Here is a 57671-nt window from a genome sequence, read left to right on the forward strand (position 1 = left end):
AGTATACAGAGTGTAATTAACATTTATAGCGTAGTCTGAGAAACATATGTGGCAGAAAATAGCGCAGAGACCAGAATTATTTTTGGTTGTATTGATGATATTAATATTAGCCATGTTGATTATACCATTACCAACATGGCTTATTGATGTATTATTAGCCTTTAATATTACATTTTCTATTTTAATATTTATTGGCACATTTTATATACAGAAAGTGTTGGAATTTTCCGCATTACCATCACTTTTGCTCATTACAACGCTCTTCCGTCTTGCGTTATCTATCAGTACCAGTCGTATGATACTGGTCCAGGCTGATGCAGGACACATTATTACAACATTTGGTAACTTTGTTATTGCAGGGGATATCGTTGTCGGCTTTATCATTTTTTCAATTGTTACACTTTTTCAATTTATTGTTATAACCAAAGGTTCAGAGCGTGTCGCAGAAGTTAGTGCGCGTTTTTCTCTTGATGCCATGCCCGGTAAACAGATGAGTATTGATGCGGATCTGCGAGCGGGTAATATTGATGCTGATGATGCCCAACGGCGACGCTCCATGTTGGAAAAGGAGAGCCAATTGTATGGTGCATTAGATGGTACAATGAAATTTATCAAGGGAGATGCAATTGCCAGCATTGTGATTATCTTTGTCAACTTCATTGGTGGCGTTTCTATTGGCATGGGGCGCCATGGTATGTCCTTTAGTGGGGCCACCGATGTCTATACGATTTTAACAATTGGCGATGCCTTGGTCGCGCAGATTCCGGCTTTGCTTATTTCTATCGGTACCGGCTTTGTGGTAACAAGGGTGAGTGAGGACGGGAAAAATCTGGGTAACAATATCATTGATCAGATTTTCCAGCGTGATTTTGTGTTGATTGTTACGGCAATTGTAGCCATTTTAATTGGTTGTCTTCCGGGATTCCCGTTGATCGTTTTTATGCTTATAGCTGGAATTATTCTTGCTGTTTATTTTAACCGTACGATTAAAGCTAAAAAGCAAGCAACGTCTTCGGGGAGTATAAAAATGAGTCCAGGGGGAAGTTCTGGTAGTGAAGGATATACTCTTTTACCCACGGCAAGTATTATACCTGAAACTGTACCGTTGATGGTAATGCTCCCAGAGCAGGATTTTAGCGATCTGGATCTTGAACATTTTGGCATGCGTTTTTCACAGGATTTTTACCTTAACTATGGCATTGAACTCCCGAAAGTCAGTGTAATAATGAGCCCAAACGTACAGCTGAACCATGTTGTTGTCCTGATCAATGAAGTTACTGCAGGTGTATTTCCAATTAACTTTGGATATTTTAAACTTTTGAATCTTGACGGTATTATTGATTTACCCGGCATTGATGTAATCACCACTGAATATGGAAATGAAAAAGAATACTGGGTCGCCGAACAGAGCCAGGAGTTATGTTCATCTTTGGGATTTACGCTGCGTTCGGCAGAAGATGAAATGATGCTCTCTTTTCAGTCGCTGGTGACGGCACAGATTCCTGAGCTGTTTGGTATTCAGGAAACCAAAAATATTATGGATAAATTTGAACGCCAGTATCCTGAGTTATTAAAGGAAACTTACAGACATTGTACTGTTCAGCGAGTATCTGAAGTCTTGCAGCGTTTGTTAAGTGAGCGCATTTCAGTAAGAAATATGAAAGCAGTGCTGGAAGCGTTGGCGCTGTGGGGCGGAAAAGAGAGAGATACTATCCAGTTGGTAGAGCATGTACGCAGTGCATTAGCTCGCTATATTTCGGATAAGTTTTCGACTGAGAATGTATTGTCGGTGATGGTGTTATCGCCTGAGATTGAAAATAAAATCCGTAAGGGAATTAAAACATCTGCTTCTGGGTCATTTATCAATATGGAACCGGCAGATAATGAGTTTGTTATTGATAGGTTTGAGCATCATTTATTGAACCTTTCAAGAAAGGATGTTGTATTTCTAACGGCAGTTGATATCAGACGCTATACTAAGCGTTTGATAATGTCACAATTTTCTGATCTGGATGTCATTTCATTTGGCGAAATATCAGAAAGTGTTAAAGTTAACGTAATCAAAATGGTGGATTAATTAAATGGATGTTTCAAAAATTGTAGATACCCTCAAACAGGCGCTTGAGATAATGGGATGTGATCCATCGTTGATCTCTGATATAGATCATCACTCCACAATCGAGCTTAGTTTTGGTGAAAAACCGTCAATCATGTTTAGCACTGTTAACGGTATTGTGGCTCTTTGGAGTGCTGTTGCAAAATATAACAGTCATGCCTTATTAAATGCTGCTCCACAACTTATCGAATCATTGGTAGCAACTTGTGACTGGAGCATGACAGGTCAGTTACAGCTGGTTGAAGATGATGGGAGTTTTGTGCTAAGAGTATTTTTAAATGAAGATGCAATTGAGCATGGTGAATTGTTGGCGGATGTATTGAGCCAGTTTTATGAGCGTGTCGATGAATTTAGCCAGGCGCTAAAATAATGCAGGAAATCTTGCTGAGTGATATTTTTGATTGTAACGCCAGGATAACTTCTATTCAGGGGACGATCATTACTGCACCGTTACGCAATACATTCATTGGTGAACGATGTCGTATTTATCGCTCGCTGAGCGACCCAAGAATTATTGGACAAGCAGAGACTATTGGTTTTAGCCAGGGCAATGCTGTGCTGTGTTTGCTGGGCGGGTCTGAGGGTATTTCATGCTCCAATATTATTGTTCCGGATGGTACTGCTTTCTCACTTTCAGTATCGATGGACACGCTGGGTACAGTTATTAATGCACAAGGCGAGATTTGTGAACGTTTTGCGTCACCAACGCCTGGTATCGCATCTTTACCGATGCTTCGACCCATTATGCAATCTCCGCCAGATTATAGTGAGCGACGGCCAATCGATAGCTTATTTGCGACAGGTGTCAGAGCTATCGACGGGTTATTGACTTGTGGCATAGGCCAACGTGTAGGGATTTTTGCTGGGGCTGGGGCCGGAAAAACGTCATTAATGACAATGATCATTAGCCATTCATCTGCAGATGTCTACGTTATTGCACTGGTTGGTGAGCGAGGCAGGGAGGTTACCGAGTTTTTAGCTGAAGGGATCCCGGAGGATAAGCGTGATAAAACCATTGTCGTCTATACTACTTCCGACCGACCCGCTGTCGAAAGACGGAATGCAGCGCTTATTGCCACCACTATTGCCGAATATTTTCGCGATGCCGGCAAGAATGTTGTGCTGATGATTGATTCAATGACACGCTATGCCCGTGCGCTTCGTGACGTTGCGCTTTCAGCTGGAGAAATGCCAGCAAGACGCGGTTACCCATCATCTGTTTTTGACAATTTGCCGCGGATTCTGGAAAGAAGTGGGAAAACCCGATTCGGCAGCATTACTGCGTTCTATACGGTACTGCTCGAAGAAGAAGAGGAGGTAGACCCCATCGGTGATGAAGTACGCTCGATTCTCGATGGGCATATTTATCTTTCCAGAAAACTGGCTGGTACAGGACATTATCCGGCAATTGACGTATTACGTAGCGTCAGTCGTGTAACGCGTGCAGTATCATCTGATGAGCAACGTGAAGCTGCGTCTTTATTTCGAAATTATTTGTCAAAACTGGACGAGCTGAAGCTGATGATTGAATTAGGTGAATACCAACCGGGTGAAAATCCAGCAACAGATAATATTGTCGGGAAAACTGACATTATAAAGAATTTTCTCCAGCAAAAGATGGAAGATAAAACATCATTTACACAAATGTTGGAGTCACTGCATGCCATATAAAAGTATGGAAAATTTGTATTCAACGTACTGCGATAGCCTTGTTCTGAAAGTGACGCGTATTGAGCGCGAAATTGAGCGATTTAAAAATTTGCTGAATGTTAATGCTGAACGTCACAAGGAGACTGATGGCAGTATCATCACCTTATGGCATGGAGTTACCGACAGTGCAGTAACGAAGGACAATATATATGCTATTAAGAGAAAAGAATCATTGCTGCTCTCAGTTTTATATCGTCTGGATGCGGAAAAAAATGAGTTAATAGCAAGTCAGCATGAACAAGAAGATGAAAAATCGCGTCTGTTGCAGTTACGCGCCAGATATGAAAGAAAAAAACGTAAGTGGTCTTTATGCCAATAAAAAGTTAAACGTTTACGTAGTGTTAAAAAAATTGCTCAGGAAGAATATTCTATAGAGGAATGTATTGCATGGAAAATATAAAAACATCATCAGTTAAAGCACATTCAGCAGAAAACATGGGCTCTTGTGACGGCGTGCAATCTATTGATGGTATCATTCAGAATTTATTGAATGATACTGATATCAAGTCGAAAAAGAATACTAAAATTGAGACCGTTGACGATAACAAAGATGAGAAAAAAGGAGATAAGGGCACCGAACAAACGGACCAGATTGCAGCATCGACAATATTAGCTGGAGAACCGCTATTATCCTCTCTGTCGGCCAAATTGGTGCAGCAGCTACAAACGAATAATACGGGTAATAAGTCAGTATCTAATGTGCTAACACGTATTTCCACCGTGAATATTAGCCAACATGCCAGCGTTGATGTAGGGCGCCTGACCCACAGTGGATCGGCAACAATTTTTACCGCAGCCGCTCCGCAACATCAAGAGAATACTCAGAAAACGGATAAGAAAAAAAATGAATCTTCGGAGATAACAGTTCTATCCGCAATGGTAGTACCTGACAAGGTTATCGATGAATCTGGATCGGTAGCGGAAAAGTTATCTTCTGGAGAACGCGGAAAGGAGACAGTTAATCAGCAGCAATTAATGTCTGCCAAAAATGTAGCGCCTGAGGTAAACACGAAATCGAATGTGACCGAAGTTAGATGGACCTTTCCTACTCAACAAACGGCTCAGGTACGCATAGAACACGCACAGAATAAATCTGATACGCAAATACAAATTATGCCATCGAATATTGAAACTGAACAGCAACTGGTAAATTTCCAACAGCAACATCCTTTGCACGGATTGCGCGTAGATAATGCCGTGCCGACGGCGAATGACTATCTGCAGAATCAGCAAAACTCACAGCAGCAGAATGAGGCAAACCAGGATGTTTTAAATGACGAGGAGGAGGAGACGTGAATACCCTTTTTTCGTGTTTACGGCACCTGGATGCCACAGAAAATCTGATCATGCAGTACTGCGCGCGCAATGCTACCGCTTTGCTGACAAATCATACACGAGTGCAGGGAGCGTTCATCCATTGTAGCGGTGTTTACGCCGGCACGGAGGTATGTTTTTTTGTCTCTGCAGAAACGCTTTTGCAGAAATATGGCCTGGAGGATGCTCGATTTTCTGTTCAGCAGATGGGAAACAAATTTATTTCTTCGTTGTACAGTGAGTTGTTATCTAATCTCTCCCTGGGGACTGAGTGGTTTTCAGAACCTATTGCTGAAGTTGTTATTGAGGACCCAGAATGTCAGATTCCTTTGCATGAAAAATTCTACAGTTCAGGTGACGATGCCGGTTTCGTTTGGTTTCCAAAAACATCCCTAACCTCATTAGATGTGCCGATTACGGAAACAGTAAACGATTGCCAGCATTTGCTTTGTCCCATCAAAGTCTCTCTCGGAATCACATCGTTACCCGTGAGTGATATCGAGAATTTGGCCATTGGTGATGCCTTGTGGATTACGAATGTTCAAATTTATCTTTATGTCGGAAACATAGAATATTGTGCACTCCAATATGAAAATCACAATTTTACTGTAAGTGAGGATATTATGGATAGTCAAACAAATAATGATCTTGTTGATAAGTTATGGACGACCGATGGACTCAAACTAAACATTGAGTTTGTACTCAGTGAAACAACCATGACATTAGCAGAAATTAGCAAAATACAAAACGGCGATGTATTAGATACACAGATTGGTCTGGGAGACAACAAAGTTGATGTTGAACTCCGGGTTCAGGGACGAACGTTAGCCAAGGGAGAACTTGTTTTACTGGATGATCGTCTGGCGGTGGAAATAGAGGAAGTTTACAACACATTGTGAGATGAAATTATGACGGATTATAATAGTATTGGTCTGGTAGGGATTCTGAGTCTTGCGACACTTCTGCCATTTTTTATTGCGGGCGGAACGTGTTTTATTAAATTCTCTATTGTTTTTTCATTGATACGCAACGCCATAGGTTTACAGCAGGCGCCATCCAATATGACCTTGAATGGTATCTCACTACTATTAACTGCTTTCGTTATGTCGCCTGTTGCCCTGCAGGGGTATGATTATTATCGCCAGGAAGGTGTCTCTTTCGATAATGTTGAGTCAGTACAAAACTTCATTGATAACGGCCTTTCTGGATATAAAAACTATTTATACCGATTTTCTGATAAAGAACTCCTGACATTTTTTAGTAATATCTATCAGCAGCAATATCCCGTAACGGATGATCATCAGGTTGTTGGGGTAAAACCAACAGTTGAGAATAGCTCGTTATTTACGCTGTTAGCGGCTTATTCACTGAGTGAAATAAAAAGTGCCTTTGTTTTAGGTTTCTATGTTTATCTTCCTTTTATTGTAGTGGATCTGTTAGTTTCCAACGTATTATTGGCTCTCGGCATGATGATGATGAGTCCTGTAACAATATCATTACCAATAAAGTTGGTACTTTTTGTTGCCATTGATGGCTGGTCAAAAATTGCGACCGGCATGGTCATGCAGTACGCAGCGTTATGGAAAACGGCGGGATAACAATGGACAGTATCTTTTATATAGGCAATAAAGCACTATATATGGTCTTAATATTATCTTCAGTTCCAGTTATTGTTGCAACGGTGGTGGGGATAGTTGTGGCCCTTCTTCAGGCAATCACTCATATCCAGGAACAGACCTTGCCATTTGGTATCAAATTGCTGGCAGTATGTGCCGCGCTTTTTATGACTGCCCCTTGGTTTGTCTCCAGCCTGAAAAGTTTCGCTGCCGAAGTGTTAGCCCTGGCATTCCAGATACCCTAATGAGTTGCCTATGAATGTTTATGTGCTCTACCATGAATATATCCTGTTGATTGTTATCGGGATGGCCAGACTTCTGCCAATAACATTTTTCTTACCCTGGTTTAACAGCCAGGTGCTAGGGGGAATGATAACCAAAAATGTCATTACGTGCTTTATGCTTGTCGGTTTTTTGCCCCTGCTGAGTGTGCAGTTTCCACTAGCGCCAGCGGCGCCACCAATGGTGATTATCGTTCGGGAAGCGATCATTGGTTTACTATGTGGTATTTGCCTGTCAGTGCCATTCTGGACTGCTTTGGTGGTAGGTGAGGTTATTGACAACCAGCGCGGAGCAACTATCAGTAGTACTATGAATCCAGGTATAGGGGTTGAAACATCGGTTTTCGCCAGTTTTATGAACTATTTCTATGGTGCGACTTTTATGCTAAGTGGCGGAATGGTTACGCTTTGTGAGGCGATAAAAAAAAGTTATCAAATATTTCCGGTGGCACAATCCTTTCACTTTGACAAAGTATTAGCATTACAAGTGGTTCATCTTGTTAATGAGTTAATGCTAAAGGCTTTAATTTTGGTAGGGCCTATCGTCGTCGCATTATTTGTCACAGAATGTGCACTTGGTTTACTTTCACGTTTCGCATCACAGCTGAATGCTTTTTCTGTTGCATTAACGTTAAAGAGTGTTATCGCCATTTTCGTACTGTTGATTTATTTGACACCATTACTTATCTCCCAGTTGACAGGATTACGGCTGAGTGATTTTTTACCGAAGAGTTAAGCATAATGAGTGAAGAAAAAACAGAACAACCAACACATAAGAAGAAAGAAGATTCTGCCAAAAAGGGGCAGATGTTTCTTAGTCGAGATTTTGTAGGTTTACTTACATTAATTGCAGTATCTTCATTTGTGTGGATGACCATTGATGCGAGAGAGTTAACATTTTATTTCGATTTATTCGTCAGTAGTGGTTTCATGCTATCAACCGGAGAATATGCGCGACTGGTATTCACAACAACGTTTAAAATTATTTCTGGTATCGCTCTGATTTCTGTTTTCACTTCGGCACTGGTGACATTGATACAAACACGTTTTAAAATGGCGTCGGAGGCGGTTCGATTGGATCTGAATGCCATTAATCCAATAAAAGGATTTAAAGAAATATTTAGTATCAGGGGGCTCAAAGACAGTATAAAAGCAATTTTGTATCTTGGAATGGCACTCACGGGCTTTAGTGTTTTTATTATAAAATATCACACTCGACTGTTTACTATACCGACAGGCGGGATCCAGCACTTTATTAGTGTGTGGCGTGGACTGATGCCATTGCTTTTTTGTTATACCTTGTTACCATTTTTAATTATTATGGCATTTGATGCTTTGGTCGATTTTTATTTATATATTAAAGACTTGATGATGACCAAACAGGAAATAAAGCAAGAGTATAAGAATAATGAAGGTGATCAACACATTAAAAGTGCGCGTAAGCAGTTGCATCGTGAATTGCTTTCTGAACAGACTAAAGCAAATGTATTGACTTCAAAAATGGTATTAGCTAACCCAACACATATCGCATTAGGAATTTACTTTAATCCTACGGTAATTGGTTTACCTTTTATTTCAGTCATCGAGAAAAACTCTCGCGCTGTTGCGGTTATTGCTTTCGCGGAAAAGAACAATATCCCTGTTATCCGCAATATCTCGCTGGCACGGCGAATTTTTAAGACGGCGAAAATTTATACTTTTATTGATAGCAACAGTATTGATGAAATTATGCGATTACTGACATGGCTCGAGCAGATGGAACAGGCATGGAAAGATGATAATCCTCAGAATGACGAGTCAGAAGAGATGGAGGTTGATGTTAACAGCGATAAAGAAAATGCGGAAACAAACAAGGAAGGGGATGGAAATGCGCAATAGTATATTTATTTTACTGTGTTGTTTCATGCCTCCTGCGATGGCAGTGCAGTGGTGTTATGAAGATGCTCAGGGAATCATGTATGTCGAACAGCAACGAACGTCAAACAAAGGTCGGCGTTGCGCTATCGCGAAAAATGATGCCGTGCAACGCTGGCAGGCCACGAAAGCCAATTCCGCCATTCGCATATCGCGTACCTCACCGCGACGCAGGTTTACGGCACTGGTGGCAAACGGTCGTTACGATAAGGTTATCGGCCACTTTGCCCGGCGGTATGGTGTTGATCCGTATTTCGTTAAGGCGGTTATGGCCGTTGAGTCTGGATTTAATCCGGACATTATCTCGGCAAAAGGTGCTGTGGGTTTAATGCAGTTGATGCCTGAAACAGCGAACCGCCTGTCTTCAGCATTGGGCTATTCTCTTGAAAAACATAGATTATCTGATCCCGAGTTGAATATTCATCTTGGCACTTATTTGCTCTCAGAATTGACGAAACGCTATAGCAGTAATCTCGAACTGGTTCTGGCTGCATATAACGCGGGAGAGGGGAACGTTGCAAAGTATAGCAATCAAATCCCTCCGTTTAATGAGACACATAAATATATTAAAAATGTGATAAGGGAGTATAAGACCATTCATTGACAAAATGATTTAATGTATTGTTAATTCTAAAGTTAGAATAAATAATTTGAGTTGCTTTGTCTTGAATGAAATTATCGTGAATAAATTTATTAATTAGCTAATTAAGGATTGATTAGCGTTTACATAAGAAGGAACTGAGTATGTCCCATAAACTCCTACATTCTCGACTCTCCGTTGCGGTTGCCAGTGATGAACCTATTGTTATTACGGGATTACGCAGCCTTCTTGCCGGGTCTGCGGATATTGCATTTGTAACTCATTCGCGGGATGAATTAATTCACGCGTTATCAGGCAAGCGCAATGATAAAAATTTAGTTCTGATTGTTGATGTATCTTTTGACTGTGAAAATAATGACGCCAGTCATTATATAGCGAGAATTCAAAAGATAGCACCGGAACTCAAGCTGATTGCGCTGGTAAGTGAAAACTACACGTTGACTCCTTCACTCCGGCGCCTCCGGGCGTCAGGGGTGCACGCGTTAATAAGCAAGAAAGATGATTTGGAACGTTGCCTGCCAAAAGCGTTATCCGATTTGGCGGCAAAGCGCTTTTATATTTCTCCGCGGATCCAACGGACGGACATGGCTACAGATTATGCTCAACAGCAGTCCCGGTTAACCTCACGAGAGCTCGAAATTATTCGCCTGTATGCACGAGGCATGCGGGTAAAAGAGATTGCAAACCTTCTCAAGCGTTCAGTCTGTACGGTTGCGGTACATAAGCACAACGCGATGCAGAAACTTGCAATTACCAGCAACATACAATTGCTTCATTATGTGCAATCCCAGGATACGCTTGCCGCGATGCCAGGTAACTAAACCGTTGCACACCTTTCAGGGAAAGATACGATGTCTACAAGTGTTACAGCAGCAGGGCAACTTTCATTTTCAACTCTACCTACAACCACGAATGCGGTTGCTTCATCGCCTGAGGCGCTACAAGCGTCGACAACTGCTGACGCTGCGGAAACGGGGACACCCCAACAGCAGGTGATTGATATATTGACAGAAAAACTGGCCGTATATTCTGAACAATATCATCAAATCCTCGCCAAGGGGATCCTTATCGATACCACTCCTGCGCAGAATATGTTGAAGTCCTCACTTTCTCAGCTCATGAATATCGGTGCTACAAGCGAGGATAACTCGGGAGAACCTTCGCAAGACTCCGCTAACGTTAAGCTGAGTTGGGATATTACCTTCGACAAAAATATGGATAAGGATGGTGATGGCAAGATTGACGATGATATCGATTTCAGCACCTATATCTGGTCAAATGATAACGATCATGGCGATGGGGTGAGTTATCCCGAGAGTGACTGGGAAATCTACGGCAATATCGAGACTGAACTTAGCAACCTGCAAACGGGTTACATGGATGTTTATACGGATCTTGCTAAACAAAGCGTTGAATTTCTGGACGATGTTAACAGCTTTAAAGCGCGGATGGTGTCATTTGTCTCCACTAGCGGCGATAAAATGAAAATCGATGTCGGTGGTGTGCAGGATGAACTTGACGCTATAATTGACGGATGGGGGATATATGATGCCGACGGTAATATTAACACGACGCCCATTAACCCCGCAACGACGGCAGGTCCCTATCCCGATCGTGGCCCCGTTGCTATCCGTGGGTTAGATGCCCAGGGGGTTTATTATTGGGCAGAACAACTGGAATTATCCGATCAGCTGATTATCAACACACATATCGATGCTGGCGCTGATGGGAAAATGGCAATAGATACGGGGATTCCAGGGGATGATATTGACAATATCACGGTGGTTGAGACTGTCGCTAATGCTAATGAACCACCAGAAGAGGACTGTCGGCTTTATTTAGTGATGGAGGCTGATGGCACCTATACCCTATATGTCTACCCGGATCTCCAGCCGGTACGAGATGCCAAAGAAGCAATGTATAGCCTGTGGGGTTATCGCTCAGACGCTGGATCGTCGACTGCTGCGGAAGCTCCCACTGCAGACGATATTGGTTTGCATCGTGTTGATCCTAACTATTACGGCAATAAGCCTTACACACGTAATTATAAGGCTAACGACGCAAATGATTCACAGCATGGGGATAAAACAGATAACGAATATTTTGTTATTCCCACAAAAAAAGACTTACAACTTGTGCCTGAGGAGAAAGCTAAAAATCGCAGCTGCCCACCGGGTTATACGTTAGTGACATCAACGGAGACTACAGATTTTAAAGAGTATGATTGCTTTCTGATACCAACAGATAAGTTAAAAGTCGATGACAAGGGGGTTTATCATGTCACGGAAGATATTGTTCTTGAAACTGAAACCTATAATACGACCGGAGCGAGCCCAGCAAAGTCTACCAATCCGGGGGATGCAACCAATATCTATGTTAGCGATGTTGCCGATTGGGATTTTAAGGCTCATGGTGCTGAGGAATCTGAAGAGTATGGCTATCGAGCCGATGCCGGAAGTGCTCCTCCAGCAATGGCAGATACACCGCCTGGTTTAACTCTCACTACTATCGATCCAAGATATACTGGAAATGAAAAGGGCACAAAATCATATGTAGTTCTCCCAACGTCTAAGGATATGAAAATTGTCCCCGTAGACGAGTTATACTCAGATGGTAGAGAATTTTATATCCCAGAGGGGTATACACTCATAACATCAACAGCTACTGAAGATTATAAGGAATATGATTGCTTTTTAATCCCAACGACAATGCTGGACCCAGCAAAAACTAATGGTGAAGCTGGTAGTAAGACTATTGTACATGTTACAGAAAGTGTTGTTGTAATGAAGGAGTCATATGATATAGATGATGATGAAAAGGGTAAAGCGAATATTTATGTCTCTCCCGCATCGACCTGGGATTTTGACGGACACAACGCGAATCAATTTGCCACTATCAGTAGCAGCTTGTTTAACGAGTGGGAAAGCTCGATGAACACCATGTCTAGTACAGTAGAAAGTCAGTCACAAGTTATGTCCGAAAAATTAAGCCAGGCAAATACCATCTTCAATAACCTGACCAAGGTATTGTCATCGACGATAGAAGCCTTGCAGGAAACCCAAAAAGAATTTCTCAAATAGGTATTTGTCATGAGCGATATGACCATCAGCACAACGCCAGTTTTCGCAGATGATGCAGCTTCAACAGAAGAACTCGACCCAACAGCGAATTTGACCGATGAGCAGCGTAAATTGATGCAGTTAGCCACAGCAGGATTTAGTCTGGAGTTTTTTTCAGATTGTATAATGGGAGATACCGACGATCCGTCCAATCCTATGTACCAATCGGAGTGGTGACATCTGTGAATAATCACTGACGAAAAGCCCGGCGGAGTTTTGCCGGGCTTTTCGTTTATGCGCGCGGCTGCGTAATACGTAAGCCGCTCACTATGGCGGCAGCCGTTGCCAGTACGCCCGCGGTTATCAGCGACATATGTGTCCCGCTGCCACCAAACTGATTGAGCATTAACGCCACCAGCGCCGCGCCGGTACTTTGTCCTAACAAGCGCGCAGTCCCCAGCATCCCGCTCGCCCCGCCGCTGCGTTCACGCGGTGCGGAGGTGATGATGGTGTGGTTATTCGGTGACTGGAACAAGCCAAAGCCCGCGCCGCACAATATCATCGGCCAGATGATATTAAAATCGGAGGGCGCAGAAGGGAGTAGCACCAGTGCAAATAATCCGCTTGCCATCACGGCCATACCCAGCGCACCTAAAAGACCCGCATGAACGCGTTCAATCAGATAACCAGCCAGCGGGGCCATCACCATGGTTGCCAGCGGCCATGGAGTCAGAAGTAGTCCTGTTTCGACTTCGCTACGACCCAGTACGGTTTGCAAAAAGAAGGGCAGAGAAACCATCGCCAACATTTGCGCACTGAATGAACAGATTGACGTACAAATTGAGAGTGAAAACAGCGGAATTCGCAGCAGATCAACCGGTAGTAATGGTACCGGCAGTGCGAGCTGGCGACGGATAAAGAAGAAACCTACCACGATGAGACCTACGAGCTCAGCACCAATTAACTTAAGCGATTGCCCTTGCGCGAACCCACTGAGTGCAGTAATCAACAAGCCAAACGTTAGCGCATTCATCACTGCACTAGGCAGGTCAAAACGTGGCTTATTGCTACGCGGTGTATTAGGTGGCAGGAAGCGCATGGCCAGCAGCAACGCGATAATCCCCAGTGGGACGTTAATCAGAAACAACCATTTCCACGAGGCAATCGAGAGGATCGCTGCCGCAATAGTCGGGCCTGCTGCTGAGGAAACCGCTACGATAAAGGAGTTGATCCCCATGCCTCGTCCAAGCTGACGTTGCGGATAAATCAGGCGAATGAGTGCGGTATTCACGCTCATCAAAGCCGCGCCGCCAAACCCCTGGGCCACGCGCGCCAGTGTGAGCATGTGCAGCGAATCGGAGAGGGCACAGAAAAGTGATGCGAGCAGAAATACCACCAGTCCGCACTTGTATATGCGACGGTAGCCAAACATATCACCCAAAAATGAGAGTGACAGGAGTGATACGACAATAGCGATTTGGTAGGCGTTAACGACCCAGATTGAGCTGGCCGCGGAGGCCTGAAGATCGGTGGCAATCGTCGGCAGGGCAACGTTAGCAATTGCGCCGTCCAGTACTGCCATAGAGATGCCAATAACAATGGTTAAAATTGCACCGTATCGCTGGGGCAATGGCAGGCCATCGGCCTGAATTTTTTCCATAGGAAGTCAATTTTGTCGGAAATTATGATGAGAATAATAATTTTAGCATTGATATTCAGGCGTTAGGTCGCAGATTTGTAACTAAGTGAGCAAAGACAGATTGCGGCGGTTGGTACGTGAAATTATAATAAAAACCGGTTCTGATTTTTATAAAACACTCGCAATGAGGTGGTAAATGGCTATCGCAGATCTGGATAAACAACCCGATTCTGTATCTTCTGTGCTGAAGGTTTTTGGCATCCTGCAGGCGCTGGGTGAAGAGCGCGAAATTGGTATTACCGAATTGTCACAACGCGTCATGATGTCGAAAAGCACCGTTTATCGCTTTTTGCAGACCATGAAAACGCTGGGTTATGTGGCACAAGAAGGCGAGTCTGAGAAATATTCCCTGACCCTGAAACTATTTGAGCTGGGCGCGCGTGCATTACAGAACGTTGATCTGATCCGTAGCGCTGACATCCAGATGCGTGAACTTTCGCGTCTGACCAAAGAAACAGTACATCTTGGTGCGCTGGATGAAGACAGCATTGTCTACATCCATAAAATTGACTCGATGTACAATTTGCGCATGTATTCCCGCGTAGGTCGTCGTAATCCGCTGTACAGTACCGCTATTGGTAAAGTACTGCTGGCATGGCGTGACCGCGATGAAGTGAAACAAATTCTGGATGGTATTGAGTACAAACGCAGTACAGATCGTACAATCACGAACACCGATGAATTACTGGTATTGCTGGACAAAGTCCGTGAGCAGGGCTATGGCGAAGACAACGAAGAGCAGGAAGAAGGACTGCGCTGCATCGGTGTACCGGTATTTGATCGTTTCGGCGTGGTTATTGCGGGTCTGAGTATCTCATTCCCGACGCTGCGTTTTTCTGAAGAACGTTTGCACGAATATGTCGAAATGCTGCACACCGCAGCGCGTAAGATTTCAGAGCAAATGGGTTACAACGATTACCCGTTCTGATTTTAACGCGTTGCGAAACGCAAAAAACCCGATACAGCGTATCGGGTTTTTTTACGACCTGCCGTCGTAGCCGGAGCAAATAACGTACTGACTTTTTGCTGCTATATTAACCGTTATCGATAACTACGGTGCTTTTCCTCAACAGGGGACAATCTGATAGGCCAATGATGCCGCTGTTGGTATGGACGTATTGCGCGGTGCTGGTCCCGCGGGCGGTCAGATATTGACATTGCAGGCCCAGACCTGCTGCAGTCTCCTTACTTCCTATCAAAACGCCGTAGCCACTCAGTAATAAACCGATCCAAACCAGAGCGAGCAACACAATAGCGCGGATAATCAGACGCATTACAACCTCTTATCTTTTCTCGTTATTCTTAGATTAGCCTGTACACGGGATGAAACAAGTGAATCATTCCTAAAAACATTTAATGCCGTTACAGTTAACTTAGGGTTTAGGTAACTCATGATAATTTATCAACATAAGCTGTAGGTTTGGAGAGTGGAGTTGGAGTGAAAAAAATTCGATGGGTGGTCCTGATAGTTGTCGTGCTGGTATGCATGCTGATGTGGGCGCAGGTGTTCAACATCATGTGCGATCAGGACGTACAATTTTTCAGCGGAATTTGCGCCATCAATAAATTTATTCCCTGGTAAGCGCATTTCAGTAACAGTTGATTACCTTCTTGTGCGGCAATGGTAAACTACGCTGTCTACATTGAGGTGGTGAAATGAACGAAGTTTTGAATTCTGGCGCGTTGAGTTTTGCGTCTTTAGCGGTATCGGTGGTGGTTCTGGTAATCGGGCTTGTATTGTGGTTTTTCATCAATCGGGCAAGTTCGCGTACTAACGAGCAGATTGAACTGCTTGAGGCGTTGTTGGATCAGCAAAAACGACAGAACGCATTGCTCCGTCGTCTTTGTGAAGCTAACGAACCGGAAAAAGCAGAAGAGCCTGCTGCGGTGCAAACTCAGGATGAAGATGATGACATCATTCGCCTGGTAGCTGAACGGTAGTAAACAGAAAGACAGGGTGAGAGTCTGTAGATGCTATTCTCAGATGCTTCATCCTGTCGTCAACGATATCAGATTATTTTCTTCTGCAACAATCCAGCAATTACTGCGCTGGCACACGTGGAACCTGCGCTTTTCCAGATGCTCTGACCAATTAATATCTTATCTCTGGTTCGACATAAATATAATTATCCATAGATTAATAATATGATTGTGTCATTTTTGTGATACCGATCGTTTTATTATCAGCGAAACGTTTCTCTTACTTTTTTTTGTGCATTGTCATCATTCTTTCATTATTTTGGTGCAAAACCAGAATGCTGATCTCATTTTTATGCTTATGATATTTTATGCATTACTCAGCATAAAAAATGATATCCGGCAGAGGCTGTGACAGATAATCTGGAACAGTTCAACCTGATGAGCTATGGTAGAAAAGTCTCTGCTACGGCGCAGGCCAGCCGGGGCAAGGGTGAGAGGCGGGGATATATCTCTACTTGGCCTGGCGCATAACTGTGCAGTTGTTGTTTGATGAACTTCGGGATTTGTGCGACCGATCGAGACACGTTTAAAAATGGCTTGCCATTATTAACGTTGTATGTGATAACACGGTTTGGGTTAAACGAGGTACAGTTCTGTTTATGTGTGGCATTTTCAGTAAAGAAGTCCTGAGTAAACACGTTGACGTTGAATACCGCTTCTCTGCCGAACCTTATATTAGTGCCTCAAGCAGTAATGTCTCAGTTTTATCTATGTTATGCCTGCGGGCGAAGAAAATACTCTAAGGAATTTTGCAAATGGCAAAGATTAAAGGTCAAGTTAAGTGGTTCAACGAGTCTAAAGGTTTTGGTTTCATTACTCCGGCTGATGGCAGCAAAGACGTGTTCGTACACTTCTCCGCTATCCAGGGTAACGGCTTCAAAACTCTGGCTGAAGGCCAGAACGTTGAGTTCGAAATTCAGGACGGCCAGAAAGGTCCGGCTGCTGTTAACGTAACAGCTATCTGATCGACACCACTGATTTGAAGCGCTCAGGCGCAACCAATTCAGATATAAAGCCTCGCTTATGCGGGGCTTTTTAATTCAAATTACGTCAAAATATTTCTGAATGCCTCTCCATTAGTGCTTTGTTGCAAAGGCGTGATGTTCGTAGCATTGTTTTCCCCGCTTTCTCCCGGCAATTCCCGTTAAATCAGTCACCTGAAAAAACTATCTTGCTGGAGCCCCGGTGAAAAAGAAAAACGACGGCGATGCGCGCAATTTTACTCCCGTACGTTTTGCCCTGCTTTGTGTGGCAATATTGTTGAGTCTGGGATTGTTGCTTGGTCGGGTTGCGTGGTTACAAATCGTCACCCCTACGAGTCTGGTCAAGCAGGAGGATATGCGTTCGTTACGTGAAGTCACAATCGCCTCACCGCGTGGGATGATTACCGACAGAGAAGGACGTCCCCTCGCAGTAAGCGTGCCGGTGAATGCAGTTTGGGCCGATCCCAAGACCATTATTAGCAAGGGGGGCGTGGGTTATAACGAGCGTTGGCAAGCATTGGCCCGAACCCTGCATCTGTCACTCAGTTCACTGGCGGAACGTGTAAACAGTAACCCTACCGGACGCTTTATCTATCTGGCACGACAGATTTCTCCGCAGCAGGCAGAGTGGGTCGATGATCTTAATCTCCCGGGGATCAATCTGCGCGAAGAATCCCGCCGTTTCTATCCCGCAGGTCATGTGGCGGCGAATCTCATCGGCTTTACGAACATTGATGGACAAGGTATTGAAGGCCTGGAGAAAAGCTTCAACAGTCAGTTGATGGGTAAACCCGGCTCTCGTCTTGTGCGCAAAGACAAGTTTGGGCATGTGATTGAAAATATCACGGAAGTGATGCCGGTCCCCGCGCACGAATTGCAGCTCAGTATTGATGAGCGTTTGCAGACGGTGACTGAAGATGCGCTGGACAATGCCGTGACATGGAATAAAGCGGATTCTGGTGCGGCGGTGCTGGTAAGTATTGCCACCGGTGAAATCCTGTCGATGGCAAGTTTTCCCGATTTTAACCCTAATAACCGCGAAGGCGCGGTACTGGATGATTTCCGCAACCGTGCAATTAGTGACACCTTTGAGCCGGGCTCAACCGTAAAACCATTAGTGATCATGACCGCTCTCCAGCAGGGGATTGTGCAGCCTGACAGCGTGATTGATACCCACCCCTTTAATGTTGATGGTCATCGTATCCGCGACGTCGGGTTTTACCCTGAGCTATCGCTCACCGGTATTTTGCAGAAATCAAGCGATACTGGTGTGTCGCACCTTTCGCTGGCAATGCCGGTACAGAAACTGCTGGATACCTATAAAAGCTTTGGCTTCGGTGATCCAACTGGCTTAGGTCTCACCGGAGAAAGTAGCGGCTTAATGCCTCAGCGACGTTACTGGAGTGATTTGGATCGCGCGACCTTTGCATTCGGCTACGGGTTAATGGTGACACCGCTCCAACTGGCACATGTCTATGCCACTATCGGCAGTTTTGGCGTCTACCGACCGCTTTCAATTACACGTATCGACCCACCGGTGATAGGAACTCGTGTAATGCCAGAGGCGCTGGTGCATCAGGTTGAACATATGATGGAGAGCGTTGCGCTACCCGGCGGCGGTGGGACCAAGGCTGCGGTGAGGGATTATCGTGTTGCGGTGAAAACCGGGACGGCAAAAAAAATAGGCGATGACGGTAAGTACGTCGATAAATACGTGGCTTATACGGCAGGGGTTGCCCCTGCCAGTGATCCGAAATTCGCGCTGGTCGTGGTGATAAATAACCCACAAAACGGCGCTTACTACGGCGGTGCGGTATCGGCCCCGGTGTTCAGCCAGATAATGGGCGATGTCCTGCGTCTGGAAAACGTGAAACCCGACGGGATGCCAGCCGATTCTGACCATCTGCTGGTGATGCATGGTAGTAGCCTGGCCTCACCGTCGCTGTAAGTTATTTTCGCGGGGCGCGAATCGCGTTACACTTGCGCCCTTAAATCACCAGCCGGAGTTGTCATGTCGTTTTCCTGTCCCCTTTGTCATCAGCCTCTTACTCAAGCGAATAACAGTTTTGTGTGCCCTGGACGGCATCAGTTTGACGTGGCAAAAGAGGGGTATGTCAACCTGATGCCGGTTCAGCATAAGCGGTCGCGCGATCCGGGTGACAGTGCGGAAATGATGCAGGCTCGCCGGGCATTTCTGGATGCCGGGCACTATCAACCGCTGCGCGATGCGATTGTGAACGCGCTCAGCGAGAGGCTGGGAACAAGTCATGTGTCGATTCTGGATATCGGCTGTGGGGAAGGGTACTACACCCGCGCTTTCGCGGATGCGATAGCGAATGGCTCGACCTTTGGTCTGGACGTTTCGAAGGTGGCGATTAAGGCTGCAGCCCGGCGCTATCCACAAGTGACTTTTTGCGTTGCCTCAAGCCATCGTCTGCCGTTTGCCGATGCGTCAATGGACGCCATCATCAGGATCTACGCACCCTGCAAAGCGCAAGAGTTGGCTCGTGTGGTTAAACCGGGTGGGTGGGTGATTACGGCAACGCCAGGCCCACGGCATTTAATGGAGCTTAAGGGGCTGATTTATGATGAGGTGCGTCTGCATGCGCCTCATACAGAGCAGCTTGACGGCTTTGTCCTGCAACAGAGTATTGCACTGGGGTATCCGATGCAGCTCAATGGTAGTGAGGCGGTCGCATTACTGCAAATGACGCCTTTTGCCTGGCGAGCAAAACCGGAAGTCTGGGAGGCGTTGGCGGAGAAATCGGTATTTGACTGCCAGACAGACTTTAGTATTCATATCTGGCAACGTGTAGATTAACCGTGAAAGTGTGCCCAGAGAATCTGGGCACCGATACCAATCAGGACTACCCCACCCAGAATTTCCGCGCGTTTGCCCAACATAGGGCCAATAAAACGCCCGATCATCATCCCGAGAGTAGACATAATTAATGTGGCGCAGCCGATAGCAAGCGCAGTCGCGATGATGTTCACCTGAAGAAAGGCCAGACCTACGCCGACGGCCATTGCATCGAGACTGGTGGCGATTGCGGTGGTAACCAGTAGCCAAAAACCGTGGCGGCGCTGTGGCTCTTCGTCTTCATCGCCATTGTCGCGGAAACCTTCGATTATCATTCGGCCACCTAAAAAGATCAGCAGGATGAAGGCGATCCAGTGGTTCCACTCCAACACGAATTTGCTGGCAAGCATGCCCATTCCCCAGCCAATCAGCGGCGTAAGGGTCTCGACTGCGCCAAAAATAAGGCCGGTACGCAGGGCTTCAGAGAATTTAGGTTTATGTAAGGTGGCGCCTTTGCCAATTGATGCCGCGAAAGCATCCATCGACATGCCGAAAGCGAGAAGAACAGTTGCGGTGATATTCATAACAGCGTCCTGACCGGGGTATTCCATAAAACACATCACTGCCCCCAGTAACCATGCACACTGAGCGGACCCACTGTCTATACAGAGCCATTCAAATATGCATTGCAGTTGATGTGCCTATGGTCTCGCCTGACTAAACGTGATGTTCAGTCCGTACGTGCCACGTTTTTCAACGAGTATGTTGACACGTACATTTCCGGAGTCTGGAAATCGGCTACTCCCCAACGACGGGCGCAACCTTAACATATTTTTGGAATATAAAACAAGAAACGCAGAAATATTATTTGACTTCTAAATGAAAACAATTTTCATTTAGGTTTATTTATAGATAAAACGTTAAGTTAAATAACATATGGGCCGAGGGGATATAGCCTTAGCTATGTTTGTTTTTCACTGAGATATAAAAAACATAGTTCAGGCTATATTTGTAACTTATTGGTTCGAAATGAGAAGTTTATATATCTTCTCCAGGTCGTCTATATTTCGTACGCGGATAAGCAATCGTCTCTGCTCTAATTGCATCACCAGTACACCATCTTCTGATAAATTCATCTCTTTAATCCGGTTATATTCAATCCAGACATTGGCGAAGAAAAAACCTTTTTGTTTGAAAATAATTTTGGGCGTACGGATCCAGAACAGATACAACCCCATTAACACCAGTGCACATAATAACCATGTGGTGAATTGTGCTCCGTGGCTGGTGATGTTGTTGTAGATCAGAATAACAATCAAGCCTATGAAGATAACGCTGTCGACTCGACTGCGTGGAAGCAGGGCAACAGTAAGTAGAGTGGGGCCATTACGGCGGGGCATGATGAACTGATCGTAAATGGCATACGCCAGCAGCGATAAGATAAAAAGAACCAGCACCAGGTCCGTGATAGTCATGAATCCTCAACCCTCTAAATAGAAAAACCGGGGGCAAGCCCCCGGTGATTTACAACAGTCTTACAGGCCGAGCAGGCCGACAGCGTAGCCCGCAATACCGATGATGAAGAAACCAACGATGATCCACAGCGGGTTTACTTTCTTACGCAGAAGCCACATACAGGCGAAGGTCAGCAGCAGAGGAACCAGGCCCGGCATCAGCTGGTCAAGGATTGTCTGCACGGTGGTCACACGCGTCTGGCCATCCTGACCGGTGATAGTGGAAACCACCAGTGGGATATTCACATGTGTCCACTTGTTAACCAAGGCCCCCATAACAAACAGACCGAGGATTGACGCCCCCTCAGTCAATTTCTGCAGGAAGCCGCCGCCCATATCTTTAACGATATCTACGCCTTTACGGTAGCCGTATGCCACGCCGTAGTAACGGGTTGCCAGACGTACCAGGTTGAACAGGATAAAGAACAGCAGCGGCCCAAGCAGGCTACCGCTCATTGCGATGCCCGCGCCGAGTGCGGCGAATACCGGACGTACGGTACCCCAGAAAATTGGGTCGCCGACGCCTGCCAGTGGCCCCATCAGACCAACTTTGATACCGTTGATAGCACCATCATCAATCTCTGCGCCATTCGCACGCTGTTCTTCCATTGCCAGTGTAACGCCCAAAACCGGTGCCGCTACATAAGGATGGGTGTTAAAGAATTCCAGGTGACGCTTAATAGCCTGCTTACGTGCGTCGTTGTTTTCCGGGTACAAGCGGCGGATAGCCGGTACCATGGAGAAACAGAAGCCCAGCGCCTGCATACGTTCGAAGTTCCATGAACCCTGAAACAGGTTAGAACGAATGAACACGCCACGAATGTCACTCGGAGTGAGTTTTTTCTCGGTGGTAGTTTTAGTCATATCAACCATTTCGCTCACCTGCTAGTCCAGTTCGTTATCAAGATCGTTGTTACCCGCCGCCTGTACTGGCGCACCGGCTACGCGGTTATATTTCGGGCTCAGCTGAATGTAGAGGATGGCCATTACGGCACCAATCACACCCAGAGCAACCAGGTTGAAGTTAGTAAATGCCGCGGTGACGAAGCCAAGGTAGAAGAACGGCATCAGGTAGCCTGCGCGCATCATGTTGATGACCATCGCATAACCCACTACGACGATCATGCCACCAGCAATATTCAGGCCGCCGGTAACGACTTCCGGAATCGCGTTCAGCATGCTCTGAACTTCACTGGTACCGACAGAAATCGCTACGATTACCGCCGGGATAGCGATACGCATAGCCTGCAGGAACAGGGAGGAAACGTGCAGCCAGGAGAGCGCCGTCAGGTTGCCGTTTTCGGCCGCCTTATCCGCCGCGTGCTGGAAGGCTACGGTGATGGTACGAACAATAATGGTCAGAACCTGGCCTGCAGCTGCCAGCGGGATGGCCAGCGCGATACCTGCACCGATACTTTGGTGACCCGCAATAACCAGAACGGTAGAGATAATGGAAGCCAGTGCGGCATCAGGTGCAACCGCAGCACCGATGTTCATCCAGCCCAGAGCGATCATTTCCAGGGTACCACCGATGATAATACCGGTTTTCATATCCCCGAGAACGGCACCAATCAGCGTACAGGCCACCAATGGACGGTGGAACTGAAATTCATCGAGTACCGACTCCATACCCGCGATACATGCGACGATGAACACCAGCACAATCTGAAGAGTGGTAATCTCCATTGTACTTCTCCTATTGCTATACAGACTTAAGTGTGAAAACTAAGTAAATGCCAGGTGGCTATTTCGCCTTGGCAATCAAATCCATCATTTTCAGTTTCTGATCGGTAGAAACCTTACGGGCTTCGAGCTCGATACCGCGTTCGTTGAGTTTCTTGAAGGCTTCGATGTCTTTTTCATCCACCGAAATCGCGTTGTTTACCTGCGTTTTACCCTGGCGGAATGCCATGCCGCCAATGTTAACAGAGGTAATTTTTACGCCACCTTCGACGATGCGTTCTACATCGGTAGGGTTGGTGAACAGCAGCATTACACGCTCACCAGCGTATTTCGGGTTGTTATAGACGCGGATCATTTTCGCGACATCAACCACGTGTGCTGTAACACCTGGCGGTGCGACCTGAGTCAGCAACGTTTTACGCACGGTATCAGCAGCGACTTCATCGCTGACGACAATAATGCGCGTTACGTTTGTTTCTTTGGTCCAGCGGGTTGCCACCTGACCGTGGATTAAACGGTCATCAATACGCGCGAGGCCGATCTGCATATAGTCGTTCGGGCCCATCGGTTTCGCGGGTGCCGCTGCTTTAGGTGCTGCGACGGGGGCAGGTGCGGCTTTTTCAACAGGTTTTGCTTTCAGCGCTTTTACGCCTTCGCTACCCGTTTCAACCGCCAGTGCGACTAATTCGTCGAAGCTGGGGTTGTCGTCACGCGCCATGAAGGTTTCTACCAGCATGGGAATGTTCACGCCTGCGATAACTTCGTAATGCTCTTTATCGACGACAATGCGGCTCGCAGCGTTAAACGGGCTGCCTCCCCATGTGTCAACGAGAAACAGCACGCCTTTACTGGTATCCAGTTTTGCTAACTGAGCGTTATACTTTTCAATCAGCGTTTCGGCATTTTCGCCTGGAACGAAATCGATCCAGCCGACGTTTTCCTGCTCGCCTAACAACATCTCTGCTGTTTTAAGTAACTGCTCTGCAGCCCAACCATGTGTGCCTATTACAATAGCAATGGTCACTTGCTACCTCCTTTATTATCGTTAACACATCAACGTGAAGATGCATTTTGAATCGCTCGTCCGCAATCGAATCGATTCAGATAAGGGTTACAAAGAAAAACCTATGATTTTCGTGAATTATTTTAGATATCGAAAAAAATATTTTATGTGATGAAGATCCGTAATTTAACTTCCGATCATAAGAAATTTCGAAGGGTGAAATATCTCCGAAACAACTTATTGCAAAGGAAGGTAAATCTTTGCTAAAAACCAGTTGTCTCTGTTATGTTTAGCATCTGTTTAATTACTCAGGAGTATAGGGCAGTAGCCCACCATATGGATCGTCACCGACGTCATTTCACCTTTAGGCTGTATCAAGCCTGTCAGTTTGGCACTTTTTGCCACAAACTTTATCTGCATATTGCTTTAACGCCTGAGATGTTCAGGGCGCAGTTTGATCATTCCTTAAGCAGGAGCTTGTCATGGAACTCTTAATGGACCCGCAGATTTGGGTGGGTTTGCTCACGCTTGTTGTTCTCGAAATTGTTCTGGGTATCGATAACCTGGTCTTCATTGCAATTCTTGCCGATAAGCTGCCACCGAAACAGCGAGATAAAGCGCGTCTCATTGGTTTATCACTGGCGCTGATTATGCGTCTGGGCCTGCTGTCTGTTATTTCGTGGATGGTGACGCTGACAAAACCGCTGTTTACGGTCATGGACTACGCGTTTTCCGGGCGAGATTTGATTATGCTGCTGGGGGGTATCTTCCTCTTGTTCAAGGCTACGACAGAGCTGCATGAGCGGCTGGAAAACCGTGAACATGATACCGGGCAGTCAAAAGGCTATGCGAGTTTCTGGGTCGTGGTGACGCAGATTGTTATCCTGGATGCGGTGTTCTCACTGGATGCGGTCATTACTGCTGTCGGTATGGTCAACCATCTGCCGGTGATGATGGCGGCGGTGGTTATTGCGATGGCGGTGATGCTGCTGGCGTCGAAGCCGCTGACGCGATTTGTAAACCAACATCCGACGGTTGTGGTGCTGTGTCTGAGCTTCCTGCTGATGATCGGTTTGAGCCTGGTTGCCGAAGGGTTTGGCTTCCATATTCCGAAAGGTTATCTGTACGCGGCGATTGGCTTCTCAATTATTATCGAACTGTTTAACCAGATTGCCCGTCGTAACTTTATTCGCCACCAGTCGACACTGCCGCTGCGTGCGCGTACTGCGGATGCAATCTTGCGTCTGATGGGGGGTAAACGTCAGGCCAGCGTGCAGATGGAATCCGACAATCCGGTGCCCGTTCCGGTCCCGGAAGGCGCGTTTGTGGAAGAAGAACGCTATATGATCAACGGTGTTCTCTCACTGGCATCCCGTTCATTACGCGGCATCATGACACCTCGTGGTGAAATTAGTTGGGTCGACGCCGATCTGAGCGTAGCGGAAATTCGCGAACAGTTGCTTTCTTCTCCACACAGCCTGTTCCCGGTGTGTCGTGGCGAGCTTGATGAAATTATCGGTATCGTGCGTGCGAAAGAGCTGCTGGTGGCGCTGGAAGATGGTGTGGATGTTGCAGCGATTGCGTCTGCCTCGCCGGCAATTGTCGTCCCGGAAACGCTGGACCCGATTAATCTGTTAGGCGTGCTGCGTCGTGCCCGCGGTAGCTTTGTCATCGTTACTAACGAATTTGGTGTGGTGCAGGGGCTGGTAACACCGCTGGACGTATTAGAAGCGATCGCTGGTGAGTTCCCGGATGCTGATGAAACCCCTGAAATCATTGCTGACGCCGGTGGCTGGTTGGTGAAAGGGGGAACCGATCTGCACGCGCTGCAACAGGCGCTGGATGTGGATACGCTGGTGGATGAGGACGAAGACATCGCCACCGTAGCGGGGCTGGTGATTGCGGCTAACGGTCACATCCCGCGTGTAGGCGATGTTATTGAGGTCGCACCGCTGAGCATTACGATTGTCGAAGCCAATGACTATCGTGTGGATTTAGTTCGCATTGTTAAAGAACAACCCGCTCACGACGAAGACGAGTAAGCGGGGTTAGCGGAACGGCATAATGGGCATGATATGGCGCCCGTTATGCCTGGCGGGTGGTGGTGTACTGCCCGCCAGCCATTTGGGAAAATCACGAAGTGGCATCGGTTTCGCATACAAAAAACCCTGCAAGATATGTACACCATGACGGCGTAAATGCTGCGCCTGTGCCTGCGTTTCTACGCCTTCAGCCACCAGTTCGATATTCAGCCTTTTTCCCAGCGCGATAATGATGTCTGTGACGGTTGAATTCACGGCGTCGGTTCCTATCGCCGAAGTAAATGATTTATCAATTTTCAGCACATCCGGGCGCAATTTTTCCAGCCAGGAGAGCGAACTGTTTCCGGTACCAAAATCGTCAATCGCCAGCTTAACGCCGAGGCGATTCAACTCGCGCACGATCCGATAATCCACATCCAGTAAGGCATCGCGTTCGGTCAATTCAATAACCAGTTGCTGGATGGGATGCTGGCTGAACCAGTACTGATTGAGGTCTTTTAACAGCGTACCGTGGCGGAAATGGCTGGCGGCAACATTGATACCGATATGAAACTGACTACTCATCGGAAAAACGTGTCGTTGCTGAATGGTTTCTGCGATGACATGACGGGTAAGAGGGACGATCAGGTTGTGCTCTTCGGCGATAGGAATAAACACTTCCGGCGAAATCCAGCCCTGGCGCGGGTTGTTCCAGCGTAACAGAATTTCTACACCCATACATTGCTGGGTCTGTGCGTTCAGCAGTGGCTGACAAAACAACTCGAACTCGTGCGCCGCGAGAGCCAGATTAATCTCCCAGGAAAAACTCATCCTGCTGGCGGTTGCCAGCCAGGCAAGATATCCCACCAACAGGCTCAGGATCACTGCCAGCGGTAGTTGTGTCGGCAGATGTTTGATCGCCAATTCACTGGCACCTGGGCCGGTGACGCTGATCGTGAAGGGGAAATGTTGCGATGAAAGCTGATAACGTTTTTCATCGTTCAGTGCAGGCAAGGTCTCGACAACACCTTGTCCGTAGAGCAGGTGGCGGTTACCGACGGTTAAACTGGCGTTGGTGATTTGCGGTGGTTGGGGTTCCAGCAGCATGGTCGACAATAAATCAATATTGACGATTTCCACCACCCCATTTTCGCCATCCGCGGAGGCCGGATACCACTGCGTCAGAATAGGACTACCTTTAATCAGCGAATGGTCGGTGGACAACAGAAGTTGTGCCTCCCGGCTAGGTAATTCAGGTTGAGTTTGGCGGATAGGCACATTGCGATAGCCAAAGATACTGGAGCAATAAAGAATCCCCCCCTGAATCAGACTGATGGAGCGCACTGTTTGTAGTCTGGCAGCATGCTTGCTCAAGGGTAAACGCGCCACAGAACAGGGAAGACCAATCAACGGGAGCAGCATATCGCGCCCGGCCTGCAGTGGGAGCAGCACATCATCCAGTGCTTCAACGGCATGATTAGCAAAAGTGACGGTGTAACGGTGATTTATATTACGCTCCGAAATAAATCGGACCGTTAATGTGAGTATGAGCGTCAGTAGTGCACATATTGTGCAGACGATTAAGCGATTACGGCGATAGTTTTGAATGATCCGTTGTGCTGTTTGCATGCGGGCCGCCCGATAAGCCGTTGGTCCCAGAAGCCAACAGCAACAGAGCAAGTGTAGTGGGGAAAATTACAGTAGACGAGCGAGAAGGGGTAAATTCGCCCATCCGTCGCAGATGGGCGAAAATTAAGTATTAGTCACACTGGACTTTGATTGCCAGGCCACCGCGTGATGTTTCGCGGTATTTGGCATTCATATCTTTGCCTGTTTCGTACATTGTTTCGATGACTTTATCCAGCGAGACGCGCGGTGCGCTGGTACGACGCATTGCCATACGTGCGGCGTTAATCGCCTTCACGGACGCAATAGCGTTACGTTCGATGCACGGAACCTGCACCTGTCCGGCAACCGGGTCGCAGGTTAAGCCCAGGTTGTGCTCCATACCAATCTCGGCAGCCACACAAACTTGTTCCGGACTCGCGCCCAGTAGCTCAGCCAGACCAGCAGCAGCCATGGAACATGCCACACCGACTTCACCCTGACAGCCTACTTCGGCGCCAGAGATAGAGGCGTTCATCTTGTACAACGCACCAATTGCCCCCGCCGCCAGGAAATAACGGGTGTAGATATCCGGGCTGACAGATTCAATAAAGTGATCGTAGTAAGCCAGAACGGCAGGCACGATCCCGCAGGCACCGTTAGTGGGTGCTGTTACTACGCGGCCACCCGCAGCGTTTTCTTCGTTAACGGCCAGCGCAAACATGTTCACCCAGTCGATCACGTTCATCGGATCGTTGGAGAGCTTGTCGCTGGAGACCAACATACGACGCAGGGCGGAGGCACGACGAGGAACGCGCAGCGGTCCAGGCAGAACGCCTTCGGTGTTCATCCCACGATCGATACAGGCCTGCATGGTTTGCCAGACGTTGCCGAAGTAATCTTCAATCTCTTTCTTGCTGTGCAGTGCGAGTTCGTTCTGCATCACCATGCCAGAGAGAGACAGACCGGTGCTGTTGCAGTATTCCAGCATTTCGGTCGCGGATTTGAACGGATAAGGTACGCTGACCTCATTCGCTGCATCCTGGCCAAAATGTTCTTCATCAACGATGAACCCACCGCCAATGGAATAGTACGTTTTGCTGTAAATGACGGTTTCGCCGTTGTACGCATGGATCTGCATTCCGTTTTCATGCAACGGCAAATTGCCGTTGTGAAAACGCATGCCGTCATTCTGTGGGAAATCCACTTCGTGTTGACCCTGTGCAAGCAGCAGGCGTCCACGCGCTTCTACATCGCGGATAAATCCGGGGATGCTGTCAATGTCAACGGTAGCAGGCTCATTGCCCGCCAGACCCATAATAATGGCGATATCGGTGTGGTGACCTTTACCCGTGAGCGACAGTGAACCATACACGTCGACGGCAACACGGGTAACGCTGTCCAGTAATCCTTTTTCGACCAGGTCATCGACGAACTGTTTACCCGCCTTCATAGGCCCTACGGTATGGGAAGATGAGGGACCAATCCCCACCTTAAACATGTCGAATAGACTAATCACGATAATACTCCTACAGGGCGACTGGGCTTTCCAGTAACGATGTTATAACTGCGCATAGTGTAAGAGGGAACGCGGCGATCGGCTTAACTATTCACATGAATTAAACTAATAGATAACCGCGGTTTTACTAATGTTGTGACTTGAGTTTCAAGTTGTCTATGGCGTGCGTAAAGATAAGTATAGTCAGGGCTTCACGCCAATTTGCAGCGCCAGCTCACGAATTATTCCGGCGGTCATTCCCCAGACGAAATAGTGTTCATACCAGGAAAGCCACACACGATGTGAATCGCCACGACGGTAGATATCGAGGGGGTGGTAACGACCTAAATGCAGGGCTTGCGCCAACGGCATTTCAAACACCGCTGAAACCTCATCTTCACTGGCTCGATACGGTAAATTGGGAGGGATGATACCCACCACCGGTGTGACCTGGAACCCGGTCACACTATCAACCGGCGGCAGTACGCCAATGACCTCAACGGATGAAGGCGGAATTGCCACTTCTTCCTGGGCTTCACGCAGTGCGGCGGCAATCAGCGAAGCATCGCTGCTGTCCACCGCGCCCCCAGGAAAGGCGACCTGCCCGGCATGTTTTCGCAAATGAACGGAGCGCTGGGTCAATAGCAACCCCGGCTGTGGGCGACGGACGATAGGGATCAGTACGGCGGCCTGGCGTTGGTTTAGCGCATCATGATTTACCTGCGGGCGCAGGAGTTGAAAACGTGATAAAAAATCATCAAGCGTCAGGCTGCTGTTTTCCACGTGTCAGTTCTCCAGTTGATGCAAAATACGATTCACTTTATCAAATGTTTCCTGATATTCCGCGTCTTCCTGACTGTCCGCTACAATGCCGCCGCCAGCTGAACAGTACAACTGCCCGCCGGTCGCTGTCAGGGTGCGAATGGTGATACTGGTATCCATATTGCCGCAAAAGCTCAGATAACCGATGCTGCCGCACCAGGCGTTACGACGTTGTGGCTCCAGTTCATCAATAATTTCCATTGCCCGCACTTTTGGTGCGCCTGTAATGGAGCCACCAGGGAAGGCTGCACGTAATAGATCGGTCGCGTGCAGCGTCTGTGGCAAACGTGCGGTGATGGTACTGACCAGATGATGTACGGCCGGGAAGGGTTCAACCACAAACAGTTCCGGAACCTTAACCGAGCCTGGAACGGCGACGCGTCCGATATCGTTACGCATTAAATCGACGATCATCAGGTTTTCCGCCCGATCCTTTGGCGAATTTGCCAACTTGTCGGCTTGCTGGCGATCGGCATCAGGATCGTCCAGTCTGGGTAGCGTGCCTTTGATGGGGCGCGTCTGGATATGCTGATTTTCCAGTTGGATAAAGCGCTCCGGCGACAGGCTGAGGATCGCCCCGTCTTCCAGGCGTATAAACGCACTGAATGGCGCGCGGTTGGCGCGATTGAGCTGCACAAACGCTTGCCATTCATCGCCCTGATACTGCGCCTGAAAACGTTGGGCCAGGTTGACCTGATAGCAGTCGCCGCTGTGCAGATAGTGCTGCACCTGACGAAACTTTTCGCCGTATTGCGCACGGCTCATATTCGAGCGCCATACCGACGTTAATGTAAAGGGCTTGCGTACCGGCGGCAGTTGATCTTCGAGCCACGCCAGACGGGCATGCACATCGCTATGGCTAAGCAGTGATACAGTCTGTCGCTGGTGATCGACAATCAACGCCCAGTCATAGATACCGACGGCCATATCCGGCAGGGCGATATCGCATTCGGCGATATTCGGCAGCGATTCAAAGCGGCGGCCCAGATCGTAGCCAAACAGACCCAGTGCGCCGCCCTGGAACGGTAAGTCGGGATGATATTCAGGCTGAATAGCCAGGGCGGTTAGCGTTGAATGTAATACTGTCATCGGGTCATCAGGCGTGCGCAAAATGCCTTGCCTGTCCTTGACCACAGTCTCCTGAGCACGCGTGACCAGCGTCGCTAAGGGGTCGGCGACCAGAATATCAAAACGGTTATGCGGATGATCGGCATGACCTGAATGTAACAGCATCGCCCACGGATGCTGGCTTAAGGTCGAAAAATAGCGTTCAGCGGCGTCCTGACACCAGGGTAATGTGATTACTGCGGGAGATAACGTCTTCATCAGTCCTGACTCGTTGCTACTCTACTGGCTAACTGCCCGGTAGCATGAAATAATTAGCGCAGACAATTTAGCAGGAGTTAACAATGTTTGCAGGTTTACCTTCACTCAGTCATGAGCAGCAGCAAAAAGCAGTAGAGCGTATTCAGGAACTGATGTCGCAGGGGATGAGCAGCGGACAGGCGATTGCTCTGGTTGCTGAAGAGCTACGCGCCAGCCATACCGGTGAACGGATCGTGGCGCGTTTTGAAGATGAAGACGAGTAACGCTGCTTAAACCGCAGCGATAATCTTGATCTCGACTTTGTATTTCGGGTTCATCAACCCGGCCTGTACCGTACAACGTACCGGCGCGTGACCGGCAACGACCCACGCATCCCAGGCTTTATTCATTGCGGCAAAATCACTTTTGTCTGCCAGAAAAAGGGTGGCATCAAGGATTCGTGACTTGTTGCTACCCTGTTTTTCCAGCACTGCATCAATTTGTGCCAGCGTATTTGCAGTTTGTTCAAAGGCATCTGCATCCAGGTTCTCCGGTACGCCGGTGTAGTACAACGTGTTGTTATGGATAACCACGTCAGACCAACGTGCTTCGGCATCAATGCGCACAATCGTCATAAATCATTCCTTATTTACATTTTTCTTCATGGGCTTCAGATTGCGCCAAGACTGCCATAATGTTGCGCCCGCGTCACCTCTTCAACTGGCGAAAGACCCGCCGGCCTGACATAATCCCTGTTCAAATGAACAGGGGGCAGTGTGACGGACGATTTTGCAGCAGACGGTCAATTGGCTAAAGCGATACCGGGTTTTAAACCGCGTGAACCACAGCGACAGATGGCAATTGCTGTCAGCCATGCCATTGAAAAATCACAACCGCTTGTTGTAGAAGCCGGCACTGGCACAGGTAAAACATACGCTTATCTCGCCCCGGCGCTTCGCGCTGGAAAGAAAGTGATCGTGTCGACGGGATCTAAAGCGTTGCAGGATCAGCTCTACAGTCGCGATCTTCCCACCGTTGCCAAAGCACTGAAATTCACCGGTAAGCTGGCGTTGCTAAAAGGGCGCTCCAACTACCTGTGTCTGGAACGCCTCGAACAGCAGGCGCTGGCGGGGGGCGATCTGCCGGTACAAACGTTAAGCGATGTCATACTGCTGCGCTCATGGTCAAATCAAACGCTTGATGGGGATATCAGCACCTGTGTCAGCGTGGCGGAAGATTCACAGGCCTGGCCACTGGTGACCAGCACTAACGATAACTGCCTGGGTAGCGACTGCCCGCTGTATAAAGAGTGCTTCGTCGTCAAAGCCCGTAAAAAAGCAATGGATGCCGATGTGGTGGTGGTCAACCACCATCTGTTTCTCGCCGATATGGTGGTGAAAGAGAGTGGATTTGGTGAATTAATCCCCGAGGCAGATGTGATGATCTTCGATGAAGCCCATCAGCTACCGGATATCGCCAGCCAGTACTTTGGTCAATCACTCTCCAGCCGGCAACTACTCGACCTGGCGAAAGACATTACGATTGCGTATCGCACAGAATTGAAAGACACCCAGCAGCTACAAAAATGCGCAGATCGTCTGGCACAAAGCGCGCAGGACTTTCGCTTACAGCTCGGCGAGCCCGGCTATCGCGGAAACCTCCGAGAGCTGTTGGCTGACCAACGTGTGCAACGGGCGTTTCTACTTCTTGATGACACCCTTGAGCTGTGCTACGACGTGGCGAAATTGTCCCTCGGGCGCTCTGCGCTGCTGGATGCCGCGTTTGAGCGAGCCACGTTGTACCGTGCCCGGTTAAAACGCCTGAAAGAGATCAATCAGCCAGGATTCAGTTACTGGTATGAATGTACGTCCCGGCATTTTACGCTCGCATTGACGCCGCTTACTGTGGCCGACAAATTCAAAGAAGTGATGGAACAAAAGCCGGGGTGCTGGATATTCACCTCCGCGACATTGTCGGTAAACGACGATCTTCACCATTTTACGGCGCGGTTAGGCATTGATGAAGCAGAGTCGATGCTGCTGCCGAGCCCCTTTGATTACACGCGTCAGGCACTGCTGTGCGTACCACGCAATCTGCCGCAAACCAACCAGCCTGGCGCGGCGCGTCAACTGGCTGCTATGTTGCGCCCTATTATTGAAGCGAACAACGGGCGCTGCTTTATGCTGTGTACCTCGCATGCAATGATGCGCGATCTGGCGGAGCAATTCCGTGCCACCATGACGCTTCCCGTACTTTTACAGGGCGAAACCAGTAAAGGGCAACTGCTGCAACAGTTTGTCAGCGCAGGGAATGCCTTGCTGGTTGCCACCAGTAGTTTCTGGGAAGGGGTAGACGTGCGTGGTGATACGCTGTCGCTGGTGATTATCGATAAATTGCCATTTACTTCCCCGGACGATCCGCTGTTAAAAGCGCGGATGGAAGACTGCCGCCTGCGCGGTGGCGATCCTTTCGAAGAGGTTCAGCTCCCGGATGCGGTTATCACGCTGAAACAGGGGGTAGGGCGACTGATCCGTGATGCTGACGATCGCGGTGTGCTGGTGATTTGTGATAACCGCCTGGTGATGCGACCTTATGGCGCGACCTTCCTGGCAAGCCTTCCGCCTGCGCCACGCACGCGTGATATTGCGCGTGCAGTTCGCTTTCTTGCGATACCATCGGCTGAGTAATTTGTTACGGAGTGTGGTAAGATGCGCGCCAAATTTATTGATCTGATCACAAATACCCATGCGAATTCTGGCTATCGATACCGCCACAGAGGCGTGCTCTGTTGCCCTGTGGAATGACGGTACTATCAAGGCTCACTTCGAGCTTTGCCCACGAGAACATACCCAACGAATTTTGCCGATGGTCCAGGATATCCTGGCCGCTGGCGATTTAACGCTCACCGATATTGATGCCCTGGCATTTGGTCGCGGCCCCGGCAGTTTCACTGGTGTACGCATCGGTATTGGTATCGCTCAGGGGCTGGCGCTAGGGGCGAATTTACCGATGATCGGGGTTTCTACTCTGATGACAATGGCACAGGGTGCCTGGCGTAAATCCGGTGCGACACGCGTGCTGGCAGCGATTGATGCTCGTATGGGTGAAGTTTACTGGGCTGAATACCAGCGTGATGATGATGGCATCTGGCACGGCGAAGAGACAGAAGCGGTGCTAACGCCGGAGCAGGTACACGATCGCCTGCTGCAGCTTTCTGGCGACTGGCTAACCGTTGGCACGGGCTGGCCAGCCTGGCCTGAACTCGGCAAAGACAGTGGTCTGACGCTGAACGATGGCGACGTATTGCTTCCAGCGGCAGAAGATATGCTGCCTGTCGCGACGCAAATGCTGGCATGTGGCAAGACCGTGGCTGTTGAACATGCTGAACCGGTTTATTTACGTAACACCGTGGCGTGGAAGAAACTTCCTGGTAAAGAATGAATCTTAGTAGTAAATCCCCCGGTTAATACGAACAGCCGCCGATGTGCAGTTGTCTGAACGTGCCGGGGCAGGCGCTAAGAAAAGGGAGTCGCAACATGGTGGTCCAAAAGCAGTTAATGAAAGGTGTACTGGCAGGCGTATTGGCGTTATCGCTAAGCGGCTGTGTCACCATCCCGGATGCGATTAAAGGTTCGAGCCCGACACCGCAGCAGGATCTGGTGCGAGTGATGAATGCGCCGCAGTTGTACGTCGGACAAGAAGCACGTTTTGGCGGTAAGGTGGTGGATATTCAAAACCAGCAGGGGAAATCCCGACTGGAGATCGCCACTATGCCGCTCGATAGCGGGGCACGACCGATTCTGGGCGAAGCGTCACGCGGGCGGATTTATGCCGATGTTAACGGCTTCCTCGACCCGGTAGATTTTCGTGGTCAACTGGTCACTGTAGTCGGACCCATTAGCGGAACAGTGGACGGAAAAATTGGTAGTACACCGTATAAGTTCATGCTGATGCAGGTAACTGGTTATAAACGCTGGCATATTACCCAGCAGATTGTGATGCCTCCGCAGCCGATTGACCCCTGGTTCTACGGTGCGCGTGGCTGGCCTTACGGTGGCTACGGCGGATGGGGATGGTACAATCCCGGCCCCGCACAGGTTCAGACGATAGTAACAGAGTAACTCTTTGTTTTAATGGTAAAAGAAACAGCGGCTCGTCCGCTGTTTCTGCATTAACGTGGATATAAGAAAAATAAATAGTGACGTGCTTCGCAACCTTGTCGTTGTGTAATAAACAAACTGGTACGCTGAGTTAATATTATGTTAACAGTTTGTTTATTGTCTGGGGTTGTGATGACGACGAATACGCATTTTAGAGGTGATGTATTGAAAAAGGTTTGGCTTAACCGTTATCCCGCAGGTGTTCCCGCGGAGATCAATCCTGACCGTTATCAATCCCTGGTGGAACTCTTCGAACACTCAGTAAGGCGCTATGCCGATCAGCCTGCGTTTATGAACATGGGGGAGGTGATGACCTTCCGCAAGCTCGAAGAGCGCAGTCGGGCATTTGCGGCTTATTTGCAACAAGGACTTGGACTGAAAAAGGGCGATCGCGTGGCACTGATGATGCCCAACCTGTTGCAATATCCTGTTGCACTGTTTGGGATTTTACGTGCCGGCATGATTGTGGTGAACGTTAACCCGCTGTACACGCCACGCGAGCTGGAGCATCAGCTCAACGATAGCGGTGCGTCGGCGATCGTCATCGTCTCTAACTTTGCTCACACGCTGGAGAAAGTGGTCGATAAGACCTCGGTTCAACACGTGATTCTGACGCGTATGGGCGATCAGTTGTCGACCGCGAAAGGGACGCTGGTTAACTTCGTCGTGAAGTATATCAAGCGTCTGGTGCCAAAATATCACCTGCCGGATGCCATCTCATTTCGCAGTGCGCTGCAAAACGGCTACCGCATGCAGTATGTAAAGCCGGAAGTCGTGTCTGAAGATTTGGCTTTTCTGCAGTATACCGGTGGTACCACCGGCGTGGCGAAAGGCGCAATGCTTACGCACCGTAACATGCTGGCTAACCTGGAGCAGGTTAATGCCACTTACGGGCCATTGCTGCATCCGGGTAAAGAGCTGGTGGTGACGGCGCTACCGCTGTATCACATTTTCGCGCTCACCATGAACTGCCTGCTGTTTATTGAACTGGGTGGGCAAAACCTGCTGATCACTAACCCGCGTGATATTCCGGGGCTGGTGAAAGAGCTGGCAAAATACCCGTTTACCGCGATGACCGGCGTCAATACGTTGTTTAACGCGTTGCTGAATAACAAAGAGTTCCAGCAACTGGACTTTTCGTCGTTGCACCTGTCTGCAGGGGGCGGAATGCCCGTTCAGCAGGCGGTGGCAGAACGCTGGGTGAAGCTGACCGGCCAATATCTGCTGGAAGGTTATGGTCTGACCGAGTGTGCTCCACTGGTAAGCGTTAACCCGCACGATATCGACTATCATAGCGGCAGTATCGGGTTACCGGTTCCGTCTACCGAGGTCAAACTGGTGGATGATGACGACAATGAGGTTCCGCCGGGAGAGCCGGGCGAACTGTGTGTTAAAGGACCGCAGGTGATGTTGGGCTACTGGCAGCGCCCGGATGCGACCGATGAAATTGTCAAAAATGGCTGGTTGCACACGGGTGATATCGCAGTAATGGACGACGAAGGCTTCCTGCGTATTGTCGATCGTAAGAAAGATATGATTCTGGTGTCGGGTTTTAACGTTTATCCGAACGAAATTGAAGACGTAGTCATGCAGCACCCTGGCGTTCAGGAAGTGGCCGCTGTCGGCGTACCGTCGGGCAGCAGCGGTGAGGCGGTAAAAATCTTTGTGGTGAAGAAGGATGCTTCGTTAACCGATGAAGCGCTGGTTACTTTTTGCCGTCGTCATCTGACAGGCTACAAAGTTCCGAAACTGGTGGAATTCCGTGATGAGTTGCCGAAATCTAACGTCGGTAAAATTTTGCGACGAGAATTACGTGACGAAGCCCGCAGCAAAGTGGACAATAAAGGCTGAGCGTTAAGACAGCCAGCAGAAAACGCCGGATAATCCGGCGTTTTTTTTGGCGAAAACCTAAGAGAGCACGATTTGAATTATCAAATGATCACTACGGACGACGCGTTAGCCACGCTGTGCGAAGCCGTCCGTGAATTTCCGGCGATAGCCCTGGATACAGAATTTGTTCGCACGCGTACCTACTACCCGCAGTTGGGGCTGATCCAGCTGTTTGATGGCAAACACGTTGCTCTGATTGACCCGCTAGGGATCACCGACTGGTCGCCGCTGCGCGATATCCTGCGTGACACTGCGATCACTAAATTTCTGCATGCCGGAAGTGAAGACCTGGAAGTGTTTCTCAACACGTTCAGTGAACTCCCGCAACCACTGATCGATACACAGATTCTGGCCGCCTTTTGTGGACGCCCGCTGTCGTGGGGCTTTGCTGCGATGGTGGAAGAATTCACCGGGGTGGCGCTGGATAAAAGTGAATCACGCACCGACTGGCTGGCCAGACCGCTGACTGAGCGGCAGTGCGAGTATGCGGCGGCAGATGTCTGGTATTTATTACCGATCACCACAAAACTGATGGCAGAAACGGATGCGTCCGGCTGGTTGCCCGCTGCGCTGGACGAATGTCGTTTGATGCAACAGCGTCGTCAGGAAATTCTGGCACCTGAAGATGCGTGGCGAGAAATTACCAATGCCTGGCAGCTGCGTACCCGTCAGCTCGCTTGCCTGCAACTCCTGGCCGACTGGCGGTTACGCAAAGCGCGTGAGCGTGATCTGGCAGTGAACTTCGTGGTGCGCGAAGAACATCTGTGGGCGGTTGCCCGCTATATGCCGGGAAGTCTGGGAGAACTGGATAGCCTGGGCCTCTCAGGCAGTGAAATTCGCTTCCATGGCAAGACGCTGATTTCACTGGTCGAGAAAGCGCAGGCAATGCCGGAGGAAGCATTGCCGCAACCGTTGCTGAATCTGATGGATATGCCGGGCTATCGCAAGGCATTCAAAGCCATTAAAGCCCTGGTGGCCGACGTGAGTGCGGAGCAGAATCTTAGTGTGGAACTCCTTGCTTCGCGTCGTCAAATCAACCAGTTGCTAAACTGGCACTGGAAATTAAAGCCGCAGGCGTCCCTGCCGGAGCTGATTTCCGGTTGGCGTGGCGAACTGATGGCCGACCGCCTCAAGGCGCTGCTGCTGGACTATCCGCAGTAAGCGATCAGGCCGACCGGGTAGTCCATCGCTTATCCGGTCGGTAAAATTCTACAAATCTAGCACCAGGCGTTTGCCTTTGGCGCGTGAACAGCAGATAAGCATGCTCTGCTGGCTGGCTTTTTCGTCGTCGCTAAAGTATTGATCGCGGTGATCCGCTTCCCCTTCAAGAATCGCCGTCTCGCAGGTACCGCACACGCCTTCACGGCACAGACACTCGACTCTGGCAGCTTTGTTATTTTCGATAACCTGCAGAATAGTCATCTCTTGCGGAACGACAAACTCACGTCCGGAACGTGCCAGCACGAGGGTGAACGCATCACCGCTCTTATTCTCTACCGCAAATTGCTCAAAATGCAGCGTATTGTTATCCAGACCGTGGCGTGCGGCCTCGCTTCTTACGGCATCGTTAAGCACGGCCGGGCCGCAGGTATAAATGTGGGTGCCTGGTTCTACATCGGCAAGCAGACGTGCCAGGTCGAGGCGTGTGCCTTCGCTCGAAAGATGCAGATGAATGCGATCGGCCTGGTGGTGCTGTTTCAGTTCATCATGAAACGCGCAGTTTTCCGGGCTGGGTGAGCAGTAATGTAGCTGCCACTCTGCCTGGGCATTTTCGAGTTCCGGGATCTGCGACAGGAAGGGCGTAATACCAATGCCACCAGCAATTAACAGATGCTTTTGCGCCTGCGGTTCGAGGGCGAAAAGATTATTGGGCGTGGAAATCGTCAGCGTATCGCCGGGTTTGACCTGCTGATGCAGGTATCGTGAACCGCCTTTGGAATTCTCCTCCAGGCGCACAGCAATTTGCCAGGTGCGGGTATCTAACGGTGAGCTCATCAACGAGTACGCGTTGCTATAGAGATTTTCGCCATCGCGCATTTGCACGATAATATGGCTGCCTCCCTGGAACGCAGGCAACAGATCGCCTGAGGCAGCCGTTAAGGTGAAGCGCTTTACATGCGCGGTAATCGTTTCAATCTGACTGACCTGAACTTCTCGCATTTGATATTCAGACATTGCGGCACTCCCTAAAAAATCTGTCCGGCGCGGGTTACCCGCCACGCCGGAATCTGTCGTTACAGCCCCTGGCAGAGATATTTCATTTCCAGGTAATCTTCGATACCGTGTTCGGAACCTTCTCGCCCCAACCCTGACTGCTTCACACCACCGAAAGGGGCGACTTCATTCGAGATCAGTCCGGTATTTATACCGACCATGCCATACTCCAGTTGCTCAGAAACACGCCAGATGCGCGCGGCATCATTGCTGTAGAAGTAGGATGCCAGTCCATAAATGGTGTCATTTGCCTGGCGGATCACATCCTGTTCATCTTCAAATTTCACCAGCGCGGCGACCGGTCCGAAGATCTCTTCCTGGAGCAACTGCGTGCCCGGCTGCACGTTACCGATGACGGTGGGCGTAAAATAGTGTCCTCCCAGCGCATGGCGCTGACCTCCGGTTAACAACGCGGCGCCCCGCGTCAACGCGTCATCGAGAAGCGACTGCACTTTGTCTACGGCAGCGGTATTGATTAGCGGACCGATTTGTACGCCGGGTTGCTCACCGTTGCCGACTTTCAGAGCGGCGACCCGAGCCACGAATTTCTCACAAAACGCGTCATAAACAGCCTGATGAATGTAAAAACGGTTCACGCAAACGCAGGTTTGTCCGGCATTGCGGAATTTAGCCACCAGCGCGCCTTCAACGGCTTTGTCGAGATCCGCGTCCTCAAATACGATAAACGGCGCGTTGCCGCCCAGCTCCAGTGAGACCTTTTTGATAGAATCGGAACACTGACGCATCAGTACGCGCCCTACCTCGGTAGAGCCGGTAAACGACAGTTTGCGTACGCGATCATCAGCGGTGAACACTGCACCAATTTCGCGAGACTTTCCGGTCACGACATTGATAACACCCGCCGGAATACCGGCCTGACGTGCAAGTTCTGCCAGCGCCAGAGCGGTAAACGGTGTTTCGTTGGCCGGTTTTACTACCATCGTACAACCTGCGGCCAGCGCGGGGCCGGCTTTGCGGGTGATCATTGCCGCAGGGAAGTTCCATGGCGTAATTGCCGCGCAGACTCCGATACCCTGATGGATCACCATCAACCGCTTATCCGCCGTAGGCGAGGGGATTATCTCGCCATTAGTACGTTTAGCCTGCTCGGCAAACCACTCAATAAACGACGCGGCATAGACAATCTCTCCTTCAGCCTCAGCCAGCGGCTTGCCCTGCTCGGCGGTCATGATTTGCGCCAGCGCTGTTTTGTTGTCGAGAATTAAATGATGCCAGGCTTTAAGCAACGTAGAACGTTGGGCTGCGGTCATTGCCCGCCAGGCCGGTAGCGCCTGAGATGCGGTATCAATGGCGCGTTGCGCCTCCGATGTTCCCATGTTGGGAATCTGCCCCAGAACGGCCCCTGTTGCCGGGTTGCTGACCGACAACGTGTTACTGTCATCGGCATCACACCAGTGTCCGGCGATAAACGCCTGCTGGCGAAAAAGTGAAGTCTGAAAAACAGTCATAACGAACTCCTTCGCGGATTAATCCTTAAACACCTGAGCGACCAGATTATGGAAATGGGCAATGCCATGTTCGGAGATTCCGCTACCGCTGGTATCCGCCATAATGCGTCCCTGTCCACGATAGCCACGTGATTTCAGACCTTTTTGTACGCTCTCAACCAGGCGTAAATCCTCAGGGCGGAAGACATTGCGATACCATTCGATCAGCGCTTTTTGCTCTTCGGTCAGCTCTTCATTAGTGAAATAGATGTCGTAGTTTTGCAGTGTGGTTTCTGCATCCACCGGGAATTCATAAATAACGGTCATCATACCTTTGATTGGCGTGACGTTGAGCATGGTGCACGGCCACAACCAGAAGCCGTGGAACGCGGCATCAACCCCTTCTTCGAACTTAAACGACTGCTCAGAGGGTTTGGCAAAACCGTATTGCAGCGTCCAGTTACCGTGCATGGTATGCCAGTAACGGTCAACCTGTACTGAGTCGGAAAAACCAGGGTGGGCCGGACCGCAGTGGTAGCACTCCAGATAGTTATCAACGATATTTTTCCAGTTGGCCGGCGTGCGGGTAGTGAAACGCGCGGCGAGCTTTAGATCGTGCACGTCAGGGCAGGCCTCGACGACTTTGGCTGCCAGTCCCGGAAGCTGATCTTCAACGCTACCGGCGTTCGGGTCCATATTGATGAAGACAAAACCGGCATATTCTTCGAGTCGTACTGGTGTCAGATGAGCCTTCTCACTGTCAAAGTTAGCGACGTTTTCACAGTTACGGGCATGCGCCAGATTGCCATCAAGTTTGAACGCCCACGCGTGGTAGGGGCAGGTAATCACGTTTTTGGCTTTCCCTTCGCCGCTCAGCAGTTGATGACCACGATGCGGGCAGACATTGTAGAAAGCGCGCAGTACATTATCGCGACCACGTACCAGCACGATGTTCTCACCAATCACTTCACGTGTGACATAGTCATTTGGCTTTGCCAGTTCGCTGCTGTGGGCAACACAAATCCAGCTTTTGGCAAACACGTTCTCTTGCTCGTGTTCAAAAGCCTGCTGGTCGGTATAGAACCGTGCCGGGATAGTCCAGGCGTCCTGCGGATTGGCACAAAAATTTTGCGGCAGAATAAACTCAGGGCTCAGATTGCTCATTGGATTACCTTTAATTTGTGAGTAAGAGGTTTTTTACTGGCGCTTAATTGCCGCCTTTGAGTAGTGTCCCAGCCGGTGGCGTGACAGGCGCGTCGACCGGTGCTTCGGGAAGATGACTTTCAATTTGGTGAGCAGGAACATGGGCATAGTCCTGCCGTACCCAGCGAAGAAAACCGCCGACCTTCACCAACAGGATGGCGAGGAAGGGAAGGGCGGTCAGAACCACCGTGGTCTTCATTGTTTCCAGAGACGCGCCGGTGAATAAAATGGATAATGGAATCAAAGTGATGACTACACACCAGAACAGACGTAAGCCACGTTCAGGATCTTCTCCTTCCTGTAGGTTACGTGTGCTGGTGGCTGCCATGGTGTAGGCCACAGCATCCATATGCGAGGCAAGGAAAATAATCATGATGGCCAGATATGCGACCAGGAACAGCTTCCCGGCTGGCAATGACATCAGTACCTGCTGCACCGCCGTTTCGCCGCCCTGCGTTGCCATGATCTGCGGGATATCAATCACGCCATTGACAAACTGGTGGATAGAGTAGCTCTCCATCACCCCGAAGAAGAACCAACAGCCGACGGTACTGCCAAGGATTAATGCCCAGATAACTTCTTTGATTTTGCGCCCGCGAGAAACGCGCGTCACAAACATAGCGACGCCTGGGGTGTAGGAGATCCACCACAGCCAGTAGAACACTGTCCAGTTGCGGGTAAATTCACCGTTACCGAGCGGGTCGGTAAACAGGCTCATTTGCAAAAAGTTTTGTGTCGTCAGGCCGATAGCGTTGATGATGTTATTGGTGATGAACTCGGTTGGGCCGACAATCAGTACGACCAATGGCAGTAAAAATGCCCCCCAGCCCACCATCTTGCTCAGACGTTGCAGACCATTGTTGATGCCAATCCAGGAGCTGAGACAGAAGATGCCGCCAGAGAACAGAATCACAAAGGCTTGCACTGTAAAGTTATCCGGTAAACCGGTAAGCGCTGATAAACCACGGGTGAAGGTTGCAGCGGTAACGACCAGGGAGATGGTTAACGCGCCGACGGTGGCGATCAGGAACATCAAATCGACCAGTCTTCCCCATACGCCCTGTGGATGAACGCCGGTGATAGCAGCAATTATCCCGGACAGGCTCAACCCTTTGTTTTTACGCACATGGAAATGGTAGGCCATGGTTAACGAGGCCAGTGTGTAGGTCGCCCACGCGCTGATCCCCCAATGGAAAAAGGAATAGGGCAGACTGAATTCCAGCGCTTTTTGTGAGTGTGGGGCGATGTTCAGACCCGGTGTTTGGTAGTAATAGGCCCATTCAGCAACACCCCAGTAGAGCGTGGAGGAGCCTAATCCAGCGCAAATAAACATAAACAGCCAGGAAAGCGTACTGTATTCTGCTTTACCTTCACCGAGGCGAATATTGCCGTATTTGCTGGTGGCCAGCCAGACAACCAGCCCCATAGCCATGAGGACCAGGATCTGAACGGCAGAACCCAGCATGCGAGTGACACCGTTAAAAATGGTATTCGCTACTTGTGCAGACTGCTGAGGGAAGAGACTGAGTGTGGCGGCGATAAAAAGAATAGCCACCAGGCTGATGGCTATTAGTGGCACATCTTTTTTCTTTACGTTGCTCAACATGGATGATCTCCTGGGCATAGTCGCCCGCGTTTGGCATTAGCCTGTCGTTGTTATCATGCTGTAGGGTAAGATTTTGTCGCTTCGTATTTAACAATTTTATTATTTGTTCTTTACATGAATTAAACAATTGCCTGATGCGTGAAGCAATAAAACACGGAACGGAAATAATAAAAAGTGAATTCACGCAGGTTATTTGACGTACAGAACACATAAAAAAACCGCGTCAGTGACGCGGCTCATATTTCGTGGTTTGACCTCTAACGCAGTGCCCGGCAGATAGCGTCACCTACCTGTTGAGTGCTGGCATTGCCTTTCATATCCGGCGTTTTAGGGCCGCTGGCAATAACCTGTTCAATCGCGGCCAGAATGCCATCGTGGGCGGCCTGATAATTCGCATCGCCGTTGCCAAGGAAATCCAGCATCATCGCACCAGCCCAGATGGTGGCAATTGGGTTAGCAATATTCTTGCCGTAGATATCCGGGGCCGAACCGTGGACCGGTTCGAACAACGATGGGAAGGTCCGTTCCGGATTTAAGTTTGCTGAGGGGGCAATGCCAATCGTGCCAGTACAGGCTGGACCTAAATCGGACAGGATGTCGCCAAACAGGTTAGAGGCGACCACCACGTCAAAACGCTCCGGTTGCATGACAAAACGGGCGCACAGAATGTCGATATGCTGTTTATCCCAGCGGATTTCAGGGTACTGGGCAGCCATTGCTTCAACACGCTCATCCCAGTAAGGCATGCTAATGGCAAGGCCGTTTGATTTAGTGGCCGAGGTCAGTGTCTTACGCGGACGGCTCTGTGCCAGTTCAAACGCGTAACGCAAAATGCGATCAACGCCACGACGCGTGAAGACCGACTCCTGAATGACCACTTCATGTTCGGTACCCTCGCTTACGCGCCCGCCCAGTGAAGAATACTCGCCTTCGGTGTTTTCACGCACAACGTAGAAATCAATGTCGCCGGGTTTCTTACCCGCCAATGGGCAAGGAACACCAGGAAACAGGCGTACCGGACGCAGGTTGACGTATTGATCGAACTCCCGACGAAACTTGAGCAACGAGCCCCATAGTGAGATGTGATCCGGTACAGTATCCGGCCAGCCGACGGCACCAAAGTAGATAGCATCGAAGGATTTCAACTGTTCATGCCAGTCATCCGGCATCATCTTGCCGTGATGCGTATAGTACTCGCAACTGGCCCATTCCATTTGCTCAAAGCTGAGCGACAGGTCCCAGCGTTCGGCGGCTGCCTGTAACACATGAATGCCTTCAGGCAGGACTTCTTTACCAATGCCATCTCCGGGGATAGCGGCAATACGACAGGTTTTCTTCATAGCAGCTCTCACTTGTACGCCATCAAAATTGACTTTCCCCATATCCTATAATTGACTGATTAATAGTTAATCCCTCCAACTGGTGAAACATAAAACACAGATCATGAATAATCTGCCGCTGTTAAATGATTTACGCGTCTTTATGCTGGTTGCCCGTCGTGCGGGTTTTGCCGCCGTTGCCGAGGAGCTAGGCGTTTCACCCGCTTTTATCAGCAAGCGTGTTGCGTTGCTGGAACAGACACTGAACGTGGTGTTGTTACACCGTACAACACGGCGTGTCACCATCACGGAGGAAGGGGAACGGATCTACGAATGGGCCCAGCGGATCCTGCAGGATGTGGATCAGATGATGGATGAGCTGTCTGATGTCCGGCAGATCCCGCAGGGGATGTTACGTATTATCAGCAGCTTTGGTTTTGGTCGCCGTGTTGTGGCTCCAGCGTTGTCAGCGCTGGCAAAAGAGTATCCGCAACTGGAGTTGCGGTTTGATGTTGAGGATCGGTTAGTCGATCTGGTTAATGAAGGCGTCGATCTTGATATTCGCATCGGGGATGATATTGCACCCAATTTGATCGCACGTAAGCTGGCGACCAATTATCGAATATTGTGCGCATCACCTGAGTTTGTGGCGCAGCACGGTACACCGAAACAACTGAACGATCTGTCCACGTTGCCCTGTCTGGTGATTAAAGAGCGCGATCATCCATTTGGCATCTGGCAAATGCGCAACAAAGAGGGCGTGCACTCGATTAAGGTGACGGGGCCGCTCTCCTCCAATCATGGCGAAGTTGTTCACCAATGGTGTGTGGATGGTCAGGGGATTGCGCTACGTTCATGGTGGGATGTCTGCGATAACATCGCCAGTGGGCATCTGGTTCATATATTGCCTGACTATTATCAACCAGCAAATATTTGGGCTGTTTATGTGTCACGTCTGGCGACGTCGGCAAAAATCCGTATTACCGTGGAGTATTTACGTCGCTATTTTGCTGAGAACTACCCGAAGTTCAGTTTGGAATAAATGGGGGGCAGTCCGGACTATGATCAGAAATAAAAAAGGCAGAATAATCTGCCTTTTTTCAACCATGACTTATTTACAAAAGACGTTATTTAGACTCTTCTGCTTCAGGTAAAGTCACGTTAAGTTCAAGGATAGAAATATCGCCGTCTTTTTGTTCAAGCTGTACGGTGACCATTTCAGGATCAATTTGTACATACTTACAGATAACGTCGAGAATATCTTTCCTCAACTGCGGTAAATAATGCGGCTCGGCGTCACTACGACGACGTTCCGCAACAATAATCTGCAGTCGCTCTTTAGCGATGTTCGCTGTGCTCTTTTTCCGCGAGAGAAAAAAATCCAGTAATGCCATAACTTATCCTCCGAACAGGCGTTTGAGGAAACCTTTCTTCTCTTCTTCAATGAAGCGGAAAGGACGTTCTTCTCCCAACAGACGGTCTACGGTATCAGCATAGGCTTTGCCGGCATCAGCATTGATGTCGAGAATAACCGGCTCACCCTGGTTAGACGCGCGCAGGACTGACTGATCTTCAGGAATCACGCCAACCAGCTTGATTCGCAGAATTTCCAGTACGTCTTCCATGCTGAGCATGTCACCTTTATTTACGCGGCCAGGGTTATAGCGCGTAAGCAGCAGATGCTCTTTAATCGGATCTTCACCATTTTCAGCGCGACGAGATTTCGACGCCAGAATACCCAGAATACGGTCAGAGTCACGTACAGAGGACACTTCCGGGTTGGTGGTAATAATGGCTTCGTCGGCAAAATACAGGGCCATCAACGCACCGGTCTCAATACCTGCCGGAGAGTCGCAGACGATGAAGTCAAAATCCATCGCTTTCAGATCGTCCAGAACTTTCGCGACGCCTTCACGGGTCAGCGCGTCTTTATCACGAGTCTGTGAGGCCGGAAGAATAAAGAGATTTTCGGTACGTTTATCTTTGATCAACGCCTGATTTAACGACGCATCGCCCTGAATAACGTTGACGAAGTCATAAACGACGCGACGTTCACAACCCATAATTAAATCAAGGTTACGCAGGCCGATATCAAAATCAATAACGACAGTTTTCTTTCCCTTCTGGGCCAAACCTGTAGCGATGGCCGCGCTGGAGGTGGTTTTGCCAACGCCCCCTTTACCCGAAGTAACAACAATAATGCGTGCCATAGAAATTCCTTGTTAAAAAGGGATCAATTCAACGGTTGAACTGTCAAAGCGTTCTCTGCCAATTGCAGACGTGCCGCTTTGCCATAAAATTCTGCTGGGATTTTATCACTCAGCCAATAAACACCTGCGATAGACACCAGTTCTGCCGTCAGGTGGGTACAGAAAATTTGCGCTTCCCGATCGCCGCTTGCGCCCGCCAGAGCACGGCCTCTCATCATGCCATAAACGTGAATATTGCCATCAGCGATAAGCTCTGCGCCCGCACTGACGTGACTTGTAACAATCAGATCACATTGTGGAGCATAAATACGCTGACCGGAACGAACCGGTACATTTATTAATCGTGTTTTTGTGATGGGAGTAACGTTTTGTGGCGGTGCGGCAGGTACCGGAGCTTCAACAGGTGCGGAACGAATGGCTTTTTCTTTACCTTCTGTCAGTAAAGGAAGCCCCATTTCGTCGATTTCTGCCTTAAGTTTTGCATCCTTGCATCCGCTAACACCAATAATGCGCAGACCCGTGGACGTGATGACTTTTTGCAGCGCCGACCAGTTTATCGGGCTTTCAAGGCCACCCACGTTGATCACCACGGGAGCATGTTTTAAAAATGCAGGTGCCTGCGCGATTTTGTCTTCCAACGCCTGACGAATAACCTCGGGTTCTGCTTCATGTAAGTGAACCACTGATAAGGTGAAGCTACTGCCTTTAAGCTCGATTGGCGTGTTTGACATCCTGGCCTTACTCAATTTGCTATTTATCATCCCCAGTGCGGGGTGATATTCCGAAGACTATAAGGCATGTTATAGTCAGTATTATATTGAGGCAAGCCACCATTCCGTGAATTCAGAGTAAAAGATATGTTTTGTGTGATCTACCGAAGCAGCAAACGTGACCAGACCTATTTATATGTCGAAAAAAAAGACGATTTCTCGCGTGTTCCTGAAGAACTGATGAAAGGATTTGGTCAGCCAAAGCTGGCAATGATTTTACCGCTTGATGGTCGTAAAAAACTGGTTAATGCCGATCTTGAAAAAGTAAAACAGGCACTAACCGAGCAGGGCTATTATTTACAAATACCACCGCCGCCTGAGGATTTACTCAAACAGCATTTATCTGCGGTAAAACAAAATACACCAGACGCTAAACGTTAAACTGCATCCGGCAGCAGCATGTCTCATCGATGCAGTACCTGAAATCTATGACTACGTTAGGGGAAAGTAATGTATCAACATCATAACTGGCATGGTGCTCTGCTGGATTACCCGGTGAGCAAAGTGGTTTGCGTAGGTAGCAATTATGCAAACCATATTAAAGAAATGGGGGGAACAACGCCGGAAGAGCCGGTGTTGTTTATTAAACCTGAAACTGCGCTGTGCGATTTGCGCCAACCGCTGGTCATTCCGGCGGATATGGGTTCCGTTCATCACGAAGTTGAACTGGCCGTGCTGATCGGCGCAAACCTGCGCCAGGCGACAGAAGAGCATGTACGCAAAGCCATCGCTGGCTATGGTGTGGCGCTGGACCTGACCCTGCGCGATATCCAGGGCAAAATGAAAAAGGCGGGTCAGCCGTGGGAAAAAGCGAAGGGTTTTGACAACTCTTGCCCGCTGTCTGGGTTTATTCCGGTAGCGGAATTTAACGGTGATCCGCAGGATACTCAGCTCGGATTAACGGTGAACGGCGAAGTGCGCCAGCAGGGCACTACGGCGGATATGATCCATCATATTGTTCCATTGATTGCTTACATGAGCCGATTCTTCACGCTTAGAGCCGGTGATGTGGTACTGACCGGGACGCCAGCAGGCGTTGGGCCGTTACACAGCGGTGATGAGCTGGCTATCCGTTTCCATGGTCAGACACTAACCACCCGGGTGCTGTAATCTCTGCTTGCCGCCTATTTCGGGCGGCAAAACTTGCATCAACGTGCCAGACTGGTTATAAGGTGCAGCTTTAGTGAAATAGCGGATACCCTGATGAGCGACATACCTTTCTGGCAAAGTAAAACCCTTGATGAAATGACCGATGCCGAGTGGGAGTCATTATGTGATGGGTGCGGCCAATGTTGTCTGCATAAGCTTATGGATGAAGACACTGACGAAATCTACTTTACCAACGTCGCGTGTAAGCAACTCAATATCAAAACCTGCCAGTGCCGTAATTATGAACGTCGATTCGAATACGAGCCCGATTGCATCAAACTCACGCGTGATAACCTGCCAACCTTTGAATGGTTGCCGATGACCTGCGCCTATCGTTTATTAGCGGAAGGGAAAGGGTTACCGGACTGGCACCCATTGCTGACGGGTTCAAAGGCGGCAATGCACGGTGAGCGCATTTCAGTACGCCATATCGCGGTGAAAGAATCAGAAGTGCGTGACTGGCAGGACCACATCCTGAACAAACCTTCATGGGCGGATTAAGCCGCCCATCGATTAACAGGCGTTAAGGATTAAGACTTTTTCGCCTGATACATCTCATCACTATGGTTGTCATCTTCAACCCAGAAATTAATGTTGAATTGCGCATCGTCGCTTAATTCAACGCGATGCCAGTACTGCGGTGGGCTGGTCGCGAACTGTCCGGCATTAATGACCACTTTTACTTCAGGTTCTTTTGCGTCTTCATTGGCAAAGCCGTAATACGTTACCGTGCCTTCCATCACGCAGAGTTGTCCAAAAACGCCCGCTGCAGTGTTGTGGTGAGAAAGCAGAGCGGCCGGGACATTGTCTTTCGTAAAGAAGGGAGTGGAGCGTTTAACTTTCCAGTTTGCCGGGATGCGTAAATGGGACATAAGACATCTCCTTTGTGGGGCATCTATAAGATGTATTTAATATACATCTTATAGATGCCCGCAGGCAATGACATTATGGCAAAAAAAAACGCTCCCGAAGGAGCGTTCTGTTAGCGACCGAAGAGGTCACGTTTTTTCGGTTTAAAGGGCTGGGCAATCAGCACCAACACTGCAACGACCAGATAGGCGGCAAAAATCCCCAGCAGCCACTGCGGCATCTCCAGGGTTAAAAATGACCACTGACGCTCAGCGCAGTCACCGGAAGCCATAAATACCTGCGGCAGCCATTTATCCAGCGGTAACCAACTCGGGAAGCGCGCGGCAAAATCACAGGTCATGAACGGCGACGGGTGAAGCTGAATCATCGTGTGTTCATACGCTAACTGAAGCCCGCGCCAGGCGCTGTAAATCCAGATAATCATCGCCACGTAGCGCAGCGGCGTTTTCGGGGCAATTGCGCCCACCAGACCAGCACCCATCACGCCAAATAATGCGCTACGTTCGTATATACACAACACGCAAGGTTTAAGCAGCATGACATGCTGGAACCACAAGGCAACAAGTTCCAACGCCAGGGCGGTGAGCGCCAGCAATAACCATGCTCCACGCCCACGGGAGCACTGGTTTAAAAATCGCAACATAATAATTTCCCTGCAACATGCGTAGAGACCGCAGTTTAAACCAATTCAATTTATGCGCCACTAGCGGCAATTGAAATATTGTGTAATCGGATAATTATCATGCAAAAAGTCAAACCGGGCAGTGATTTACCCGGTTTATTGTTATGAAAGTGTAGCTAACCAGCCTGTTTGCGTCATCCATTCGGTCACGGGGACCAGCGTGAACTCTACGCACAACAGACCTACCAGCGTCAGGACGATCGTGTACGGCAATGCCATCCACACCATACGGCCGTAGGAGAGACGAATCAGTGGTGCCAGTGCGGAGGTCAGCAGGAACAAGAATGCCGCCTGACCATTTGGCGTAGCCACGGAAGGCAGGTTGGTTCCGGTATTAATCGCCACCGCTAACAGTTCATATTGATTCAGGCTAATCGTCCCGTGCTCCAGCGCCGCTTTCGCTTCGTTGATGTAAATGGTGCCAACAAAGACGTTGTCTGAAATTGACGACAACAGGCCGTTGAAAAGATAGAACAGGGTCAGTTGTGCATGTTCAGAAGACTGCAAAACAAACTGAATAATCGGCGCAAAGAGTTGCTGATCGATAATCACCGCAACCACGGAGAAAAATACGGTAAGCAGCGCGGTGAAGGGCAGCGATTCGGTGAAGGCTTTACCAATAGCGTGTTCGTCAGTGACACCGGTTAACGAAGTCGCCAAAATAATCACCGACAGGCCAATTAATCCGACTTCTGCCAGATGCAGCGCGAGGGCAACGACCAGCCATACGCCGATAACAGCCTGAATAATCAGCTTGATTTTATCCTGGCGGGTACGTTGTTGACGGCTTTCATCGTCAAACTGTTGCAGAACGCCACGGACAGCTTCCGGTAATGTTTCACCGTAGCCAAACCAACGTAACTTTTCAACCAGTAGGCAGGTGAGCAGACCGCAAATCAACACCGGAACGGTGACCGGCGACATGCGCAGGAAAAAATCACCAAAATGCCAGCCAGCCGCTTTGGCGATAATCAGGTTCTGCGGTTCGCCAACCATGGTCATCACACCGCCTAACGCGGTGCCGACTCCCGCGTGCATCATCAGGCTGCGCAGAAAACCACGGAACTGCTCAAGTACGGCTTTATTGTGCTGATCGATATGGCTGTCATCCAGCAAATTGTTATCTTCCGGACGGGAAGAGGCGACGCGATGGTAGATGCCGTAAAAACCGACCGCCACGCTGATCACGACTGCGACCACGGTCAATGCGTCGAGGAACGCAGAAAGGAAGGCAGCGGCAACACAAAAGGCCAGCGACAGCAGCATCTTGGAGCGAATACTGAGCAGCAGTCGGGTAAAAATAAACAGCAGCAGTTGCTTCATAAAGTAGATGCCCGCCACCATAAACATCAGCAGTAAGAGCACTTCAAGGTTGGCGGCAACTTCTTCACGAACATGTGCGGCGCTGGTCATGCCGATGACGACAGCTTCGATGGCTAACAGCCCGCCCGGCAACAGTGGATAACATTTAAGCGCCATTGCCAGCGTAAAAATGAATTCGGCCACCAGCAACCAACCCGCGATAAAGGGATTGATGAAAAAAATAAGCGGGTTAACGACTAAGAAGACAAGCAGTGCAAGTTTGTACCAGTCTGGTGATTGACCTAAAAAATTGCGCCACATAGCGCGGCCCCATGATAGCTCCATGGCAGTTTCCCTTACCTGTAAAAATGAAATCATGTTTTTATGTTTGACCGCAAAGCTTAGCGGCACGAGTGAATGCAGGCAAGCTCTTCACGTGGCTTATCGTACTGACTGCGTATCAGCGTTATCTGGAAAATGAAGCCTTGATCCACTTTTTCTTCGTTGCGTCAGCTATCAGCTAAGAAACCCGTCTGGTATGATGTGTGTAACTATGTTTTGCTGTGTAATGGAATTATCACTATGGTCATTAAGGCGCAAAGCCCTGCTGGGTTCGCGGAAGAGTACATCATTGAGAGTATCTGGAATAACCGCTTCCCACCTGGCACTATTTTGCCCGCTGAACGTGAACTCTCCGAACTTATTGGAGTAACACGTACCACGTTACGCGAAGTATTGCAGCGTTTGGCGCGGGACGGCTGGTTGACCATTCAACACGGCAAACCAACGAAAGTGAATAACTTCTGGGAAACCTCCGGGCTGAATATCCTGGAAACGTTGGCGCGTCTCGATCACGAAAGCGTTCCGCAGTTGATTGATAATCTGCTGTCTGTGCGTACCAACATCTCGACGATCTTTATTCGCACCGCATTCCGCCAACATCCTGATAAAGCCCAGGACGTTTTGGCAACGGCGAATCAGGTTGCTGACCATGCTGACGCGTTTGCCGATCTGGACTACAACATTTTCCGCGGTCTGGCATTTGCGTCGGGCAATCCGATTTACGGTTTGATCCTCAACGGCATGAAAGGACTTTATACGCGTATTGGCCGTCATTACTTTGCTAACCCGGAAGCACGCGGCCTGGCGCTGAACTTCTACCGTAAGCTGTCAGAGCTGTGTGAGCAGGGCGCTCATGATTTGGTCTATGAAACGGTGCGCCGCTATGGTCACGACAGTGGTGAGATTTGGCACCGTATGCAGAAGAATTTGCCGGGCGATTTAGCTATTCAGGGACGTTAATCGCGAATCGCGCAATGCCGGATGGTGACGCTAAAGCGCTTATCCGGCCTACAATGCGTCTACATCGTAGGCCGGATAAGGTGTATTACACCACCTCCGGCAATCAATTTTACAGGCCGTTCATCCTTGGCGGGCAACGCTCCAGCAGTTCAACGCTGCCATCTTCATTTTGCTGCTCCAGCATTACATCAAATCCCCACAGCCGATGAACATGCTTCAACACTTCTTTGCGTCCTTTATCCAACGGCGCGCGGTTATGTGGGATGTAACGCAAGGTCAGTGAACGGTCGCCGCGCAGATCGACATTCCAGATTTGAATATTCGGCTCAAGATTGCTCAGGTTATATTGCGATGACAGCCTGTTACGGATCTCGCGATAACCCTCCTCATTGTGAATCGCTGAAATTTCCAGATAATTATGGCGGTCATCATCCAGCACCGTGAACAGGCGGAAATCGCGCATCACTTTTGGTGACAGGAACTGGCTGATAAAGCTCTCATCTTTAAAATCACGCATCGCGAAATGCAGCGTTTCCAGCCAGTCGGAACCCGCAATATTTGGGAACCAGTATTTGTCCTCCTCGGTGGGCGACTGACAAATACGTTTGATATCCTGGAACATAGCAAAACCCAGCGCATAAGGGTTTATCCCGCTATACCATGGACTGTTATACGGTGGCTGGAATACCACGTTGGTATGGCTATGCAGAAACTCCAGCATAAAGCGCTCGGTGACTTTGCCTTCATCATAAAGGTGATTGAGGATGGTGTAGTGCCAGAAGGTTGCCCATCCCTCGTTCATAACCTGAGTCTGTTTCTGGGGATAAAAATACTGGCTTACCTTACGCACAATACGCAGGACCTCTCGCTGCCAGGACTCAAGCAGTGGGGCGTTTTTCTCCATAAAATACAGCAGGTTTTCCTGCGGCTCAGAAGGATAACGCCGTGCGGTAGAGATCGTCTTCTCTTCCTCTTTCTTCGGCAACGTACGCCACAGCATATTCACCTGACTTTGCAGATACTCTTCACGGCTTTTCTGCCGGGCCTTCTCTTCCTGTAGCGAGATTTTTTGCGGGCGTTTATAACGGTCAACGCCGTAATTCATCAGCGCATGGCAGGAGTCGAGGAGTTTCTCAACTTCATCAACACCGTAACGCTCTTCACACTGGGTAATGTAGTTTCGCGCAAAGATCAGGTAATCGACGATGGAGCTGGCGTCTGTCCAACTGCGGAACAGGTAGTTATTCTTGAAGAAAGAGTTATGTCCATAGCAGGCATGCGCCATGACCAGTGCCTGCATGGTGATGGTGTTCTCTTCCATCAGGTACGCGATACACGGGTTGGAGTTAATAACAATCTCATAGGCCAGTCCTTGCTGACCATGTTTGTACAAGCGTTCGGTTTCAATAAACTTTTTACCAAACGACCAGTGCGGATAGTTGATTGGCATCCCTACGCTGGAATAGGCGTCCATCATTTGTTCAGAAGTGATCACCTCGATTTGGTGCGGGTAGGTATCCAGTTTGTAGAGTTTCGCCACGCGGTCTATCTCTGCCAGATAGACATCCAGCAGATCAAAGGTCCAGTCGGGTCCATCGCTTAACCGTGTGCTGTCCTTGTTCATGGAATCAATCGTAGCCATTCGCGCACCCTCATTGTTGGCGGCACTCTCTGTCTGGAGTACCTCATTTCAAGCATAGATCATGGTGTTAAAAAGCGTGCTGCAGGAGAAATTTTTTCTTTGCGATTTCACGTCAGCGAAGCGTCGAAAAACGTCGAGGTGACAAAATTTTATGCTGGATAAAATTTACGCGCAGCAGGAGATGCCAAAGCAGAGACTTCCCTGCAATCACTGCTATGTGTGAGATACATCACCATAAAAAAGCCATATGTTGAATAATATTTTCAACTGAGTTATCAAGATGTAATTAGAAGATTGTTCTTTTACTGTTAACGGAGTGGCTATGCGAGTTGTCATACTGGGAAGTGGCGTCGTTGGCGTGACCAGCGCCTGGTATTTAAGTCAGGCTGGACACGATGTCACCGTCATCGATCGTGAGCCGGGTCCGGCACTGGAAACCAGTGCGGCGAATGCCGGGCAAATCTCTCCTGGTTATGCCGCGCCGTGGGCGGCGCCAGGCGTACCGCTAAAAGCGATTAAATGGATGTTTCAGCGCCACGCTCCGTTGGCTGTACGCCTCGACGGCACGCAGTTCCAACTGAAGTGGATGTGGCAAATGCTGCGCAACTGCGACACCAGCCACTACATGGAAAACAAAGGGCGCATGGTGCGGCTGGCGGAGTACAGCCGTGATTGTCTGAAGACGCTGCGAGCCACCACGGGGATCGAGTATGAAGGTCGTCAGGGCGGTACGTTACAACTGTTTAGAACCGCTCAACAGTATGAGAACGCCACGCGTGATATTGCCGTGCTGGAAGATGCCGGTGTGCCGTACCAACTTCTGGAGGCAAATCGTCTGGCGGAAGTCGAACCTGCGCTGGCAGAGGTCGCGCACAAACTAACAGGCGGGTTACGGTTACCGAATGACGAAACCGGTGACTGTCAGCTGTTTACCCAGCGTCTGGCGAAAATGGCCGAGCAGGCGGGGGTAAAATTCCGTTTTAACACCCCCGTCGATAAGCTACTCAGCGAAGGCGAGCAAATCTATGGTGTCCAGTGTGGCGACGAAGTTATCAAAGCCGATGCCTATGTTATGGCCTTTGGCTCGTATTCCACAGCGATGCTCAAAGGAATCGTTGATATTCCGGTGTATCCGCTCAAAGGCTACTCATTAACCATACCGGTGGCAGAAGATGATGGTGCGCCGGTTTCCACTATTCTTGATGAAACCTACAAAATCGCTATTACCCGTTTTGATGAGCGAATTCGTGTTGGCGGTATGGCAGAAATTGTTGGTTTTAATACCGAGCTACTACAACCACGTCGTGAGACGCTGGAGATGGTGGTGCGCGATCTCTTTCCGCGCGGCGGTCATGTTGAACAAGCCACCTTCTGGACCGGGCTGCGTCCGATGACGCCAGACGGAACGCCAGTGGTGGGGCGTACCCGCTTTAAGAATCTGCTGCTCAATACGGGGCATGGCACACTGGGCTGGACGATGGCATGTGGATCGGGTCAGTTGCTGAGCGATATTCTCTCTGGTCGCACGCCAGCCATACCTTATGACGATCTGAGCGTGGCGCGTTACAGTCCGGGATTTACCCCGTCTCGCCCGCGGCATTTACATGGCGTACACAACTAATAAGGACGCGAGATGACCCGCCCGATACTGGCCAGCATTGACCTGCAGGCGTTGAAACAAAATCTGACCATTACGCGTCAGGCTGCGCCGGACTCCCGCGTCTGGTCGGTCGTAAAAGCCAATGCCTACGGACACGGTATAGAACGCGTCTGGACGGCACTGGGAACGACCGATGGTTTCGCTATGCTCAATCTCGAGGAGGCGATCACCCTGCGGGAGCGGGGATGGAAAGGACCGATTTTAATGCTGGAGGGGTTTTTCCATGCCGAAGACCTGACGGTGTATGACACATATCGTCTGACCACCTGTGTCCACAGTAACTGGCAGCTCAAAGCGTTGCAAAATGCCCGGCTGAACGCGCCGCTGGATATTTACCTGAAAGTGAATAGCGGCATGAACCGGCTGGGTTTCTTACCAGAGCGAGTAGCGACCGTCTGGCAACAGTTGCGGGCAATGCCTAACGTGGGTGAGATGACGCTAATGTCGCATTTTGCTGATGCTGAACATCCGGATGGCATCAAGGACGCGATGGCGCGTATTGCGCAGGCAACGGAAGGACTGGAGTGTAGACGTTCGCTGTCGAATTCTGCTGCGACGCTGTGGCACCCACAAGCGCATTATGACTGGGTTCGTCCGGGCATTATTCTGTACGGCGCGTCGCCGTCGGGACAATGGCGGGACATTGCCAACACCGGACTTAAGCCAGTGATGACGCTGAGCAGTGAGATTATCGGTGTGCAAACGCTGAAAGCAGGCGAC

Annotated in this window: 59 protein-coding genes and 1 riboswitch (1 of these 60 running past the window's edge); of the genes, 35 read left to right on the forward strand and 24 right to left on the reverse strand. The window is 49.3% G+C overall.

Annotation, left to right across the window (positions count from 1 at the left end; genetic code table 11):
- Window positions 1-46 precede the first annotated feature (46 nt).
- From NNO03_RS07480 to NNO03_RS07545, 14 genes are all read left to right on the forward strand, one after another.
- The gene (locus NNO03_RS07480; protein WP_271449202.1) at window positions 47-2077 is read left to right on the forward strand and encodes an EscV/YscV/HrcV family type III secretion system export apparatus protein; all 2031 of its coding nucleotides are present in this window, start codon (window positions 47-49) and stop codon (window positions 2075-2077) included.
- 4 nt (window positions 2078-2081) lie between these two features.
- The gene (locus NNO03_RS07485) at window positions 2082-2486 is read left to right on the forward strand and encodes a hypothetical protein (RefSeq protein ID WP_271449203.1); all 405 of its coding nucleotides are present in this window, start codon (window positions 2082-2084) and stop codon (window positions 2484-2486) included.
- Window positions 2486-3787, forward strand: a complete 1302-nt coding sequence (gene sctN / locus NNO03_RS07490) for a type III secretion system ATPase SctN (protein ID WP_271449204.1) — start codon at window positions 2486-2488, stop codon at window positions 3785-3787. The genes NNO03_RS07485 and sctN overlap by 1 nt, the downstream gene beginning before the upstream one ends.
- Window positions 3777-4145, forward strand: a complete 369-nt coding sequence (locus tag NNO03_RS07495; protein WP_271449205.1) for a hypothetical protein — start codon at window positions 3777-3779, stop codon at window positions 4143-4145. Before sctN ends, NNO03_RS07495 begins: the two co-directional genes overlap by 11 nt.
- Before the next feature lie 68 nt (window positions 4146-4213).
- Window positions 4214-5122 (forward strand): hypothetical protein, encoded by a 909-nt coding sequence (locus tag NNO03_RS07500; RefSeq protein ID WP_271449206.1) that lies wholly within the window; start codon window positions 4214-4216, stop codon window positions 5120-5122.
- Window positions 5119-6039, forward strand: a complete 921-nt coding sequence (locus tag NNO03_RS07505) for a FliM/FliN family flagellar motor switch protein (RefSeq protein WP_271449207.1) — start codon at window positions 5119-5121, stop codon at window positions 6037-6039. Before NNO03_RS07500 ends, NNO03_RS07505 begins: the two co-directional genes overlap by 4 nt.
- 9 nt (window positions 6040-6048) lie before the next feature.
- Window positions 6049-6738 carry an EscR/YscR/HrcR family type III secretion system export apparatus protein gene (locus tag NNO03_RS07510; protein WP_271449208.1) on the forward strand — a complete coding sequence of 230 codons (690 nt, stop codon included), beginning with the start codon at window positions 6049-6051 and terminating at the stop codon, window positions 6736-6738.
- A 2-nt stretch (window positions 6739-6740) separates the two neighbouring features.
- Window positions 6741-7001 (forward strand): type III secretion system export apparatus subunit SctS, encoded by a 261-nt coding sequence (gene sctS, locus NNO03_RS07515; RefSeq protein WP_040232355.1) that lies wholly within the window; start codon window positions 6741-6743, stop codon window positions 6999-7001.
- A gap of 10 nt (window positions 7002-7011) precedes the next feature.
- The gene (gene sctT, locus NNO03_RS07520; protein WP_271449209.1) at window positions 7012-7773 is read left to right on the forward strand and encodes a type III secretion system export apparatus subunit SctT; all 762 of its coding nucleotides are present in this window, start codon (window positions 7012-7014) and stop codon (window positions 7771-7773) included.
- Window positions 7774-7778: 5 nt separating this feature from the next.
- Window positions 7779-8915, forward strand: coding sequence for an EscU/YscU/HrcU family type III secretion system export apparatus switch protein (locus tag NNO03_RS07525; protein WP_271449210.1), 1137 nt, complete (start codon window positions 7779-7781; stop codon window positions 8913-8915).
- The gene (locus tag NNO03_RS07530; protein ID WP_271449211.1) at window positions 8899-9555 is read left to right on the forward strand and encodes a lytic transglycosylase domain-containing protein; all 657 of its coding nucleotides are present in this window, start codon (window positions 8899-8901) and stop codon (window positions 9553-9555) included. Before NNO03_RS07525 ends, NNO03_RS07530 begins: the two co-directional genes overlap by 17 nt.
- A 140-nt stretch (window positions 9556-9695) precedes the next feature.
- Window positions 9696-10373 (forward strand): response regulator transcription factor, encoded by a 678-nt coding sequence (locus tag NNO03_RS07535; RefSeq protein WP_271449212.1) that lies wholly within the window; start codon window positions 9696-9698, stop codon window positions 10371-10373.
- A 30-nt stretch (window positions 10374-10403) separates the two neighbouring features.
- On the forward strand, window positions 10404-12632 hold the full coding sequence (locus NNO03_RS07540) for an IpaD/SipD/SspD family type III secretion system needle tip protein (protein ID WP_271449213.1): 2229 nt from the start codon (window positions 10404-10406) through the stop codon (window positions 12630-12632).
- 9 nt (window positions 12633-12641) lie between these two features.
- Window positions 12642-12848: a hypothetical protein gene (locus tag NNO03_RS07545; RefSeq protein WP_271449214.1), complete on the forward strand. Its 207-nt coding sequence runs from the start codon at window positions 12642-12644 to the stop codon at window positions 12846-12848.
- 55 nt (window positions 12849-12903) lie between these two features.
- On the opposite strand, the gene NNO03_RS07550 is transcribed toward NNO03_RS07545, so the two are convergent.
- Window positions 12904-14271: an MFS transporter gene (locus NNO03_RS07550; protein ID WP_271449215.1), complete on the reverse strand. Its 1368-nt coding sequence runs from the start codon at window positions 14269-14271 to the stop codon at window positions 12904-12906.
- 175 nt (window positions 14272-14446) lie between these two features.
- Between NNO03_RS07550 and kdgR the strand changes: the two genes are divergently transcribed.
- Entirely contained in the window at window positions 14447-15238 is a 792-nt protein-coding gene (gene kdgR / locus NNO03_RS07555) for a DNA-binding transcriptional regulator KdgR (RefSeq protein ID WP_005120190.1), read from the forward strand.
- 106 nt (window positions 15239-15344) lie between these two features.
- Here the strand turns inward: kdgR and NNO03_RS07560 are convergent, their stop codons facing one another.
- On the reverse strand, window positions 15345-15584 hold the full coding sequence (locus NNO03_RS07560; protein ID WP_061068061.1) for a YobH family protein: 240 nt from the start codon (window positions 15582-15584) through the stop codon (window positions 15345-15347).
- 164 nt (window positions 15585-15748) lie between these two features.
- Here NNO03_RS07560 and mgrB point away from each other — a divergent pair, with 164 nt between their 5' ends.
- From mgrB to rlmA, 6 genes are all read left to right on the forward strand, one after another.
- A complete protein-coding gene (mgrB, locus tag NNO03_RS07565; RefSeq protein WP_202038431.1) occupies window positions 15749-15892 on the forward strand; it encodes a PhoP/PhoQ regulator MgrB in 144 nt (47 codons plus the stop codon).
- Window positions 15893-15966: 74 nt separating this feature from the next.
- Window positions 15967-16251 (forward strand): YebO family protein, encoded by a 285-nt coding sequence (locus NNO03_RS07570; protein WP_271442553.1) that lies wholly within the window; start codon window positions 15967-15969, stop codon window positions 16249-16251.
- 638 nt (window positions 16252-16889) lie between these two features.
- Window positions 16890-17033, forward strand: coding sequence for a DUF2627 domain-containing protein (locus NNO03_RS07575; protein WP_003034983.1), 144 nt, complete (start codon window positions 16890-16892; stop codon window positions 17031-17033).
- Between the two features lie 12 nt (window positions 17034-17045).
- Entirely contained in the window at window positions 17046-17255 is a 210-nt protein-coding gene (gene cspE / locus NNO03_RS07580; RefSeq protein ID WP_001062678.1) for a transcription antiterminator/RNA stability regulator CspE, read from the forward strand.
- A gap of 220 nt (window positions 17256-17475) precedes the next feature.
- Window positions 17476-19221 (forward strand): peptidoglycan glycosyltransferase FtsI, encoded by a 1746-nt coding sequence (gene ftsI / locus NNO03_RS07585; protein ID WP_271449216.1) that lies wholly within the window; start codon window positions 17476-17478, stop codon window positions 19219-19221.
- A 63-nt stretch (window positions 19222-19284) separates the two neighbouring features.
- Entirely contained in the window at window positions 19285-20094 is an 810-nt protein-coding gene (rlmA, locus tag NNO03_RS07590) for a 23S rRNA (guanine(745)-N(1))-methyltransferase (RefSeq protein ID WP_271449217.1), read from the forward strand.
- Here rlmA and mntP read toward each other — a convergent pair.
- The 5 genes from mntP to manX form a co-directional block, all read right to left on the reverse strand.
- Entirely contained in the window at window positions 20091-20657 is a 567-nt protein-coding gene (mntP, locus tag NNO03_RS07595) for a manganese efflux pump MntP (RefSeq protein ID WP_260864149.1), read from the reverse strand. The two genes, rlmA and mntP, sit on opposite strands and share 4 nt — an antisense overlap.
- A 6-nt stretch (window positions 20658-20663) precedes the next feature.
- Window positions 20664-20892: riboswitch (yybP-ykoY riboswitch) on the reverse strand.
- A 197-nt stretch (window positions 20893-21089) separates the two neighbouring features.
- A complete protein-coding gene (locus NNO03_RS07600) occupies window positions 21090-21548 on the reverse strand; it encodes a DUF986 family protein (RefSeq protein WP_137381631.1) in 459 nt (152 codons plus the stop codon).
- A gap of 60 nt (window positions 21549-21608) precedes the next feature.
- A complete protein-coding gene (locus NNO03_RS07605; protein ID WP_006684184.1) occupies window positions 21609-22460 on the reverse strand; it encodes a PTS mannose transporter subunit IID in 852 nt (283 codons plus the stop codon).
- 12 nt (window positions 22461-22472) lie between these two features.
- Window positions 22473-23273: a PTS mannose/fructose/sorbose transporter subunit IIC gene (locus tag NNO03_RS07610; RefSeq protein WP_005122174.1), complete on the reverse strand. Its 801-nt coding sequence runs from the start codon at window positions 23271-23273 to the stop codon at window positions 22473-22475.
- Between the two features lie 58 nt (window positions 23274-23331).
- Entirely contained in the window at window positions 23332-24294 is a 963-nt protein-coding gene (manX, locus tag NNO03_RS07615) for a PTS mannose transporter subunit IIAB (protein WP_005122176.1), read from the reverse strand.
- 461 nt (window positions 24295-24755) lie between these two features.
- Here manX and yoaE point away from each other — a divergent pair, with 461 nt between their 5' ends.
- Window positions 24756-26315: a CNNM family cation transport protein YoaE gene (yoaE, locus tag NNO03_RS07620; protein WP_048211405.1), complete on the forward strand. Its 1560-nt coding sequence runs from the start codon at window positions 24756-24758 to the stop codon at window positions 26313-26315.
- A 6-nt stretch (window positions 26316-26321) separates the two neighbouring features.
- Here the strand turns inward: yoaE and NNO03_RS07625 are convergent, their stop codons facing one another.
- From NNO03_RS07625 to pabB, 4 genes are all read right to left on the reverse strand, one after another.
- The gene (locus NNO03_RS07625) at window positions 26322-27923 is read right to left on the reverse strand and encodes an EAL domain-containing protein (protein ID WP_271449218.1); all 1602 of its coding nucleotides are present in this window, start codon (window positions 27921-27923) and stop codon (window positions 26322-26324) included.
- A 130-nt stretch (window positions 27924-28053) separates the two neighbouring features.
- Entirely contained in the window at window positions 28054-29418 is a 1365-nt protein-coding gene (gene sdaA, locus NNO03_RS07630; RefSeq protein ID WP_271441525.1) for an L-serine ammonia-lyase, read from the reverse strand.
- 183 nt (window positions 29419-29601) lie between these two features.
- Window positions 29602-30180, reverse strand: coding sequence for a CoA pyrophosphatase (locus NNO03_RS07635; protein ID WP_137381634.1), 579 nt, complete (start codon window positions 30178-30180; stop codon window positions 29602-29604).
- A 3-nt stretch (window positions 30181-30183) separates the two neighbouring features.
- Window positions 30184-31545 (reverse strand): aminodeoxychorismate synthase component 1, encoded by a 1362-nt coding sequence (pabB, locus tag NNO03_RS07640; protein ID WP_271449219.1) that lies wholly within the window; start codon window positions 31543-31545, stop codon window positions 30184-30186.
- A gap of 83 nt (window positions 31546-31628) precedes the next feature.
- On the opposite strand from pabB, the gene NNO03_RS07645 reads away from it, so the two are divergent.
- On the forward strand, window positions 31629-31808 hold the full coding sequence (locus NNO03_RS07645; RefSeq protein WP_003020986.1) for a YoaH family protein: 180 nt from the start codon (window positions 31629-31631) through the stop codon (window positions 31806-31808).
- A gap of 6 nt (window positions 31809-31814) precedes the next feature.
- Here the strand turns inward: NNO03_RS07645 and NNO03_RS07650 are convergent, their stop codons facing one another.
- Window positions 31815-32159, reverse strand: coding sequence for a RidA family protein (locus NNO03_RS07650; protein ID WP_042307863.1), 345 nt, complete (start codon window positions 32157-32159; stop codon window positions 31815-31817).
- Window positions 32160-32300: 141 nt separating this feature from the next.
- Here NNO03_RS07650 and NNO03_RS07655 point away from each other — a divergent pair, with 141 nt between their 5' ends.
- The 5 genes from NNO03_RS07655 (at window position 32301) to rnd (ending at window position 38735) form a co-directional block, all read left to right on the forward strand.
- Entirely contained in the window at window positions 32301-34211 is a 1911-nt protein-coding gene (locus tag NNO03_RS07655; protein ID WP_202038440.1) for an ATP-dependent DNA helicase, read from the forward strand.
- A 58-nt stretch (window positions 34212-34269) separates the two neighbouring features.
- The gene (tsaB, locus tag NNO03_RS07660) at window positions 34270-34965 is read left to right on the forward strand and encodes a tRNA (adenosine(37)-N6)-threonylcarbamoyltransferase complex dimerization subunit type 1 TsaB (RefSeq protein ID WP_271449220.1); all 696 of its coding nucleotides are present in this window, start codon (window positions 34270-34272) and stop codon (window positions 34963-34965) included.
- Between the two features lie 95 nt (window positions 34966-35060).
- Window positions 35061-35645, forward strand: coding sequence for a Slp family lipoprotein (locus NNO03_RS07665; protein WP_137381866.1), 585 nt, complete (start codon window positions 35061-35063; stop codon window positions 35643-35645).
- Window positions 35646-35849: 204 nt separating this feature from the next.
- Entirely contained in the window at window positions 35850-37535 is a 1686-nt protein-coding gene (fadD, locus tag NNO03_RS07670) for a long-chain-fatty-acid--CoA ligase FadD (protein WP_271441529.1), read from the forward strand.
- Between the two features lie 84 nt (window positions 37536-37619).
- The gene (rnd, locus tag NNO03_RS07675; RefSeq protein WP_271449221.1) at window positions 37620-38735 is read left to right on the forward strand and encodes a ribonuclease D; all 1116 of its coding nucleotides are present in this window, start codon (window positions 37620-37622) and stop codon (window positions 38733-38735) included.
- A 48-nt stretch (window positions 38736-38783) separates the two neighbouring features.
- On the opposite strand, the gene NNO03_RS07680 is transcribed toward rnd, so the two are convergent.
- The 5 genes from NNO03_RS07680 to NNO03_RS07700 all read right to left on the reverse strand — a co-directional run bounded on the left by NNO03_RS07680 (window position 38784) and on the right by NNO03_RS07700 (window position 45385).
- Complete coding sequence (locus tag NNO03_RS07680) at window positions 38784-39749, reverse strand: PDR/VanB family oxidoreductase (protein WP_271449222.1); 966 nt, start codon at window positions 39747-39749, stop codon at window positions 38784-38786.
- 59 nt (window positions 39750-39808) lie between these two features.
- Window positions 39809-41257: an NAD-dependent succinate-semialdehyde dehydrogenase gene (locus tag NNO03_RS07685; RefSeq protein ID WP_271449223.1), complete on the reverse strand. Its 1449-nt coding sequence runs from the start codon at window positions 41255-41257 to the stop codon at window positions 39809-39811.
- A gap of 18 nt (window positions 41258-41275) precedes the next feature.
- Complete coding sequence (yeaW, locus tag NNO03_RS07690; RefSeq protein WP_271441520.1) at window positions 41276-42400, reverse strand: carnitine monooxygenase, oxygenase subunit YeaW; 1125 nt, start codon at window positions 42398-42400, stop codon at window positions 41276-41278.
- A 43-nt stretch (window positions 42401-42443) separates the two neighbouring features.
- Window positions 42444-44045 carry a BCCT family transporter gene (locus NNO03_RS07695; RefSeq protein ID WP_137381643.1) on the reverse strand — a complete coding sequence of 534 codons (1602 nt, stop codon included), beginning with the start codon at window positions 44043-44045 and terminating at the stop codon, window positions 42444-42446.
- Window positions 44046-44302: 257 nt separating this feature from the next.
- A complete protein-coding gene (locus NNO03_RS07700) occupies window positions 44303-45385 on the reverse strand; it encodes a tartrate dehydrogenase (protein WP_271441518.1) in 1083 nt (360 codons plus the stop codon).
- 103 nt (window positions 45386-45488) lie between these two features.
- On the opposite strand from NNO03_RS07700, the gene NNO03_RS07705 reads away from it, so the two are divergent.
- The gene (locus NNO03_RS07705; protein WP_137345949.1) at window positions 45489-46406 is read left to right on the forward strand and encodes a LysR family transcriptional regulator; all 918 of its coding nucleotides are present in this window, start codon (window positions 45489-45491) and stop codon (window positions 46404-46406) included.
- 85 nt (window positions 46407-46491) lie between these two features.
- Here the strand turns inward: NNO03_RS07705 and minE are convergent, their stop codons facing one another.
- Genes minE through minC form a run of 3 tightly spaced genes read right to left on the reverse strand, consistent with a single transcriptional unit; the run spans window position 46492 to window position 48305 of the window.
- Window positions 46492-46758 carry a cell division topological specificity factor MinE gene (gene minE / locus NNO03_RS07710; protein WP_003833739.1) on the reverse strand — a complete coding sequence of 89 codons (267 nt, stop codon included), beginning with the start codon at window positions 46756-46758 and terminating at the stop codon, window positions 46492-46494.
- 3 nt (window positions 46759-46761) lie between these two features.
- Entirely contained in the window at window positions 46762-47574 is an 813-nt protein-coding gene (gene minD, locus NNO03_RS07715; RefSeq protein ID WP_005122235.1) for a septum site-determining protein MinD, read from the reverse strand.
- A 23-nt stretch (window positions 47575-47597) separates the two neighbouring features.
- Window positions 47598-48305, reverse strand: a complete 708-nt coding sequence (gene minC, locus NNO03_RS07720) for a septum site-determining protein MinC (protein ID WP_271449224.1) — start codon at window positions 48303-48305, stop codon at window positions 47598-47600.
- Window positions 48306-48431: 126 nt separating this feature from the next.
- Between minC and NNO03_RS07725 the strand changes: the two genes are divergently transcribed.
- The 3 genes from NNO03_RS07725 (at window position 48432) to NNO03_RS07735 (ending at window position 49994) form a co-directional block, all read left to right on the forward strand.
- A complete protein-coding gene (locus tag NNO03_RS07725) occupies window positions 48432-48725 on the forward strand; it encodes a YcgL domain-containing protein (protein ID WP_137381645.1) in 294 nt (97 codons plus the stop codon).
- A 69-nt stretch (window positions 48726-48794) separates the two neighbouring features.
- Window positions 48795-49454 carry a fumarylacetoacetate hydrolase family protein gene (locus NNO03_RS07730; RefSeq protein ID WP_271449225.1) on the forward strand — a complete coding sequence of 220 codons (660 nt, stop codon included), beginning with the start codon at window positions 48795-48797 and terminating at the stop codon, window positions 49452-49454.
- Between the two features lie 93 nt (window positions 49455-49547).
- On the forward strand, window positions 49548-49994 hold the full coding sequence (locus NNO03_RS07735) for a YcgN family cysteine cluster protein (protein ID WP_005122244.1): 447 nt from the start codon (window positions 49548-49550) through the stop codon (window positions 49992-49994).
- Window positions 49995-50023: 29 nt separating this feature from the next.
- Here NNO03_RS07735 and NNO03_RS07740 read toward each other — a convergent pair whose 3' ends face one another.
- The 3 genes from NNO03_RS07740 to nhaB form a co-directional block, all read right to left on the reverse strand.
- On the reverse strand, window positions 50024-50365 hold the full coding sequence (locus NNO03_RS07740) for a DUF1971 domain-containing protein (RefSeq protein ID WP_016153372.1): 342 nt from the start codon (window positions 50363-50365) through the stop codon (window positions 50024-50026).
- A 110-nt stretch (window positions 50366-50475) separates the two neighbouring features.
- Window positions 50476-51006: a disulfide bond formation protein DsbB gene (gene dsbB, locus NNO03_RS07745; RefSeq protein ID WP_271441516.1), complete on the reverse strand. Its 531-nt coding sequence runs from the start codon at window positions 51004-51006 to the stop codon at window positions 50476-50478.
- A 141-nt stretch (window positions 51007-51147) separates the two neighbouring features.
- A complete protein-coding gene (gene nhaB, locus NNO03_RS07750) occupies window positions 51148-52692 on the reverse strand; it encodes a Na(+)/H(+) antiporter NhaB (RefSeq protein ID WP_271449226.1) in 1545 nt (514 codons plus the stop codon).
- 237 nt (window positions 52693-52929) lie between these two features.
- Here nhaB and fadR point away from each other — a divergent pair, with 237 nt between their 5' ends.
- Window positions 52930-53649 carry a fatty acid metabolism transcriptional regulator FadR gene (fadR, locus tag NNO03_RS07755; protein WP_005122254.1) on the forward strand — a complete coding sequence of 240 codons (720 nt, stop codon included), beginning with the start codon at window positions 52930-52932 and terminating at the stop codon, window positions 53647-53649.
- A 109-nt stretch (window positions 53650-53758) separates the two neighbouring features.
- Here fadR and NNO03_RS07760 read toward each other — a convergent pair whose 3' ends face one another.
- Window positions 53759-55291, reverse strand: coding sequence for a SpoVR family protein (locus NNO03_RS07760; RefSeq protein WP_271441514.1), 1533 nt, complete (start codon window positions 55289-55291; stop codon window positions 53759-53761).
- Window positions 55292-55613: 322 nt separating this feature from the next.
- On the opposite strand from NNO03_RS07760, the gene NNO03_RS07765 reads away from it, so the two are divergent.
- Window positions 55614-56912 carry a D-amino acid dehydrogenase gene (locus NNO03_RS07765; protein WP_271449227.1) on the forward strand — a complete coding sequence of 433 codons (1299 nt, stop codon included), beginning with the start codon at window positions 55614-55616 and terminating at the stop codon, window positions 56910-56912.
- Window positions 56913-56924: 12 nt separating this feature from the next.
- A protein-coding gene (gene dadX / locus NNO03_RS07770) for a catabolic alanine racemase DadX (protein WP_271441512.1) crosses the window boundary here: on the forward strand, window positions 56925-57671 show its 5' portion. The gene runs 324 nt beyond the window's last position; the window shows 747 of its 1071 coding nt (coding positions 1-747); its start codon is at window positions 56925-56927; its stop codon lies off the right edge, out of view.

Source organism: Citrobacter sp. Igbk 16 (assembly GCF_028069755.1).
Classification (GTDB): Bacteria; Pseudomonadota; Gammaproteobacteria; order Enterobacterales; family Enterobacteriaceae; genus Citrobacter.

Excerpts from the sequence above, each read along its gene's own strand:
- NNO03_RS07480 (WP_271449202.1), top strand. The coding sequence starts at position 47 with ATGTGGCAGAAAATAGCGCAGAGACCAGAATTATTTTTGGTTGTATTG.
- NNO03_RS07485 (WP_271449203.1), top strand. The coding sequence starts at position 2,082 with ATGGATGTTTCAAAAATTGTAGATACCCTCAAACAGGCGCTTGAGATA.
- sctN (WP_271449204.1), top strand. The coding sequence starts at position 2,486 with ATGCAGGAAATCTTGCTGAGTGATATTTTTGATTGTAACGCCAGGATA.
- NNO03_RS07495 (WP_271449205.1), top strand. The coding sequence starts at position 3,777 with ATGCCATATAAAAGTATGGAAAATTTGTATTCAACGTACTGCGATAGC.
- NNO03_RS07500 (WP_271449206.1), top strand. The coding sequence starts at position 4,214 with ATGGAAAATATAAAAACATCATCAGTTAAAGCACATTCAGCAGAAAAC.
- NNO03_RS07510 (WP_271449208.1), top strand. The coding sequence starts at position 6,049 with ATGACGGATTATAATAGTATTGGTCTGGTAGGGATTCTGAGTCTTGCG.
- sctS (WP_040232355.1), top strand. The coding sequence starts at position 6,741 with ATGGACAGTATCTTTTATATAGGCAATAAAGCACTATATATGGTCTTA.
- sctT (WP_271449209.1), top strand. The coding sequence starts at position 7,012 with ATGAATGTTTATGTGCTCTACCATGAATATATCCTGTTGATTGTTATC.
- NNO03_RS07525 (WP_271449210.1), top strand. The coding sequence starts at position 7,779 with ATGAGTGAAGAAAAAACAGAACAACCAACACATAAGAAGAAAGAAGAT.
- NNO03_RS07530 (WP_271449211.1), top strand. The coding sequence starts at position 8,899 with ATGGAAATGCGCAATAGTATATTTATTTTACTGTGTTGTTTCATGCCT.
- NNO03_RS07535 (WP_271449212.1), top strand. The coding sequence starts at position 9,696 with ATGTCCCATAAACTCCTACATTCTCGACTCTCCGTTGCGGTTGCCAGT.
- NNO03_RS07540 (WP_271449213.1), top strand. The coding sequence starts at position 10,404 with ATGTCTACAAGTGTTACAGCAGCAGGGCAACTTTCATTTTCAACTCTA.
- NNO03_RS07545 (WP_271449214.1), top strand. The coding sequence starts at position 12,642 with ATGAGCGATATGACCATCAGCACAACGCCAGTTTTCGCAGATGATGCA.
- NNO03_RS07550 (WP_271449215.1), bottom strand. The coding sequence starts at position 14,271 with ATGGAAAAAATTCAGGCCGATGGCCTGCCATTGCCCCAGCGATACGGT.
- kdgR (WP_005120190.1), top strand. The coding sequence starts at position 14,447 with ATGGCTATCGCAGATCTGGATAAACAACCCGATTCTGTATCTTCTGTG.
- NNO03_RS07560 (WP_061068061.1), bottom strand. The coding sequence starts at position 15,584 with ATGCGTCTGATTATCCGCGCTATTGTGTTGCTCGCTCTGGTTTGGATC.
- NNO03_RS07570 (WP_271442553.1), top strand. The coding sequence starts at position 15,967 with ATGAACGAAGTTTTGAATTCTGGCGCGTTGAGTTTTGCGTCTTTAGCG.
- NNO03_RS07575 (WP_003034983.1), top strand. The coding sequence starts at position 16,890 with ATGTGTGGCATTTTCAGTAAAGAAGTCCTGAGTAAACACGTTGACGTT.
- cspE (WP_001062678.1), top strand. The coding sequence starts at position 17,046 with ATGGCAAAGATTAAAGGTCAAGTTAAGTGGTTCAACGAGTCTAAAGGT.
- rlmA (WP_271449217.1), top strand. The coding sequence starts at position 19,285 with ATGTCGTTTTCCTGTCCCCTTTGTCATCAGCCTCTTACTCAAGCGAAT.
- mntP (WP_260864149.1), bottom strand. The coding sequence starts at position 20,657 with ATGAATATCACCGCAACTGTTCTTCTCGCTTTCGGCATGTCGATGGAT.
- NNO03_RS07600 (WP_137381631.1), bottom strand. The coding sequence starts at position 21,548 with ATGACTATCACGGACCTGGTGCTGGTTCTTTTTATCTTATCGCTGCTG.
- NNO03_RS07605 (WP_006684184.1), bottom strand. The coding sequence starts at position 22,460 with ATGGTTGATATGACTAAAACTACCACCGAGAAAAAACTCACTCCGAGT.
- NNO03_RS07610 (WP_005122174.1), bottom strand. The coding sequence starts at position 23,273 with ATGGAGATTACCACTCTTCAGATTGTGCTGGTGTTCATCGTCGCATGT.
- yoaE (WP_048211405.1), top strand. The coding sequence starts at position 24,756 with ATGGAACTCTTAATGGACCCGCAGATTTGGGTGGGTTTGCTCACGCTT.
- NNO03_RS07625 (WP_271449218.1), bottom strand. The coding sequence starts at position 27,923 with ATGCAAACAGCACAACGGATCATTCAAAACTATCGCCGTAATCGCTTA.
- pabB (WP_271449219.1), bottom strand. The coding sequence starts at position 31,545 with ATGAAGACGTTATCTCCCGCAGTAATCACATTACCCTGGTGTCAGGAC.
- NNO03_RS07645 (WP_003020986.1), top strand. The coding sequence starts at position 31,629 with ATGTTTGCAGGTTTACCTTCACTCAGTCATGAGCAGCAGCAAAAAGCA.
- NNO03_RS07650 (WP_042307863.1), bottom strand. The coding sequence starts at position 32,159 with ATGACGATTGTGCGCATTGATGCCGAAGCACGTTGGTCTGACGTGGTT.
- tsaB (WP_271449220.1), top strand. The coding sequence starts at position 34,270 with ATGCGAATTCTGGCTATCGATACCGCCACAGAGGCGTGCTCTGTTGCC.
- NNO03_RS07665 (WP_137381866.1), top strand. The coding sequence starts at position 35,061 with ATGGTGGTCCAAAAGCAGTTAATGAAAGGTGTACTGGCAGGCGTATTG.
- rnd (WP_271449221.1), top strand. The coding sequence starts at position 37,620 with ATGATCACTACGGACGACGCGTTAGCCACGCTGTGCGAAGCCGTCCGT.
- NNO03_RS07680 (WP_271449222.1), bottom strand. The coding sequence starts at position 39,749 with ATGTCTGAATATCAAATGCGAGAAGTTCAGGTCAGTCAGATTGAAACG.
- NNO03_RS07685 (WP_271449223.1), bottom strand. The coding sequence starts at position 41,257 with ATGACTGTTTTTCAGACTTCACTTTTTCGCCAGCAGGCGTTTATCGCC.
- yeaW (WP_271441520.1), bottom strand. The coding sequence starts at position 42,400 with ATGAGCAATCTGAGCCCTGAGTTTATTCTGCCGCAAAATTTTTGTGCC.
- NNO03_RS07695 (WP_137381643.1), bottom strand. The coding sequence starts at position 44,045 with ATGTTGAGCAACGTAAAGAAAAAAGATGTGCCACTAATAGCCATCAGC.
- NNO03_RS07700 (WP_271441518.1), bottom strand. The coding sequence starts at position 45,385 with ATGAAGAAAACCTGTCGTATTGCCGCTATCCCCGGAGATGGCATTGGT.
- NNO03_RS07705 (WP_137345949.1), top strand. The coding sequence starts at position 45,489 with ATGAATAATCTGCCGCTGTTAAATGATTTACGCGTCTTTATGCTGGTT.
- minE (WP_003833739.1), bottom strand. The coding sequence starts at position 46,758 with ATGGCATTACTGGATTTTTTTCTCTCGCGGAAAAAGAGCACAGCGAAC.
- minD (WP_005122235.1), bottom strand. The coding sequence starts at position 47,574 with ATGGCACGCATTATTGTTGTTACTTCGGGTAAAGGGGGCGTTGGCAAA.
- minC (WP_271449224.1), bottom strand. The coding sequence starts at position 48,305 with ATGTCAAACACGCCAATCGAGCTTAAAGGCAGTAGCTTCACCTTATCA.
- NNO03_RS07725 (WP_137381645.1), top strand. The coding sequence starts at position 48,432 with ATGTTTTGTGTGATCTACCGAAGCAGCAAACGTGACCAGACCTATTTA.
- NNO03_RS07730 (WP_271449225.1), top strand. The coding sequence starts at position 48,795 with ATGTATCAACATCATAACTGGCATGGTGCTCTGCTGGATTACCCGGTG.
- NNO03_RS07735 (WP_005122244.1), top strand. The coding sequence starts at position 49,548 with ATGAGCGACATACCTTTCTGGCAAAGTAAAACCCTTGATGAAATGACC.
- NNO03_RS07740 (WP_016153372.1), bottom strand. The coding sequence starts at position 50,365 with ATGTCCCATTTACGCATCCCGGCAAACTGGAAAGTTAAACGCTCCACT.
- dsbB (WP_271441516.1), bottom strand. The coding sequence starts at position 51,006 with ATGTTGCGATTTTTAAACCAGTGCTCCCGTGGGCGTGGAGCATGGTTA.
- nhaB (WP_271449226.1), bottom strand. The coding sequence starts at position 52,692 with ATGGAGCTATCATGGGGCCGCGCTATGTGGCGCAATTTTTTAGGTCAA.
- fadR (WP_005122254.1), top strand. The coding sequence starts at position 52,930 with ATGGTCATTAAGGCGCAAAGCCCTGCTGGGTTCGCGGAAGAGTACATC.
- NNO03_RS07760 (WP_271441514.1), bottom strand. The coding sequence starts at position 55,291 with ATGGCTACGATTGATTCCATGAACAAGGACAGCACACGGTTAAGCGAT.
- NNO03_RS07765 (WP_271449227.1), top strand. The coding sequence starts at position 55,614 with ATGCGAGTTGTCATACTGGGAAGTGGCGTCGTTGGCGTGACCAGCGCC.